Below are 57,213 nucleotides of genomic sequence, written 5' to 3' on the forward strand. Positions count from 1 at the left end.
ACCCAGCCGGGAAAAGGAGGTGAAAAAGACGTGCCCGGCCTGTTTTCACACATTATGCTCCAAGCCTGGGAATTGACCGGTGAAAAACGATATCTGGCTGAAGCCGAGAAGTCTGCCCTACGCTTGCAGGGATTGGGATTCGAACTCTTTTACCAGGCTAATAACACCGCGTTCTCTGCCGGTGCGATGCTGCGATTATACAAGGTCACCGGAAGGGAAGTGTACAAAGAAATAAGCTACCTGTGTATAGCCAATATACTACAGAATACCAGCCTCTGGGACTGCAACTATGGCTACGGGAAGAACTTCCCGTCTTTTTTCCGTTTATTCCCTTTGAACGATGCACCTTACACGGCAGCCTACGAGGAGGAAGAGGTGTTTTGTGCCTTGCACGACTATCTCCGCCATGCTGAAGGGGAAGATATGCTGCCTTCGCTCAGACTTTTACTGGCGGAATATATCCGTTACCTGGTCGACCGCGCGGTGTATTATTACCCGCCCATGCTCCCTAAAGAAATGCTATCCGAAGAGGTCAAAACCGGTGAAGTGGACGCGAGTTTATGGATCGCACTGGAAGATATGCACGATGGCTGGGAAAGATCAGGTCAGGTCGGGCAGGAAGTTTACGGCGCAGGCAATGCTTTCGGTATCCTGCCGCGGCACTATATGCAGGTCGACGGGCAGCCGTTCATGATCTATACTGATTATCCGACCTATGGTTTTTCAGCGAAAAAGCAACGTCCGGCGAATTTCAGGCTGGCCGGTGATGGACGTCTGAACAGCAGGCTGATGATCGTGAAGACAGGCAAAGGAAAACTGCCTGAATTTGATATCAGGTTGAAGGGACACCGGGAAGCTTGGAAAGGAACCAAAACGAAGGATGGCCACTTCGAATTCATCTTACCAGGTGACAGCGAAGTGCATATTGACTGGAAAGATGGAAAAAAATAAAATAGTTACGGCGATGGTAGAGAGTCCGAAAGGCTCAGGCCAAAAATTCGACTTTGACGAAACAGAAGGACGCTTCAGGCTCAATAAAATTTTGCCAGCGGGATTGGTTTTCCCGTTTGATTTCGGCATGATACCCGGCACAAAGGGTGAAGATGGTGATCCGCTTGATATCATCATTATAGCGGAGGAAAAGACTTTTCCGGGCTGTTTAATTGACTGCCGTATTATCGGCGTTCTTGAGGCAGAACAAACCGAGCGCGATGGCCGGACAGTTCGTAATGATCGGTTCGTCGGCATACCGGAGGTATCGCAGTTATTCCCTGATATCCAGGAACTGGCGCAGCTGCCGGAAAGCATCCTGAATCAGGTTGAGCATTTTTTTAAGAATTATAATGAACAGGCCGGCAAGATCTTTCGGATCATTGCCCGGCAAGATGCGGCTACAGCCGAAAGATCACTGACGGCGCCATGAAACGAAAAATCTATATCCTATTCTTTGGCCTGGCAGTAGTCAGTTTATTGGTCTGGAAATACTGGCCGAGTCCAAAAGTTAAGTCAAGGGCACCGGTCGCAGTGTGCGGCAGACCGGATAAAGAATATTATTAATCCGAACAAAGGTGAAATACCACTTTTTGGAATACAAATTGCATTTATACAACACAAAATCTAATCTACCATTATGCCTACAAAATCAAACAAAAAAGCGACTGCAGCAGCTGCAAGTCGTACACCAGAAGCCGAAAGCGCTTTAAAAGAGTTATTCATCGACGAACTCAAAGATATTTATTGGGCTGAAAAGCATTTGGCAACAGCACTGCCGAAACTGATCAAGGGCGCGACCTCTGAAGATCTGAAACAAACCATTACAACCCACCTGGAAGAAACCAAGAACCAGATCACGCGTTTGGAAAGTGTGTTTGCCTCTGTAGGTGAAAAAGCCACGGCTAAAAAATGCCTGGCCATGGAAGGCTTGTTAGCTGAAGCTACAGAACTGCTCGAAGATACCGAGAAAGGCACTGAAGTGCGTGATGTCGCCATTATCTCTGCAGCGCAAAAGGTTGAACATTATGAGATCGCCTCTTACGGTACCTTGCGTACATTGGCCGGCACCTTAGGTTTCAGTGAAGCACAAGGCTTACTGGATGAGACCCTGGCAGAAGAAAAAAACGCGGACTCTTTATTAACCCAGGTCGCAGAGAATTATGTAAATGAGGCTGCTGCTGCTGAGGTTGAAGAATAAGTTTTAGTTGCTATACAAGAGGCCGGTATATCCGGCCTCTTTTTAAATCTATAACCATCATTATGGACCAGCTATCAAAATCATTGCTCACAGGTTTTATGGGTACGAATGCAATGACCGTGTCCAGTGATCTGATGTCAAAAATATTGGGTGAAAACTTTAGAGAGCCGGCGCATCTTGAAACCCTGATCAAACGCTTATTTCCACACTGGTCCGGTCATGCCAAAAGGATCTCTGCCTGGGGAGCGCACTACGCTATGGGCTTTATCTTCGCCGCAATATACGTGGAGTTATGGCAAACGAAAAAGATCGAACACTCGCTTAAAAACGGGATGCTCTTAGGCCTTGTTAGTGGCGTGTTAGGATATCTGATATGGAAGGGAACCTTTAAAGCGCACCCTTTACCACCATGGATCAACTACTCGCATTATTATCTTCAGCGAATTCCGGCCCATATCGTCTTTGCGATAGTTGCTACCTTGACCTATCGGTTAACCGAGTTAAATAATGCCCCCCCCTGTCACACATCCGATACTGTACCAGATGTTATAAGCTCAAAGTAAAAACAAACAAATGCCAGACTTGTTATCAGATTTCAGCATTTTTTCTTCTACGCCGGCAAGGAGAAAACTATGAAGTCAAGGTGGCCGAATCTAAATCCGGCCATAACTGTGAGGTCATGAAACTCCAGCTGACCACCGATCTGCTTTACTTTTTAGTAAACCAGGATTACCGTTATCTTTATTCTAAAACATTGTTCGATGAAGAACAGGATCAGATACGGATCTCGCTTACACCGACCCAAACCAAGCCACGGGTTCGGCAGCTTCCGGCAATGTATGATACATTTTTTTCAATCAACCGAGAGCCGGTTCAAATGGCCGAAGGCATAGATGACCAGACATTGGTTGTCGTCGAGTTGGAGGCATCTTTAGCGGTTGCATTTTTAGATCAGGTGCTCCAACCTTTGTTAGCGGTCAGTGCAGACAGTATTATAATTAATATACAGGCGGGACAAGAAGTTGTGCAAAAGCGTTTTGAGCGAAAACCTTCAAGCCCGGATCCGACGATATAGAATACGGTAAACGGAGGATAAATAGATCAACGGTACTTGTAATTCCATTCGCATAGATCCATCGACATCTTATCCGGAACTGAAGGATCATTTCTTAGCAGATCGTTGTTCATGCGATTAATATTATTAGGATATTTTGGATCATTTGCTTCGATGACGATCAAACATCTGAATAATACATGAAGCCATCATATTTGGCATGGTAAAGAAGCGCATGCTACATTATATATCCAAGTCTATAACTAATCAATGACCATTAAAACTTAGGCCTCAGTTACCCGTTTAAATTGCATGTCTAAAAAAGAAACCGACCTTTCCGGCTTTGTCCGGGTGCGCGGCGCACGCGAACATAATCTGAAAAATGTGAACCTGGACATTCCACGCGATGCGCTGGTCGTGTTCACCGGCATCTCCGGCTCGGGTAAATCATCCCTTGCTTTTGGTACGCTCTACGCAGAGGCGCAACGCCGTTATCTGGAATCGGTATCTCCCTATGCCCGCCGTTTGTTCAATCAAATGGCTATACCGGAAGTGGACGAGATCGAAGGCTTGCCTCCAGCCGTTGCCTTACAGCAGCAGCGGGGTGCCGCCAGCACACGATCATCAGTAGGCAGCGTTACTACTTTATCTAATTTACTCCGGATGCTGTATTCCCGAGCCGGGGATTACCCTGAAGGGCAAGGGATCATCTACGCCGAATCTTTTTCGCCCAATACACCAGAAGGTGCCTGCACCGAATGCCATGGCCTGGGACGTATATATGATATTACAGAAAAAACAATGGTACCCGATGATAAGCTGACCATTCGTGAAAAAGCTATCGCCGCCTGGCCCTCGGCCTGGCAAGGTCAGAATCAGCGTGATATCCTGACCACCATGGGTTATAATATTGATATCCCCTGGAAGGACCTCCCCAAAAAAGACCGTGATTGGATACTGTTTACTGAGGAACAGCCGGTGGTGCCGGTCTACTCCGGTCATACGCACGAGGAGATCCAGCGCTTTATCAAGAATAAGCGGCAGCCCGATTATATGGGAACGTTTACCGGTGCCCGCCGTTACGTGCGGCATACGTTTGCCAACTCCCAAAGCGCACTGATGAAGAAACGGGTCAGCCAGTACATGCTGAGCAGCGAATGCCCGCTTTGTTATGGCAAGCGGCTTCGGCAGGAATCTTTATCGGTCAAATTTGCAGGTTATGATATTGCAGAACTATCAAGGCTATCGCTGGATAAGCTGGCAGCTATCTTCGGGCCTTACGCCAAGGGCGAGGCTGCTACTCTAAAGAAAATGGCAGCTGCACATCCGGAAAAAGTAGTGGTTGCCAAACGCATCGCGGAAGATTTTGTCGCACGTTTGCAGGTAATGCTTGACCTTGGATTGGGTTACCTGACCGTAGAGAGAAGCACGCCGACTTTATCCCCGGGCGAATTGCAGCGGTTAAGGTTGGCCACACAAGTACGATCTAACCTTTTCGGGGTCGTCTATGTTTTGGATGAACCATCGGCAGGTTTGCACCCTGCTGATACGGAAGCTTTGTTACGCGCTTTGAATAAATTGAAAGCTTCAGGCAATTCTTTATTCGTGGTCGAGCATGAGATCGATGTGATACGTCACGCGGACTGGATCGTGGATGTTGGCCCCGCAGCCGGCGAAAAAGGAGGGTACATTTTATATAGCGGCGTACCGGAGGGCTTAAGGAATGTCAAAGAATCATTGACCCGTCATTACATTTATGAGGATGCGGTTAAAGGTGTAAGTGATCCGCGTATTGCAACAGATTGGTTAAAACTAGAAGGTATTAGCCGCAATAATCTATTAAACTTGAACGTAGCCTTTCCTTTGAGCGTCTTGACGAGTGTGACCGGGGTATCAGGCTCTGGTAAGAGCAGCCTCGTCAGCCAGGTATTGGTGGAACTGGTAGCTGAACAGCTCGGTTTACAGGTTGATATAACCGGAGATACAGAGGCTGACCCATTGGAACAAACCGAAATACAAACCACAGGCGGCCATATCGTTAGCGGCATACAAGCCATCAAAAGATTAGTTGTGGTCGATCAAAAACCCATTGGTCGCACGCCGCGTTCCAACCTGGCCACCTATACCGGTCTGTTCGATCATGTACGCAAATTATTTGCCGCAACCCCGGCGGCTAAAGCGCGTAAATTCGATGCCGGGCGTTTTTCATTCAATGTAGCCAAAGGCCGATGCCCGCATTGTGAGGGGGAAGGAATGGTCATGGTGGAGCTGCTTTTCCTGCCAAGTGTATATACACCTTGTCCGACCTGTGGGGGTACGCGCTATAATCCCAAAACACTGGAAGTGCAGTACAAAGACAAAAATATTGCTGAAGTACTTGGACTGACCGTTGATGAAGCAGCAAATTTCTTCGATGAAGAGCCTGCGATCAGCCGGGCATTAGAAGTAGTCCGAGAAGTGGGCTTAGGCTATCTGCGGCTGGGACAACCAGCTACTGAGCTGAGCGGCGGCGAGGCGCAGCGCATCAAACTTGCCACTGAATTACAGCGCGCCCAGCATGGCCAAACCCTTTACATCCTGGATGAACCGACTACCGGCCTTCACCCATCCGATGTAGAGCGTTTGCTGCTGCAACTCAACCGCCTCGTTGATGCCGGAAATACGGTAATATTGGTGGAGCACGACATGGAGGTAATTGCGGCAAGCGACTGGGTAATCGATATCGGGCCTGGTGCAGGTGAAGCAGGTGGTAAAGTTGTTGCCGAAGGGAAACCAGCAGATATCATCAAAAACAAGCAAAGCCGGACGGCCCCTTATCTGGCAAAACATTTATGAGAAAAGGTACGCCGACCTGCCCGAATTTCAACAATGAAAAATACGCTTGGAAACCCGACGTCGATTACCGTAAACATCCGGAACTATACCGCATAGGAAAAGGAGAACAGGGCGTATTGATCTGTGAACCATATAAGAGCGAGATCGGTCAGAACTGGCGTTCTAAAACCGAGGTGATCGCTGTCGAGAGCAGTGATAAGATCTACGTTCAGTTTTTGGATTATTTGGCAAGTAATGATTTTGTCGGTGCAGATATGGCGCGGAAATATTTGCAAATGGGTTACACCCGTGCCCGACGACACGCCAATTACAAGGGTGGTCGAAAATATGACGCGGAAAACAAGTACGCGTTATTAGAACGCGGAACGGGCGAGCAAGTAAAGGCGAAAGCCGACGCGATCTTCTATGCCAAGTGGAAGGCTGCGGAGCATCATCAAACCTATGCCGCCATGAAAACAGACTAGAAGAAAACGCGCGGTTAATCGCTGCTCTTCCAGTCAGTAAGCAAAACGGTCAGTCCCGCCATTGCTGTAAAAGCGATATTGAACAGCAGCGCTTTTTTTGTACGGTGAAAGGGTTTGAAAAATGTCTGTATAGCGAACTGACCGATATTGAACGGATCTATCTTGCCATGGGTCTTGAAAGGAATTAATCCTTTGATCGCAACAGGTTGTTTGGTAAGTGCAACATAAGGCAATAATACCAATGCTTCCGCTGCGTAGATACGTTTTGCAGTTTTGTTCAGCTTCAATAAACTTGGTACTGTAAGTAACGCTCCGACAAGGGCGTAATCGATAAGAGAATGCTGTTTTGCGGTGATCGGTTTTTTCATGCTGATCTATTTTTTTCGTAATACTTTGATGATGGAACCTGCTACAACGCCACCAAAAGTGTACCAGGCGACGGTCATTATTTTGGTCGCTGTCTTACGGTTGACCGGGGCATCGCTAAGGCCCAGGGGCTTGGTCAGTGTTAATGCGCCAACTCCGGCTGCCATCCCGCTTACGGCACCGATCCACGGTAGTTGTTTCTTTTTACCAAAACCTATCAGGCTATAATAAACCGCATTGCTTAGCAGATCGGCGGCCATCGTCGCTGCAAATAATTGATCACCGGTAGGCGGCTCGATCCCTGCCGTCTCCATGCCTTTAGACAATGCTTCTTCGCCGACGAGATCAACTCTGGGCGCCTCGTGTAAGAATTCCTTAACAGCCTGGTGAAGAATATTCAATGCTACCGCACCGGCGATACCGCCGATAATACTGCTTGTTAGTTTTTTCATGTTATTTTAATGTGGCCTGCGCCTTTTTTAATGTTTTCTCCAGATCAATGCCTTCGTCTAAGACACCGTTAAAAAGGTCGCCGGTCTCTTTGAGGCGATCCAGTGCATTGTGAATGTTAAAATGCTGTATCGTCAGCCCCGGCTTAACCTCGTCCCAACTGAGTGGCATAGAAACGGTGGCACCCGGCTTGGGCCGCAGCGAATATGGGCCTGCTATCGTCGCACCCGGCCGGTTCTGTAAATAATCCAGGTACATTTTGCCTTTGCGGGCCGCGATGCTGCGTTCCAGGCTGGTGTAATCCGGGATCTGTTCATGTACGTGTTTGACAACGATGTTGGCAAATATCTGTGACTGCTGGTAGCTGTATTTGCCGCCCAGGGGGATATAGATGTGCATGCCTGTCGACCCGGAGGTTTTTGGATAGCTGGGTACATCGATGGCATCGAGTATATCTTTAACCAGGCGCGCGGCTTCGACCACCTGGTCATAAGTATGTTTATCTGGGTCAAGGTCGATCACGCAATAATCCGGATTATCAGGTGTCTGCGCTCTGCTGAACCAGGGATTGATCTCGATACAACCTAAAGAATTCATCCATAGTAAGCTTGCTTCGTCGGTACCGACTAGATACTTGGTAACCTTTCCTTCATCTGTTACATGATCGAATGTTTTCGCCCAGTCCGGAGCTTTATCGGTCACGTTCTTCTGGTAAAAGCTTTGTCCGTGTATCCCACCGGGAAACCTGTTCAGTGACATGGGCCGGTCCTTGAGGTATGGCATCATGTATTCGCCGACCTTGTAATAGTAATTCAGCATGTCCCCCTTGGTGAGCTTATCCTCCGGCCAGTAAAGTTTGGTAACGTGATTGAATTTAAGGTCATGACCGCAAACCTTTTTCGTCTGTGTATCCTCGGTAGGATTAACCAGGGTTTTACGCTCCATGTTCTTAACCGGCTGCAGTTTGAGATCGGTCTTTTTAGATGAAGCGGTCGATCTTTTAGATGATGCTTTCGTCGTTTCTTTTTCTGCCGGCTTTGCGGCATCCTTGGCCTCCGCTACGGTTTCTTCTGTATGTGCTGCTTTTTCCAGCACCACATCTTTTGCGTGCTTATCCGTCCGCATACCTTTAAAAGAGGCTTGCCGGAAAACGCCGTCACTGGTGACCTCGGCAAAACCGACCTCGCAAACCAGTTCCGGTTTTAACCAGGTAGGCTTTGCGCTCATACGTTTCGGGCGGAATCGTGTCGGTTTATCGACATCCACTTCATAATCGAACGGGCTATTACCTGTAATAAGTGGCTTGAATTGCGCCATCATCTCTTTTTGCAATTTATCCGAAAAGCCCGTGCCGACCTTGCCAACAAATTGCAGGTCGCCTTTGTTATCGTAAACACCCAGGATCAAAGCACTAAAAGACTTGCCGGTCCCTTCGTTTTTGGTATAGCCTGCAATAACAACTTCCTGACGGCGCTGCACTTTTACCTTCAGCCATTCTTTGGAGCGCAGGTCGGATGTGTAAACACTATCTGCCTTTTTGGCGATGATGCCTTCCAGGCCCATGCGCTCAGCCGCAGCAAAAAACTCAATGCCGTTCGCATCGAATACTTTGCTTTGCCGGATGTGCTCGTTATCCGTTGGCAAAATGGATCGCAGAATAGCTTGTCGCTCGATCAGCGGCAGTCCCATCAGGTTTTTGCCTTCGTACCAGAGAATATCGAAAATGTAAAAGACGAGGTTGCCATCGGCTTCACTTCGCCAATTCTGCATCGCACCGAAATCAGATATCCCTTTTTCATTCAGCACCAACAACTCACCGTCGAGTACGGCATTCATATTCCATTGCTTTAGCGCATCGTTGATCGGGTAATATTTTTCAAAAGGGAGGTTATTGCGGGAAATGAGTGTTACATCGTCTTTCTGTATATTGGCAATAGCACGGTAGCCGTCCCATTTGACCTCATATAGCCAACCAGGCTCATTAAAGGGTTCGTCAACCAAGGTTGCTTTCATCGGTTTGAGCTTCGCCGGAACTTTAGCTTTCGGCGCAGATTTCAAGATGGTTTGCGTATCGATCTCCGGTGCTTCTTCGGCTTCTACTTCTTCCGCCAGATCTTCGTCGGGCACCACGTCCTCTTCATGTCCGTTCTGCCAAACCTTTTCGCTACTCTTAGCCATTTCATCGATGGTCTTGCCGGAAAGCACCGATCTGTCTTTTTTAGTGATGTCCTTATCTGTTGCGAACTCATCCTTATGTTTGATCATTAACCAGCCGTTCTCGCCCATCCCATGGGTTTTTACCAGCGCAAATTCCCCGTTCAGCTTCTCGCCATGCAATTTGATCTTCAGCTGGCCGGAAGCCAGTTGCTTTAATAAATGTTTTTCCTGGGCTTTCTTTCCCTTGATCGGTTCAATAGGCTCGTATGTTCCTTCGTCCCAGACGATCACTGTGCCGCCGCCATATTCGCCCTTTGGAATGATGCCTTCGAAATTCAGGTAATCAAACGGGTGGTCCTCGACCATCATGGCCAAATGCTTGATCTTTGGATCCAAGCTCGGGCCCTTGGGAACCGCCCAACTTTTCAATACGCCTTCCATTTCCAGCCGAAAGTCATAATGCAGCCTGCTTGCGTCATGTTTTTGTACGACGAAGATCAGATGATCTTTATCCTTGCTTTTGCCGGCTTTAGGTTCCGAGGTTTTTTTAAAATCCCTTTTTTCTGCGTATTCGGTCAGGCTCATTACGTTATTTTTTAAGTTGGCGTTTAACGTCCGGAGCAGCTGTACCGGCAGCGATTACGGCAGCTTTTACTTTATCCTGTGAAACATTGAATTCCCTGGCCCAAAATTCAAGAGCGTAGGCATCGTCGATGTCAACAGTACGGCTGTCTGGAGCGTTGGCTTTGATCTTTCGATTCATATTTTACAGAGTCGTTGACAACAAAGCTCCTTGCGGGGCTTATTGTATAAAATTCTATTCGGCTATTTCTTTTTCTTATCTGTAAGATATTTTTCGATAACCTTACGATCGTTGGAGCCGGTTGCTCTTTTTGCACCAACCAGCGCCTGGGTGCTGATACCTAATTTTTCGGCTTCGTACTTCACTTCATACTTTTCACCGGAATTCACTTTTTTTCGATCTGTTGTTGTTCCTTTGCTTGCCATGATATGTATTTATTAGGTAAATATTTTAATTATAACAATAGATAACTGCGATAGTTTCAAATTGATTTATTGTGGGTTATCGACGATAAAGCGTATATCTGCTTTGATCCTATGATAGTTTGTAATGACATCCGCTTTGACAGCAGTTCTGATCTGCGGGATGGGATGGTATGCTTCTTCTTCCGCGCGGATGGCATCATGGTCATTTTGTATTTCACAATGAAATGTCTTCAGATCGATCTTATTAGTCGGGTCGTCCGCTACCATCCCTACAAATTCGCCGGAGGAGAGTCCTGCTATCCGGGAGGCTGGAACAGCGTATTCCAATTGAGTGGACCGACTGACCGATGTATCACTGCTGTTAATCGATATGCTTTCTTTCTGCTGATTTATCTTGCCAAATCTTTCTGACAGTTGCTTCGCGGTATCTCCGGTAACCTGCCCACATATGATATTGCCGACGATATTCATGATCACTTCGGCCTGCTCTCGACCATAATCCTTTTTCAGCTGACTGTAATCCTGCACAGCTAAGGTAACGGCTACTTTGTTGGATCGCGCCGTTGCGATCAGGTTATCGATTCCATTAAAGTAGATGGTTGGAAATTCGTCGAAGATCAGACTGCATTTCTGCTGACCCTTCCGGTTCACCAATTTATTGATCCTGTTCACATATAATGAAAGTACGGCCCCATAGGTCTGTGATTTTTGCGGGTTGTTAGCGAGACAAACCACTTTAGGATCATCAGGGTTGTTGATATCGAGCGAAAAATCGCTTCCGCTCAGCACGTAATATAATTGCGGAGAACTCAACCTTGCCAAGCTGATCTTCGCACTGGCGATCTGACCTTCGAGTTGTTCAAACGCTTCATTTCTCCAGGCCGAAATAAAAGGGTTGATCAAAACTTCTATTTCAGGTTCACTGGTCAGCAAGTCGAAGAGATCTTTATAATCGACCAGGGACAATTCGATAGCGTGAGGTAAAGTACAATAACGGCCGCCTTCATATTTCTTCAGGAACCAGATCAGAGCCGTAACAAAGTTGATTGGGGATTCCACAAAAAAATCACCTTGCTTTTTGATCCATTCCCGGTTCAAGCCAAGCATGATAGTTCGTGCAGCTTCCATTGCATCAGTTAGATCGAGCATCGTTTCAGGTTCCAATGGATTACTGCGGTGCATGATATGCTCAAAGTTGATCACATAGAATGACCGCCCGCCATGTTCACGTAGTGCGTTATAAGCGATCCTGCTGAGGTCATCATATTTGAAATCATAGATAAGCATCGAGAATCCTTTTCTGATATGTTGGGTGATGATATGCCGTATCACAAAATAGGATTTACCTGCACCCGGACTTCCGCCGACAAGCGTGCCCCGGAAAGGATTGATCACATTGATCCAGCTATCACGTTCTTTACCTTTGAACCTGTATTTTGCAGGCAGGTTGAAAGAGTATTCATTTTCGAGGTGACGCTCTTCCTGCGGGAAAGTTTCATTCTCACGGTTAAAAATGTCGGATGCCAGTTTCAGTTTTAACATCCTGAACAAAAGGCTTCCACCATTCATGAACAGCAGGTAACCGAAGGCGGTAGCGCCCATATAAAGCATCGGCATAGGAATGAAATAATTACTCAAAAAGTAAAAAAGCAGCCCTGTTACACAATAGGTCAAAACAGTTCCGGGCCTGATCTTTTCGTCACGTTTGCCTTTGCTGCCGACAAGCGACACGATGAGTAAAAGCAGTGCGGCACATTTAGCAAGCCATAGCGCTTTAAAGATGCCTAATTTCGAGATCGGCAGAACCACATGATCAACTATCTTGTGCGTAAGCCCGTGCTCAGCAAAAAAGACATAGCAAGACAAATAAAAATGAATGATCAGGATCGTGATGCTGAGTAGCCTTGTAAAATCGATGATCCTGCGTAAAGCTTGTTCGTTCTCTCCGGTTGCCATAGTTTATTGTTTTAATCCTTTGCGTTTCTTTTTTTTGAATCTTTTCAGCGCCGCGAGATCCTGATATTCAGCCTCGAACAAGGCACCCAGCATTGTCTCGCCATTGGCCGGGGGGGCATGTCGTAGTATCGGTTCATCCATCGCCTGCGTGGAAAACTTCTCTTTGACCCCGGCACTATCAGGCAGAAAGTGTGCACTTAATAAATTGGCACTATAGGCTTTGCCAAGGTCGCTGCCATTAAACACAACTTTGTTCTGTTGATCCAGGAAGGTCACGCCATAGATCCTCCCGTCATTATTTCTTCGCAGGATGACGTTGATGTTCAACTTGCTCATTTCCTTAATAAAGCTATCGGCAGTTTGAGGCCTTTTCAATGTTTGATCGATCTTCCCGATCAACGCGGCCTTGAAAGGTTTTCTCAGGCCTTCGTTCAGGCGGAATTTCTCACCCAATGCCTTTAAGGTCGGTTTACCGTAGATCGAGCTTGCCTTGATGGGTACGCCGGTCTTTTTACCTTTACTGTTCAGCATCCAGTAGACCAGGCCATCGTGAGCGAACATTCGGGAATCTTTAGCGCCCCGGTCGGCCATGATGTTGAATTGTCCAAGGACAGCGTTCAATTCAGGGACACTGGTGAATTTGTATGTCCTGATCGTGTAATCCAGAATATTGGTTATTGCCCTTTTGGTTTCAGCCTTGCCATACTCCGCCACTCTTGGTTGCATTTTGATAACTTCACGCTGCTTTTGCTGATCGCCAGCTTTCGCTAACCCGTAACTGATCTCTATCGCCTTTCGTGTTCTTTCCGATTCATTCTGACCGAGATAATGCAGGTTGATACGTTGGCCATCGCGTTTGATGTTGGTCGTCACGATGTGAATGTGCGGATGACCAGCATCCTCATGGCGGTAAACGAGAAACGGTTGTTGACCAAAGCCGATCCCCAACATGTAATCTCCGGCAATCATACCAAGTTTTTCGTCGTTTAAATTTTCACCGTTAGGGAAGTTTAGCGAAATATGGACGGCGTTCGTTTTGGCCCGGGTATTCATTGCTGCCATATCCGTAAGCCTCAAAAGCTTATCGCTAAAAGACAGGTCTTTGGCTTCTTTAAAATATTTGACGGCAGCGATCAGCACGGCCTTTTGCTTCTTGACCTTGTTCTCATTATAGTTGAGTGCACCGATCAGGCTTTTCCCGCTTTTAATTTTTGCGACCATATATCGGCGTATTGGTTCATTTTATCTTTGATCAGCGAAATGGATGGTTCGAGTTTGCTGTTCACTACACCCAGGAGGTTCGCCCACAGACGACTGTCTGCATGCCCATGCGCCGCATTGATATTGCGGACGGCCTGATTGAGGTTATTGCCGATGGCGTTAAGCTCCTGACGCAGCAGCACCATTTCCTCCAGCATATCATCTATCGCTTTGTCCCTGTAATAGACGGTGACAGGTTTCTCCAGCAAAACACTGCGCATGTATTCACTGAGCTTTCTGAAAGGCGTTTTTTTGAACTTGCTGTTCAGTATCTGATACTCATCCGGCTTAAGCCTGATATTATACCAGCGCGTACGATTTTCTTCAGGTGTACTCATGATCGTTGTTTTAAAAGATCCGACTTCGGAGGAGATTTACCTGGACCCGCGCAACTCCGGCGCGGCGGGCAAGATTCAATTGTGACACAATTGTACATCTTGCTAACTGCTGCGAAGCGGGCAGTTTCATCCTGCTATAAGTAGTTTAAATGGCCTTTTTTGTTGTTTGCTCAGGCTTCGCCTTTTGATCCAGGTATGCCTCAAGCGCTAGTATGTTGATGTCTTTCAGCGACAGATCGTACTCCACGCCGTAAGCTTTTACGCGCTTCAGCAGTGCCTTTGGTATCCAATTATTGAACTGCACTTCGGGGGCTTTTTCCAGCGTCCCTGTCCTTACCGGCAGCACTTGTTGAACGGGTGTCGCGGGGCGTTCTTTCATCAGCTTATTGGCCAGATCCCCCAATTTGTTTTTATAGTTATCCATAACGCCTGTGTTCTATAGTTATAGAATTCTAAATGCCGTACCTACCCGTTATAGAAATATAGAGTTCTATATTATAAGCCCGCCGTATAGAATTGTAGAGTTATAGCTTTCTATATTTCTGCATTGCTATGATCATAGCATTCTACCTTTTTATAAATGCAGATCTTTACAATTATAGAATGGTAGAGAAATAAAAAAGCTATGCGCTGATCATGTCAACAACCTCTTCCGCGAGGGCGGTGATCTCATCCCTGGCTTTCTGGTCGGTGCTTTGCAGAATGCCTGAAGTCATGGCCGAGCGGGCGATACTCACCCGGTCATGGATGATGGTGTTTAGCAGCGCAACATCCATCGTTCTGATGAGTTCCGCAACTTCATTCGTGATCCCTGAGCGGGGCTTTACCATGTTTAACACGATGCCCGCTTTTATATCCGGTACTGCCTTCATTGCATCATCGATCATAGCAATGGTTGAACGGATCGCCATTACGTCGAAAAAACCTGCTTTGGTAGGAACGAGTATGAAATCCGATAAGCGAAAAAGATCCGGCAACCTGCTGGACAGGTACGGCGGCGTATCAATAATGATGAGGTCATACGCCAATTTTTCAATGTCGTCGAAACTATCTGAACTTATAATGGCCAGTTCCGGAAATTCCCCACGAATATGATAAAGGCTGCCCTGGAGATCAGTGTCCACAAGCGCAACAGATAATTGATCTTTGAAACACAGCGCGATATTGATCGCTAAGGTACTTTTTCCTACGCCACCTTTTTGATGGGCTATGGTGATGATCTTTGCCATAATATTGAATTTGAAGTAATAATTTGATCGGTAAGTGACAAAATTCGCCAACTTGAAATTTGGTTTATGACAACGTTGGAAAGAGTGGTATCATTTTTCTTCAAGTGTTAAGGCATTTTTGAGCAATTCACGATTGACGAGGCCTCGGATAGAGGAGTAATAATGTTTCTGGTGGTTTTTTCTAAAAAGTCGTTATTTTGCGGTCGGGATTCAAAAGTTAATTTATAATATAACTGTAGTGGCATCAACATACTCATTTCTGGAAGGCGGCGAAGGACTCGGCGAATTGATCCGCAATACAGAATGGTCAAGAACTAGTTTTGGATCACCGGATACCTGGCCTGACAGTCTTACCTCAGCGGTGAGCATCGTTCTTAACTCCGGGTTTCCAATAGCTATTTACTGGGGAGCTGATTTCAGCCTGATCTATAATGCTCCGTGGAGCGAGATCCCGGGTGAGAAGCACCCCTGGGCTTTAGGCAGACCCGGCCAAGAAGTATGGCCGGAAATATGGGACGGATTGAAAGAGGAGTTTGAATCCGTATTGTATAAGGGGCGCTCGTATCGACGTCCCGATGCGCCTTTATATATGCATCGTTTTGGGTATACGGAAGAATGCTATTTTGATTATACCCTTTCTCCGATAAAAGACAGGGACGGTTCCGTCGGCGGTGTTTTCAACGCGGTGATCGAAACAACCTTTAAGGTGATCAACGCCCGCCGGAATAAGCTGATAGCACAGTTGATGAACAACAAATATGCCTCTCAAGATGTAGAAGAGGCATTAAACCTGATCAAAGAAATACTTGAAAACGCTGATGCGGACATACCATTCTTTGCGTTATACGGCTCAAAAGATGAGGAACCGTTACATCTAATTATATCAAGTGGGCTGTCGCCGCTAAATATACATCAACTGGCAGCCCACCTTTTAGAAAATCCGTCTGATGCTAATTTCGATCTTCACGATGCACGATCAATTCTTGCAGAACCTGTGAACAATCACTGGCCGGAGGCGGTAACCGAAATACTGTTCGTTCCCATCGCTAAAGGCAAAGCCAGATTTAAGGGCCACTTGCTATGCGGGGTTTCAGCGAGAAAACGTATGGACGAAGACTACCGCAACTTCCTCCAAACAGTAGGTATGCATATCGGGACGATCTTAAACAATGCGCTGGCTTACGAACTGAGTGAAGCCTATCATAATGAACAGGCACTAAATGAAGAACTGGCGGCGGCTAACGAAGAACTGGCGGCGATCAATGAGGAGTTGCTAATTACCCAGGAGCACCTGAATAAACTCAACGAAGAACTCGAAGAGCGTGTGGAGCGCCGTACGGAAGACCTTGCCGCGGAAAGAGATAAGCTGAAAAGATTTTTCATGCAGGCTCCGGCAGGTATCTGCGTACTTACAGGTCCCGAACTGATATTTGAACTGGTCAACGGGCCTTTCCAGGAATTGCTGCCAGAACGTGTACTGCTTGGACGTCCGATATTCGAAGCATTACCGGAGATCAAAGAGCAACCCATAGGTGATATTCTAAGGAACGTTTATCGCACCGGCGAACCGTACGAGGGTAAGGAACTGTATATACCGACCACTACACCGGAAAGCCAGGAGCTTACCGATCGCTATTTTAACTTTTATTATGAGCCACGACGCGATGAGACCGGAGAGGTCGAGGGCATTATGGCGTTTGTTTATGAAGTAACTGAGTTAGTCGAAGCAAGAAAACGATCGCAAAGAACAGAACGCGACCTGCGTAATCTGGTCATGACCTCACATTACCCGCTGATGATCCTGCGGGGAAGCGACTACATGATCGAAGTGGCGAATGACCAACTGGCCGCGTTATGGGACAGATCATTGGAAGACATCCTGGGCCGGCGCCTTTTAGAATTGCTGCCTGAACTGGTCGACCAGCCGTTCCCTGCCTTGCTCAAAGGCGTTTATGTTACCGGAAAACCTTACGGACAGGAAGAAGAAGTATTTCACTTAGACACCGACGAAGGCCGTGTAACCAAATATGTTAGTTTTTATTATGATCCGTTAAAGGACGAAAATGGTGCGGTTGCAGGCATCATCGTTGCAGCCGCAGATATTACCGACACGGTACGATCACGGCAGCTGCTGGAAGAAAGTTATGAAGAGCAGCAATCCCTAAACGAAGAGATCATCGCCACGAACGAAGAACTCGCTGCCGCTAATGAAGAATTAGTGACCGCCAATGAGGAACTTAGTCAGATACAGAACGATCTTGCAAGATCGTTAAGCGAATTAAGACAAAGTGAAGCGCGTTTCCGTTCTTTGATACAGGATGCACCGGTAGCTATAGCCCTTCTACGAACAAGAGAGCTGATCATCGAAGCGGCTAACACCGCCATTCTAAGCTTGTGGGGAAAGCAGGCTGATATTATTGGTGGCTCGCTTGAGGAGGGCTTGCCGGAACTCAAAGGGCAAGCCTATCTGAAAATACTCGACGAGGTTTACACCAGTGGAATAGCTTACAAAGGTGCAGAGGCCCGCGTGCTACTGGAACATAAGGAAGGCTTTGAAGAATTTTTTGTTAATTTCGTTTATCAGCCTCTGTTTGACGAGCAGGGCTTAACGAATGCGATCATGGTGGTCGCTATCGATGTTACCCCGCAAGTAATTTCGCGAAAGGAACTGGAGAAGACGAAGGATTCACTCAAACTGGCCTTTGACGCTGCCGAACTTGGCAATTTTGATCTGGACCTGATAAAGGGCACTATGCATTGGGACAAGCGCTGCCGCACCTTGTTTGGCATCAGCCATGACCATGAAGTAACTTATGAAAAAGACTTTGTCGGCGGGCTGCACCCCGATGACAAGGATCGTATCGTTGATGTTATCAGTAATCATGTCCTGATCAGATCGGTCAGTAACGGTGACTACGACGTAGAATACCGTACAGTAGGGATGGATGATCAGAAACTTCGCTGGATAAGAGCTAAAGGGAAAGCTTACTTCAATGAGGCGGATCAACCGGTCAGGTTTGTTGGGGCGGTGCTGGACATTACTGAGCAAAAACTCGATGAGATCCGTAAAAATGATTTTATCGGGATGGCCAGTCATGAACTGAAAACCCCGCTCACCTCCCTCAGTGCTTACATGCAGGTATTGCTATCGAAAGCAAAAAAGCAGGAAGATCAATTTTCGGTAGATGCCTTAAGCAAGGTAAATCAGCAGGTGAGAAAGATGAGTGCGATGATCAATGGTTTTCTTAATATCTCCAGGCTTGAATCCGGCAAGATCCACCTGGATAAACAGCCGTTCATGATCCATGAACTCCTGGAAAGTATCGCAGATGAAACCCGGCTTATCGTCAACTCCCATGATATCAGGCTGCAGCCAGGTTCACACGTTACGGTTAATGCAGACCGGGACAAGGTCGGTTCGGTAATTACCAATCTGGTAAGCAATGCCGTCAAGTATTCGCCGAAAGGAACGGTTATCAATTTGACCTGCACGCTTGAGAACAGCTTGGTTAAGGTCACAGTAACCGACGAAGGGTTGGGCATAAGGCCTGAAGACCAGTCAAGGCTATTTGAGCGGTATTACCGCGTGGAGGATCAGCAGGCCAAATATGTTTCCGGCTTCGGTATCGGCTTGTACCTGTCAGCAGAGATCATAGAACGTCACAACGGGCAGATAGGCGTTGAAAGCGAGATCGGAAAAGGAAGTACTTTCTGGTTCACGCTCCCGGTATAAGATTTGTTCAGCGCATTTGCTTATATTCGCGGCGCAGGTATTGATACCTGCCCTGATAATTTAACTTGCCGCGTAATTGAAAAAGAAAGTTCTGCTATTAGAGGATGACAACCTGATCCGGGATGTGGTAAGTCTCATACTTGGTGAGGAAGGTTACGAAGTTTTGGCTGCGGAACCAACACCCATTGAGCGCTTTAAAAATTTACGGCCCCATGTAATACTGCTTGATGAATGGATCAATCAGCAGCAAGGCGATCAGCTATGTCACGAACTCAAAAAGATCCATGCTTTGTTGCATGTGCCGGTCATCATCTTTTCGACCGCAGTTAACATTGCGGAGATAGCGAAAGATTGCAAGGCGGACGGTTATGTGCGTAAGCCATTCATGGTAGAAGAGCTGTTGCAAGAGATAGAGAAATGTATGAGCGGTACAGCCCACGCTTCGGCTTCTGCTGCCGGATAGATCCGGTGCATTCATATCAAAAAGAACTTAAGTATTGCTTATTAGGCATTAAAGCGGTAGCAGTAACGTTGAGTATTTCTGCAATATGAAGAAGGCGCTCGACCGATAGACCTGTAAATCCGTTTTCTATTCGATTGTATCCTTTTTTAGAAAGCAACCACCTGGCGCTCGAACCTGACCGCATATATGTCTTGCCAGAAAATATATTTGTTACCGTTAGAAATAGGGTACTTCATGTGCGACAGCGAAGGGAAATGAGATCATCAACCGGGCCGTTGACATTTTTTTCGAATCGCTTGCAGTAGATTTCCGTGAAATGAGTATTGGTATCGTGCTTTCCGGTGCCGGAAGGACTGCCTATCAGAAGCCAGATTAATAGAGAGGCGCAAGGCGGTATCGTCTTGGCTCAAGATCCGCAACAATCAAGAGTCAGAGGTATGCCGGATGCTATTGTCGAGGGAAATACAGCATCGGTCGTAGCTGTACCAGTATCACTCGCATCACAGCGACTAGACCATGTAAGACGTAAGCGATAATTTATATGGTGGTAATTTGGTAAAATATTGGTATTCACATTAAAAAATCACTCATGATCAATCTTTGTCCTTTTCGACCGACTCGCGATTTTAATTAATTTCACTTTCACCTTTTTAAATTGTTGAGGTGTTAAATATTAGTTTGCCATCTTATAAAGCGCGTTGTCACGCTGTCGTTTTTGCAACTTTTTCTCTTGCTCGTAATTGAATATCCATTCTGCGGCCAATAGTTTCCAGTTGCGGAAAGGGGTGCCTTTACGGCTGCGCCAGTTCGCCTTTTCATAATGATCGAAAAAAGTTTCCGCCTGGGCACCAATTTCCTTTTGGTCAAAGTAGATCTCGACCAAACGCTTTTGCGGCGGCATCTCTGTACCAAATCCATTTTGACAGATCGGTTCAGGTTGTGCAGGTATTCTTTGCTCCGTAGGGATACGTTTTGCTTTACGCTTTATAGTTGGGAATTGCATAAGTGTAAATTGTGGCCGGACACTGCGACATGCCCGACCGGTAAAACATCAGGCGCCTTTATTTGCCGACATCATGAAGGTGATATCTTCGTAATCGTAATAGATGGAGCCACCAATTTTAGTGAAAGGGAGCACGCCACTGTCGCGGAGCGACTGCAAGAAGCCGTGTGAGATACCGAGCAGCTTTTTGACCTCGGCCGATTTCAACCACTTCTTACCGGGCTGACCGCTTACGCACTCCTTGATTATCCGTTTTACTTCCTGTAACATATCGGTCTTAAAGTCCTCCAGGTCACCAAGAGTTAATATCTGGTTACGTGTGGGAACCATCCCCGGCATCCTTGATCTTTGTTCAGTTCCTTTTTCCATATCCTTGAAATTTTAATGGACATCAAAGTTCGGATCTGAAAAGATCAGAATTTAACAACCTTGGGCGTGGTTGCATTATTTTAATGCCCGAAAGAACTGCAATGAACTACAATAGATCAAAAAGATCGAACTCAAATAAGCGCATAGATGCTGTTGTCGATATAGTTGACGGTAAAAAGATCGAACCCTGAGGTTTCAACACAAATGTTTTACGTAGTAGTTTTCTTAAATTTGAGCATGATCGATACGCAGCCCATTCATGTTTTCGCGCCTGGTTTATTAGCCGCAAAAGACCCTTCCGCAGGTTACTTTGCAGCCGTCCGACTAGAAGAGTTTTCGGAGGAGAGCCTGTCCGCGACGGCATCCTATAGCCGTAAGGATTTCTATAAAATATCTTTGGTTACGGGCAACACGTCATACTTTTACCAGGGTGCTGAATACCGGCTGAATGGGGATGAATGGGCGCTTGTATTTACCAATCGCGACGTTCCGTACCGCTGGGAAGTACATCAGGGTTTCTGTAGCGGGTACGCTTGCATGTTCACAGAAGATTTTCTGCCCCTGCATACCTATCTGCGACCGGCTGATTGGGCAGTATTCAACGGCAATGCGCGATCCGTATTCAAATTGAGCAAGTCGGACGAGCCGCTATTTACCGGACTGTTCCAAAAAATGCTTAACGAGCAAGCATCCACCTATGCGCATAAATATGACCTGCTGTTCCTTTACGTATTGGAGTGTATCCATGGCGCATTAAAGTTGCAGCCGGAGCCGGAAAATAAAAGTTCCACAGCGTCAGTACGTCTGACCGATACCTTCAGATCTTTACTGGCCGGTCAGTTCCCGCTGGCTTACCCTTACCAACAGGTCAGTTTGCGTACACCACAGCAATTTGCCGAGAAGCTATCAGTACATACAAATTCCCTTAACCGGGCGCTGAAAGAAACGACCGGTAAGACTACTACGCAACTCATTAATGAAAGACTGATGCTGGAGGCGCGCGCTTTACTGGTACATTCCAATTGGAGCATCAGCCAGATCAGTATAAGCCTGGGTTTTGAAGAACCCACGCATTTTGCCAGGGCATTCCGGGCGTATTCGGGCCAGTCCCCGTCTTCATTGCGATAGTTGTTTGATTGGGGTCGGTATTCGTTTGCGCTTGGTTAACAGACCGGTTCATTGGCGTTTAATTTTGTATCATAAAATAAAGAATGATACATTATGAAAACGTGGTTTATAACCGGGACATCTACCGGTCTGGGCAAAGTGCTCACTGAAAAACTGTTGGCAAAAGGGGATCGCGTTGTGGCAACCGTTCGCAAAGCCGACGCCCTTGATGAATTAAAAAAAGCTTATTCGGAAAATCTGCGGGTAGCCGTGCTGGACGTAACAGAAACCGCTGCGATTAAAAAGGTGATCGATCAGGCATTTGCGGATTTCGGGCAAATAGATGTTGTGGTCAATAATGCAGGCTATGGCTTATTCTGCTCGGTGGAAGAAGCCAGCGACGAACAGATCGTCCACCAGATCAACACTAATATTATCGGTTCTATTCAGATCATCAGGGCAGCACTGCCACATTTCAGAAAGCAAGGGCATGGCCGCATCCTGCAACTTTCATCAGCAGGCGGACAAACCACTTATCCTAACTTCAGCTATTACCATACGACCAAATGGGCTGTTGAAGGCTTTTGCGATACCATTGCGAAGGAACTCGCACCATTGAACATTGGCGTAACCATTGTTGAACCGGGAGCACATCAAACCTCATTCGGTGCTGGCTTGATGACCGCTCCGATTATGGAAGCCTATGAGAACACACCGGCCGGCGATGTCAGACGTGCTATTGCAGCAGGGACTTTCCCGATAAAGGGCGATGTAGATAAGTCAGTGCAAGCCATGATCGACAGCGTCGAAATAGCTTCCGCACCTTTGCGTTTAGCTCTGGGCGGAGATGCCTACCGTGATATGCGTGCGGCGTTGGTATCCCGCCTGGAAGCATTGGATGCACAAAAAGACCTGGCTTTGGCAAGCGAGAAAAATGATTAAGGGCTAATAGATGTGAATTCCTGTATCAGCGATACTGATACAGGAATATTTCTGATCTGTCCGTTTTTTTTTGGAAGTCTTAGTTACTTTCGTGAGGAAATACCATCTCAGCTGATCATCCGAGAACACGATCATTAGCTGCTCCCGGATAATCAGTATATCCTTTATCCTCTCCGGTGTAGAACGTGTCCGGATCCGCTTCAGACAGGGGGAGCTGACCTTTAAAGCGCTCGACCAGGTCAGGGTTTGCGATGAATAGTTGGCCGAAAGATACCAGATCGGCTTTGCCGCTATTCAATATCTCATTGCCGGTTTGCTGCGTAAAGCCAAGGTTGGCGATCAATCTGCCATGATAATGGTGGCGAAAATGGCTGAAATAATCGTTTTGCAAAACCTCTACCGGAGTACCTGTAAGGTCCTGGGCGGGACCTGTGACGTGAACGAAGGCGAGATCGTAATCATTCAGTTTTTTTAGTATGTACTGGAAAATGGGTATCGTTTCTACATCAGGGGTAACAATACCTACATGGGTGTACATGACCGGTGTGAACTTGATGGCTACCCGTGTGCTGTCCCAAACTTCTGTAATTGCATCCAATATTTCGAAAATGATGCGTGCCCGGTTCTCTATACAGCCACCATATTGGTCTGTACGTTCATTAGTTGCTAAACTTAAGAACTGCGGGATCAGCATACCAGTCTGGGCATGAATTTCAACACCGTCGAAGCCGGCATCCTTGGCATTTTGGGCGGCTTGTTTATAATCCTGTATCGTTTGTTCGATCTCAGCAATAGTTAACTCGCGTGGTGTCAGTGTATCTTTAAACCCTTCCGGCGTAAAAGATTGCGTTCGCGGATTAATGGCGGAAGGCCCGGCAGGCAACTCTCCGTTAAGATGATCAGGATGAGATGCAGAGCCGATATGGCCAAGTTGTGAAAAGATCGATCCGCCTTTGTCATGTACGGCTTTAGTGACCAGTCTCCATCCTCCGGTTTGCTCTTTTGTATAGATGCCGGGGACGTTAATGAAGCCGATAGCTTTTGAACTTACCCAGGTACCTTCGGTAATTATTAAACCTGCCGATGCCCGTTGGGCGTAATATTCAGCCATAAGTGGTGTAGGAATAAGGTCTGCATTGGTGGCACGACCCCGGGTCATTGGCGCCATGACCACCCTGTTCTTTAATCGCAGATCACCTAACTGATATTCTTCTAATAGCGGCTGTATTGAATTTTCCATTGTTTTTTTGAGCAAACCTCGGGCATCCGCTGCTGCATCGCAATAAGGGAGAAACTAATAGCATAGGGATAATTTTATCCCTTATATCGAAATGGGATACAATACCTATTTTTGGATCAGGAGAAACAGTGTATGTACGAAAGAAAGATCCCGTTGACCATTGACTGTGGTTTACATCTGACCAAAGAGGTTTTGAACGGTAAATGGAAGCCAGCCTTACTGAATGCTATCTCTATGGACGTAAAAAGGCCCAGTGAGATCTTGCGTTTATTGCAGGGGGTGACCCGCAGGGTGCTGACAGTGCAGTTGAAAGAGTTGGAGGAGCATGGCATGGTAGAAAAAAAGATCTATCCGCAATTGCCACCTAAAGTAGAGTATTCATTAACAGAGATAGGCTGGTCATTAATGCCGATCATTGATGCCCTGAACCAGTGGGGAGATAAGAACCGGCAGTTTTTGGAAACCGTGATCACACAGGACCCTAAAACAACGCAAGTATCAAAATCACCATGTCCCGCTTACCGGCACCTCCTTACAGAACGCGATACCGGGTAGAGATCATGGTGCAGTTTTGAAATATCTATATGCTTTAAAAAAATTCCTGTTAGAATTGAACTGACAACTGTAAACGTCCGCCAAGACCATTCTCAATAATATTTTGGAGTACTGAGATCTTGACATTTTCGGCCTCCATTTCGGCCTTATTAACGACGGCTTTAGCAATACCGCACTTCTTTGCCAATTGTTCTTGTGTTAGTCCCTGCGCTTCTCTTGCCTGGGCGATGCTGACGCCGACCATGAATAGTTCAAATCCTCTGTCATGATCCTTACGCTCGGGCGATCCCATTGGACCGATATATTGATCACGTATTTCTTCGAACGTGTTGATATTTTGCTCTCGTGTTCCCATTATTGTGGTTATTAATGCTTGGCTGATTGTTGTGCTAATGGTTTATTGATAACTCCTGAATTTAACTCAGGTTGGGCGCTTACAGTTTTTAGTTTATAAGGCCGGTTAAAAGCTTCCTGCCTGACTTTGAAATGAGTTGCCAGTTTCCGGATCACATCTTTTGATAAGCCCTTTTTATAGTTCAGAATGTCAGAAACATAACCTTTACTTACTCCCAATAGTTCAACTAACTGTTGGGGCCTTAAATGATGTTCTGCCATAAATGACCTTAACAAGGCGACGGGGTCGAGTTCTGTAAAAGTATTATGGGCTTCATCATAGGTCTCGATCAGCAAAGTAAGCAGGTCGATCTCATCCTGAACGGCCTCATCGATATTTGAGTCTAATAATTCCTCTAAACTTCTGCAATAGGTGTCGTATTGATCCCTTGATCTGATGATCGTGTATTTCAATTTGGTCGCTTCCATATCAATATAAATTAATGGTGTACTGTAATCCTTTTTTGCAGATCTTATCATAATCTGCATGGGTGCCGATCCAACAAACAAATAAATGAACGTGCACCGCTCCAAAAACATATTTGCAGATCATCCTGTAATTATTGCCGCCTATATCGAATATCACCCGATCGCTGCTTTTTCCTAAAAGATCAGCAGCGCTGAATGTTTGTTTGATATGATGCGGTTGATCCCAATCAGCAAATTTTAGCTTCTCCGTCCAATCTCAAGCGGCATCCTGCTTCCTGGATATTGGAGTGCGAAATCAAGTAACGTTTGTTTTTCAATGAGATGAATTTTCATCTTTAAGCAAATTTAAATAAAAGTTCACAAAAAGAGAACTTTCTGATAATCGATTTAATTAAAGCGGTGCGATCATCCGATCGCACCGTTGAAAGGCCTTAGATGATATTTTTATAAGAAAAAAGTTGTTCGATTATGAGCACGCTGACCTGAGCTGCCCGAGGGCCTTTCAGGACACTGGAAAGCATAAATAACCCGCCGTTTGTAAATGCCAATGGAGGTAGCTTTTTTACTGCGGAAAGTCCAGGCGATATTTCATCAGCAACTTGCTTCCATTCTTCCTGAGTAAGCCAAAACATGAAGTCGGCTGGAAATCGTTGTGAATGCCTGGTAACTGTTTTATGCAGCACGGCTATGTTTACTTCATATAAAGCGGCTGCATCAAAGTCAAGCACTACCGCCTGACCACGCACCTTGAATACTTTTCCGGTCAATAATTCTATTAATTTATCTGGTGTTGCCATGATTTTAATTTTGATGATTGATTTAAAAATGTGTCTGGGTAGCAGGATTTGCTTTCCAGGAACTGTTGGTTCTGCTTCCGTTAATTATTAGCGTTGATCAGGTTTACTACGACCTTCACCATGATATCCTTTTCCTCCGGTTTACTTTCCGCGATCATCAATGTGAGGGCCACCAATGCATTATTTTCTATACGCTTCGATCCATCAGGACGATAGAGGTGATAGTTCTTTTCAAGGAACCATACAAACAGATAAGCGGCTATGCGCTTGTTCCCATCTGAAAAGGAATGATTTTTTACAACGAAATATAAGAGGTTAGCCGCTTTTTCCTCTATTGTCGGATAGAACTCTACTCCACTGAATGATTGATATATGGTACCTATCGAACCTTTGAACGAATCGTCTTTTTCATTAGCAAATAAACTACTGGCACCAAAAACGATTTTGAGATCGTTGATAGCCTGCATAGCTTCTTCATAGGTTGCAACAAAAAGCTGATGGTCATCAGTACCTTTGAGCACAAGCTCCTGATGGTCATATTTGTCAAGTATTTCGAGCGCGTAGCTATAATCTGTCACTACTTTTAATAGGCCCTTAGCTTCGTCAGATGTCAATTCTTTATTTTTAAGAACATTGCCCAACAGATTTACGGCTTGCTTTAACGAATTGAATTGCTCTGACTGCTCTTTTAATTTTCGCTCGTTTAGGGTATATCCTTTGATCAGATAATCTTTTAGAACCTGGTTAGCCCAAATGCGAAATTGGGTTCCTCTTTTGGAATTCACGCGGTAACCAACTGAGATTACAGCATCGAGATTGAAGTAATCGACCAGATAAGTTTTCCCATCACTGGCAGTTGTTGCATTTTTTGCAACAACTGAATCCCTTATTAATTCGCCTTCCTTAAAAATATTACTGAGGTGCCTTGATATAACGGATTTATCTCTTTCAAAAAGATCGGCTAATTGGTGAAGAGATAACCATAAGGTGTCGTTTTGAAGTTTGACGTTTACAGTTAAACTACCGTCAACTGCTTGATATATGATAATTTGATCCTGATCCATGATGGTATTTTTATTGTTATAGATTTTTAATAGTTGGCGAGATCGCCTGCTACTATTTTAAAATTGGTCAAAAGACGATTTGCCCGATCGCATGACCGGTCAAAAGCTTTACTTGACTTTTTTTACAATATCTGAAGATCTCTTACGGACCGGGCGCTGATTGAATTCAGGTTCCAGCTTTTCCCGAAGCATGCTCATATCATCACCGATCTTTTTAAGGAGTACCCTGGCGTAGATCTGTGTGGTGGCGATCTTCGTGTGGCCCATCATCTTGCTTACCGTCTCGATCGGAACATTGTTGGAAAGGGTCACCGTGGTGGCAAAGGTGTGACGTGCGACGCCAAATGTGAGCACCTTCTTTATCCCATTCATAAAGCCGATCTCTTTCAGGTAACTATTCACCTTTTGATTAGACAGATTGGGAAATAGTGTACCGGTTATCTCCGCACGGTCACCGTGACGGTAACGCTCCAAAATTTGCTGGGCGACGGGAAGGATAGGGATATTGGTCGGTTCGTTGCTTTTTTGACGGAATAACTTGATCCAATTCGCTCCGTCTTCACCCGCCGTGATATTGTTCTCTTTCAAATTCATCAGATCCACATAGGATAGCCCGGTGTAGCAACTGAAAACGAAGAGATCACGGACGATGTTCAGCCGGTCGATCGCAAAATCTTTTACCTTGATGGAATCAAGTTCTTTCTGATTGAGGAAGGCTGTCTCTACTTTTTTGTATCTGAACTTATAGTTCTTGAAAGGGTCACGGGATATCCAGGTCAGCTTCAGTGCCAGGGTCGTCATCTTGCGTAGGCGGATCAGGTGTTTCATCACGCCGTTGTTATTCATTGGCCGTTGATGATCTTTGGGCTTATGGTTCCGCAAATAGGTCTCAAAATCAATGATGAACTTGTAGTCGATATCATTGATCCGGATATCCGACGTATTTCGCTTTTCTTTGAGGAATTTCTCCAGGTAGCGGCGCGTTACAGCATAGTGCTTAAGTGTACTCCAGGTGAGGGCGGCAGAGGCTGTCTCGTAATGGTAGTCCATCAATTTGCTGAGCGAATAGGTTTGCTCAGTTTCTTCACCCAGGAACATAGCCTTAAGTAGTTGTGGCGTAACTTCCTTACCGGCGATCTGCAGTTGCTGGTAGTAGGTAGTGATCGTGAATTTGACCTGTTCTAAATAAGCGTTTGTCTCTTTAGCTTCGGGAACTTTGATTTTCAGACCACCACGACCTTTGTCCCAGTTGTCGACCTTGACGTAATGCTTCAGCGCAAAATGAATACGCTCTTTGTTAATTGTTACGGATACGTAAACGTTGGTCACGCCATCCTTTGCCTTTTCTTTTTTGATGGTGAAATGCACACCAAATGACTGCGATGTTTTCATCTTTTAACAGTTTTTAAATGAATAAATGATTAATTACCGCCTGAAACCGTCATTTTTCAGGGCGCAAAAAGGGCGCAGGAAAGAATTTAATTGTAGTACATTTAAGTCTTTTTTGATCTTAATTTAAAGACTTAAACTTCTGTATTACAGTCCATTAACCCATAAATGCGCCTAAAATTAAAATTTAATTTCAGGGTGCCGGATTGGTGTTTTTCCCTGTGCATTCGTAAGGACTGAAAAGGATCAGAATAAAACAAAAAACCCTCTAAATCAGCGATTTAGAGGGTTGAGTGATCTTAAAAAATCACATTTTGTGCGCCCACCTGGGCTCGAACCAGGGACCAAAAGATTATGAGTCTTCTACTCTAACCGACTGAGCTATAGGCGCAGCTATCGGCGTTTAATTTCCGGGTGCAATGTTACGCAATTGTAACGAATTACAAAAGCTTTAGTATTAAAATATCAACCTTGCTGTCTTAATAGCTGTTAAACACCAACTTAAAATTGAATATTCAGTCCATCGCTGTCTTTTTATCATAAATAAGCTATTACCGACGCCTATATCATAAATTTGGCGGTATGAAGATCCGCTTGCTGTTCCTTTTAAATTTACTCTCCATTGGTGCATACGCGCAAATGACGGATGGCCCGTACGTGTTCGTGCGTAATGGGCGGACTGTACAAAAGTCGCTCTCGATGAAAGATGGACGAGCGGTGGTTAATGCTGATAGCTTGGGTAAAGTATCAGAGATAGCGGTAGAAGTGTCCAGCCACCCGGAGTGGACTTTTAAAGTAAAATTAAGGTCTGCTTTGTCTATCGCTAAGCCTGTTTCGAAGGGGGCATCCAAAATGTTATTCTTGTCGGATATCGAGGGCGAATTCGCGGCCTTCCGTAGCATTTTGTTGGCCAACGGTGTGATAGACGAAAAATACCGTTGGACCTACGGCCAGGGCCAGCTGATCATTGCCGGCGACCTATTCGACCGCGGTAAAGAGGTTTTGCCTTACTTATGGCTGCTTTACAAACTGGAAGCAGAAGGAAATGTGCATGTAATATTAGGCAACCATGATATTATGAACCTGCAAGGCGACTTTCGTTATGTAGCTCCCGAATACAAAGCTAACGCTAAACTGATGGGCGAGAGCTATGCCGACCTATTCGCGGCCAATACAGAATTGGGCCGTTGGTTAAGAACTAAGAACGTTATCGAAAAAGTAGGGGATGTGCTGGTGTTGCATGGCGGTGTCTCGCCTGCGGTCAATAAAATGGGTTGGTCTTTAAATCGGATCAATAATACCGCGCGGTCATTTTACACCACACCAATGAAGTCCTTACCCGATAGCTTGAAAGATCTGATGGGCGGTCAGGGTCTGTTCTGGTACCGTGGCTATTTTTCAGCACCAAAAACTACCATGGCCGCTGTGGATAGTACATTGCAGCTATTCAGTGCTAAAACTATTTTGGTCGGGCATACTATTCTGGCTAAAAATATCGCGGTTTATTACCATGGCAAAGTGATCGGTGTTGATGTTAACCAACACGCCGGTAAGCACAATGCTGCGTTATTAGAGAATGGGCAATGGTTCTTACTCGACGATAAAGGAAGCAAACAGCCGTTGGTGTATCGCAAAGAGAACGACGAGGTAAAAGCGGGGGACATTAACTAATGACCGAACTCGCACAGGCATTCATCGATACCACCAACACCCTCATTTTCCTGACCGGCAAAGCCGGAACGGGTAAGACCACCTTCTTACGCCATGTACGCCAAACCACTAAAAAGCGTATGGCCATTGTTGCACCAACGGGTGTGGCCGCTATTAACGCGGGTGGTATGACCATACATTCCTTGTTCCAGTTACCGTTCGGGCCATTGGTGCCGGGCAATAGTCCTGAGATACATTATAATCCCGAGAAACGCGACTTGCTGATTGGTTTAGAGTTATTGGTGATTGACGAGATCAGCATGGTGCGCCCTGATGTACTTGACCAATTAGATACCATCCTGAGGAATTTGCGCGGATCCAAATTCGCTTTTGGTGGAGTGCAATTATTGCTAATCGGCGATCTGGCGCAGTTGAGTCCTATTGTTCGGGACGAAGAATGGGCATTGCTTCGCCCCTATTACACCACGCCTTATTTCTTTAGCAGCCAAGTATTGCAACGAACGCAATACGTACGCATAGAATTGGAGAAAGTTTACCGCCAAACCGACCCAGTTTTTGTGGATATATTGAACGCCATGCGCGAACAACGCATGACCGAGGAGTTGCTAAGTATCCTGAATGCCCGCTACCAGCCCGACTTTTCACCAAGCGATGATGAACCGTACATAACCCTGACCACACACAACAAACTGGTGCAAGAATTGAACGCCAACCGCCTAAGCGAACTGGATGCAGAAGCGGTGGTTTATAACGCGCTTATCCGTGGTGAGTTCCCTACGGATGCCTACCCTACCGATAGTAAACTGCAATTAAAGGTGGGCGCGCAAGTGATGTTCGTAAAAAATGACTCATCGGCCGAGAAGCGTTACTACAATGGCAAGATCGGCACAGTGACCCACCTGACATCAGATACGGTAACCGTGAGCACCGGCGATGGCCGCGAACTGGATGTGCAAGCTTTGGAGTGGACCAACCTGAAATACGAGTTGGCGGGCGACGATATCAGCGAGCAAAATGCCGGTAGTTTTGCACAGATCCCATTGAAACTGGCCTGGGCCATCACCATACATAAAAGCCAGGGCTTGACCTTCGACCGCGCCATTATTGATGTAAGCGGCTCCTTCGCACATGGGCAAGCTTACGTGGCGCTGAGCAGGTGCCGCTCGTTAGAAGGCTTGGTGTTGCGCAAACCGGTAGCCGTACAGAATGTGATCGGCGACCCGGCCGTGCGTCGTTTTAACGAGCAAGCCAACAGCCACAACATCACCCTGCAAGCGGCGCAAAACCAATACCGCTTATTTACACTGAGCGAACTATTCAATTTTAGTGGGCTGAAAATCCGTTTGCAAAAAATTGAGCATCTGTTAAAGATAGATGATACCATTTTTGCCGTAGCTGAAAAAATGCAGTTAGCCGGTTACTCTCCCGAGCGCATCCAAAAAGCAGCGGTCTATTTCCATCAACAACTGGAAGCGACCATAATCATTTTGCACGGGCGACTTGGTGATCACGTAGGCAAGTCCAAGGAAATGGCCGGGCGGGCTGATGAATTGCTGCGCTGGCTTATGCAACGGATACAAGTACTGGAAACCTTTACCCGTGAGCCGTTCAGCATTGATCTTTACCAGGATCTGATGCGTAAAAAGATCGCGCTGCCAAACTCATTTGTTAAAGCGCTGAACGCTAAACCTAACGAAGAATTGTTTGATCTGATGATGAACTGGCGCGAACGCACTGCGCAAACCGAGGGCATATTGGCCAACATGCTGTTCACCGAGCAAACACTTGCCGCCATAGCTGCCAAATTACCGGCCACCTTGAAAGCATTGAGCGGTATTAAAGGTGTCGGTACCGAAAAGGTAAACCGTTACGGTGCAAGCATTTTGGGGATGATCCGGACCTATCAGGGTGATGATCAGGCCAGCTTGTTCTGATCTATACTGCAGCAGCTACCACAGCCGCTATTAACGGGGTTACCATATTCATTTTATTACCGAGCGAGTTCACCCAAACGCCATCTTTTTCTAAAAAAGTATAGGGGGTTTGATACATGGATATGCTTAGTTCGCCCGGTTTTTTATCGGTCACGGTAAAATAATAGATACGGTTCTCGTGGTGCGCTTCTAATCTGTCTGCCATGGTGCAAAGCTAAAAAATGGATCGGGATGTGTGGTCGCTTTCTAATTTTTTGTCTAACCGAAAGCGTTATTCAAGTCACTTTCTCCACGCTATCGATAAGTATTTTAAAGATCTTTTATAGCTTAGGGTCCTACTTACAAACCTTATGAGCAGACCTTATTTATCTATCACAGTATCAATAACCCTACTTCTATTAGCCACATTTCCATCGACCGGTTTCTCGCAACTGAGGCCCTATGGCAAGGCCATTATTGCCGATGCCCAAAAGCTGATCAAAAAATATCATGCCAGTGCACCTAAAGCTAACAACGTGGTCAAAGTGGTGTACTTTCATGGGCGGGATCAGGATCCATTGCCCAACTGGGAGGAACGCCTTGACCGCACGCTGACCGCCGTGAACGACTTTTTTGTAGAAGAGTTTAAACAAGCGGGTATGAAAACCGACGGTGTAAATTTTGAAAAGGTCGGCAAAAAATACGTGATCACGGTGATCAGGGGCGACCTTGACGCTAAGAATTACGACGGTAATTCAGGTGCGGCAATGCAAGCCGAGATAGGCAAGAAAGCCAATGGCAAGATAAACTTCGACACCGACCATGTGGTAGTGTTAGCCGGACTAAGCTACCAACGGGACGATGGTGTGCATATCCTCCACTCGCCCTACTGGGGCATAGGATCATCAGAGCGCGGGATATGTTTTGTTGCAGATAATGAAATGCTTGATGCCAAATACCTGACCGATAAAACCACCCGCATGCGTTTTATGGAAGCCAATGTAAAAGACTGCCTGGTGGCCGAGTTCAACAGCTGGTTTATTGGTGGCATAGCGCACGAAATGGGTCACATGTTAGGTCTCCCACACGATTTTGGTAACCCGGCCGAGCTAACACCATCAACCATTTCACTCATGGGCCAGTTCGGCAGTCGCCATTTTAACGACTATCTTTGGGATGGCAGCCAAACGGCCCACATATCGGCAGCAGGTTTGCTGCAGTTGGCAAGTCACCCGGTATTTACAAAGTCGCGTAAGGACATCAATACCCACACACCACTTAATGTGAGTGATATGCAGCTGCATAACCGGGATAGCAGCATACAGTTAAAGACCACCGTAAGCGGTGGTGTGTTGCCCTACGGGCTTTCTGTATTGATGCATCCCACCACGCTGCACGAATATTTTAATGAAAGTTCTATCTACCGTATCTCCGCAGCCGGCGCTATCGACATCACGCTTAACAAAAAGCCGGTAGGTACTTACCGGATGGCTTTCATTTTCATGTTCCCTAACGGAACGCTGGAAGTTGCGCATAAACTACTGAGAATTGCTGCTGATGGCGCCGAACTGATAGACATCCCAGGAGCAAGCCCTTTAGATATCAAAGACTTTTATTCCCGCCTGTCGAAAAAAGAACCAACGGCTCCGATCAAACAAAAGCTTAACATTATTGAGGGGATATTAAAAGCCGATCCGCCTGCCGACCCCGAAACTATTGCAGGAAATAGCCTGTACCTGTCCGACGCCAAATGGGAAGAGGGCAAAGTGGGCTGGGCCGATCCTGCCCGTAACTACTATTCTACCGAGGCGGAATACACTTTCTTTTTAGAGAATCAGGACAAATTGTTCAGCAAGGGCTTAATGGCACATTCGCCATCGTCATATGTATTCCGTTTAAATTATAAGTGGAAACAATTCTCGGGCATTGTGGGTCTGCGGGATCAGGCGCATCAACAAGGCTCGGCCAGGTTTACGGTGATCGGCGATGGGCGGGTGCTTTACACCTCGCCAAATTTAAGGGTGGGTCAGCGTGCCTATTTTAATATCGACATTCATAATATCAACTTTCTGCAGTTGAAAACAGAAGGTACCGAAGGCCATAGCTACAACTCGTGGGCAAGCTGGTTCGATCCGCTGATCTCGCGGTGATAGAAAATGGTTGAACGAGCCGGGACCTAAGCTACTCCCAATATCCCTTCGGCCAATTCCCGTTCCTTCTCTATCATACTGGCAATGCTGGTACGGGATAGGATCTGCAGGTCGGCAGCGCGTATCTCCGTATAAAGGTCACGGATGGCGCAGGTCTCTTCTATCGGGCATTCGTCACAGCGGCGGTAGTGATAGGCGCTGGCGCAGGTTACCTGGGCTATTGGGCCGTCCATCAGCCGAACGATGTCTACCAGAAAGATCTTATCAAGAGGCCGTATCAAATGGTAACCGCCTTGTAAACCTTTACGGTTATAAATGAACTCTGCATTCTTTAAGTCGGATAGGATAGATTCCAACGACTTTTTGGGGATGCGTTCGGAGTCGGCAATATAGGAGGCCGATATCATTATGCCCTGCTCCTGCTTGCCCAGCAAGATGAGTGTTTTGATGGCGTATTTAGCTTTTCGTGATAGCATAGAAATTTGTTAGAGAGTTGACCGCACTGTAATAATTAAGCGGCGGTCCCGAGCGTAGCGGTGGTTGTAGTGATATTTTTCTTCTGCTCCTTTAAAAAATAGTATTTCATGATCGGTCCGGATATGATCATGGTGACCACCGTCATCACTACCAAACCTTCAAAAACAGGTTCATTAATGATCTTGGCTTGCAGGGCGATCAGTCCCAGCACGATCTCTTGCGATCCGCGGGCGTTCATCCCAAAGGCAACGGCGATAGATTCATTCTTGCTCATGCCGCTCATCGCACCACCGATCATTGCCCCCGCCAACTTAGCCAGGCAAGCCACCACCAGGATGAGCAGCACGATCTCTAAATTAAAATTGGCAATAAAATTTAAGCGCAAACCTACCGAGGCGAAGAACAACGGAGCCAGCACATTGATGGTAAACTGGTGCAGGATATCTTTATGCTTAGCCGTAAAATACTCAGAATCGCTCACGGCCACGCCGACCAGAAACGCCCCAAAAATACCACGCACACCCAGATACTCCGTCAGCACTGCGCCGACGAAGCACAAGCAAACCGCTACCGTAAATACTTTGCCGATATTACCATTCTTACCCGCGAAAGCAAGCAAGCGGTGAATGATCCACCGGCCGCCTGTAAGCATAAATGCAGCGAACAAGATCACCTGCAACACGGACCAGAACGAAGCCTCCTCGGCATCCGAGCTGATCATTTTAATGATGATGGAGAACAATATCCATCCCAAAAAATCATCGACCATGGCCGCCGTTAATACGATGTTACCAATGCGGGTCTTCAGGATATCCACGTCGATCAATATTTTGGTGATCACAGATAGCGCGGTGATGGATAGCGCCGTCCCGAAGAACAGCGAAGTAACGAAACGGTTAGCCCCCGCATCGGCAAAATGACTTTGATACAATAACCATACGCAAGCAAAACCGATGGCGAAGGGAAACAAGATCCCTGTAAGACTGATAGCCAGGGCCTGCTTACCATTATCACGGATCTGTTTCAGATCAACCTCGAACCCGGCAATGAACATCAGCAGGATGATACCGATATTGGCAATACCATCAAACGCCCCATAAGCCTTAGGTGATGCCAGGAACAACCCGTGGAACAGATCCGGAAAGTAATAGCCCAGCAACGTCGGGCCGATCAGGATACCGGCAAATATCTCGCCGGTAATGGCGGGTAATTTATAACGTCGGCAAAGCTCGCCTAACAACCGCGCCGGTATCAGGATGGCGATCAGGATCAGCAAAAAGTGGATTATCTCCGACGAGTTAAGTTTAGATACCATGGTATTTTTAACGTAGTAAAGGTGTCGAAGCCGCGAGTAATTACCTATCCCGACGACTGGCCGATGCACAAATATATATTTTATCTACTAATTTAGTAGACATTATAGTTTAATGGTGGAAATTTAATTATTACCGGCATCTGTCATTATGATGAGTTAACTTAGCCTGCAACCCATGGAAAATTACACGCTGATATTAGTGATCATGGCCCTAATGATCGGGGTATCCGGCCTGGCAGGCAAGATCAAGATCCCCGTGCCCGTGCTGCTATTGGTAGCCGGTATTGGCATTGGTTTTATGCCGGCCATGCCCGATATGGAGCTGGATCCCGACATCATTATGCTGATCTTTTTGCCTCCCCTGCTTTATGATGCCGCTTTTAATATCTCGTTTAAGGAGTTCCGCACGCATATCAATACTATCGGCACCCTGGCTTTTGGTCTGGTGTTTATGACAACGGCCGGCATAGCCGTTATTGCGCATTATCTTATACCGGGGATGACCTGGCCACTATCGTTTGTGTTAGGCGCGATACTGTCCGCTACCGACGCGGTGGCCGCTATGGGCATTACCAAAGGCTTGGGCCTGCCGCATAATACGATCACAATTTTAGAAGGCGAAAGCCTGGTGAACGACGCGTCGGCACTGGTGGCTTACCGCTTTGCCGTAGCGGCAGTGACGGGTGTGGCATTCGTATTTTGGAAAGCCACCGGCGATTTCCTCATTGTGCTGGGCGGCGGTTTCCTCGTCGGTTTTGTGATGGCTAAGTTGCTGTCCTATGCGCTCAGGTTTTTTAAGACAGACCATATGGTCATCATTAGCTTAATGCTGCTGATGCCGTTTGTAACCTACTTAGTGGCTGAGCATTTCCATGTGTCGGGCGTGATAGCCGCGGTGGTTCTCGGACTGGGCATGTCGCGCCTGAGCCGCGAAAAATTCCCCGACGCGATCAAGACCCGCTCCCGCAACTTTTGGGATGTGATCATCTTCCTACTCAACGGGTTGATCTTCCTGCTCATTGGTCTGCAATATCCGCTGGTACTCAAAAAGATCCCGGCCGATAAAGAATTGCTCTACCTTGGTTACGCGGCCATTATCACCGTGGCGGCCCTTGGCATCCGCATGGTGAGGGTGTATCTGCAGCAGATCAACCTGCAAAAGGCATTTCAGGGTGACAACAAACGCAAGATCAGTGAGGAAGCACTGTTCGATTCGCGCACCAGTTTCATCATCAGTTGGTCGGGCATGCGGGGTATCGTATCGCTGGCTATAGCCTTCGGTCTGCCCGTTAACTTAGAGAACGGCCAACCCTTCCCTCTCCGTAACGAGATCATCTTTATCACCATCGCCGTTGTGCTGCTGTCCCTCTTAGGTCAGGGATTGACCTTGCCATGGATCGTGCGCAAATTAAGCAAAGAGCAAAAAGCTTAACCGTATAGGTGTATACGGGGCGTGTGTGTATGGGTGTATACACTTTGTATATCAAGGAGTTGTGTTTTGACGAATTTGTAAGTAATTGTATATAAACACATTAAACAAAACGAATTTCAATCTCGCATGATCAAGGTATCCAAAAGCGAACTTCGATATTTCACCACGCTATCTATATTTCTCAACGTGCCTGAACTATCATTAAAATGACCACCGTATTTTTGGTAGATATCCATTATCTGTCGGGCTACTTGTTCGTCCTTTTTAACCAAATATTTCTTGCATAGGCATAGCGCTAACTTATTGTGCGCCGTACGGACCAGATCGTCGTCTAAACCATCGTTCTCTAAAATATATTCCACCTTACATCCTTTGAAAGAAAGTGCTTCAGTTGTTTTCGGCCAGATCCAGTAAATGAGTGAGGCGATCAGTATTACACTGATGAGGACTGCAGTTGTCTTTAGTTCTTCCATGCTGTTTAATGTTGATACCTCATTGAAAAAGAAAGTAACCAATTGCTAATAAACAAAAAAGCCGTCATTCAGCTTTAGAATGACGGCTTCTATATATTGCAAATTACTTGTGTTACACTCCTCTCCTCGTCTTCTCCTTCATGATAAGCCCCAGCTCCCTACTCATCTGCCCGGCAATAGCCGTATTCTCCTGAGCACGGCGGAACAGGTACGGCAATACCGCTTTCACCGGACCGTATGGAACGTATTTAGCCACGTTATAACCGGCGTTGGCCAGGTTAAAGCTCAGGTTATCGCTCATGCCTAATAGTTGCGAGCAGTACACATGCGGGTGGTTATGCGGGATCTTTTGCTCGTCAAGCAGGTCGGCAAGTAGTTTGCAGCTGTTCTCGTTATGGGTACCTACCACAATGGCCAGTTTATCGATATGCTGAACAGAGAAACGTACCGCGTCGTCATAATCACGGTCGGATGATGCTTTGTTGGGTTGGATCGGCGAGGTGTAACCACGCTCGGCCGCGCGTTTGCGTTCTTTTTCCATGTAGGCGCCGCGCACCAGTTTAGCACCAAGGATAAAACCTTCTTGCTCGGCTATGGCGTAGTCGGCCTTTAGCGAGGCTAACTTATCGTGACGGTACAGTTGGTAGGTATTGTAAACGATGATCTTATCTTTGTTGTAAGCGCGCATCATATTCAGCGCTAACAGATCGATGGTTTCCTGGATCCAGCTTTCTTCGGCATCTATCATTACCGGTACGCCGGCATTGTAGGCTTTATCGCAAATAGCTTTTACGCGGGCTTGCACTTTTTGCCATTCCTGTTCTTCGTCGGCGGTCAGGGTTTCTTTGGCATCCAGTTTTTCTAACAGGCCAAAGCGGCCAACACCGGTCACTTTAAATACGGTGATCGGTACGGCGGGGTCACCGGTTGCGCGGATGATGGTACGGATGATCTCGTCGCGGGTTTCATCAAACACTTGTTCGTCGTCCTCGCCCTCTACCGAGTAATCTAATATCGTCCCTACTTTACCGCTTGATAGGTTCTTGATCGTGCCATCGCACTCGCTGATGGTCTCGCCGCCGCAAAATTGCTTAAAGATGGTGGCTTTGATCAACCCTTTTATGGGCAGGCCGATGTTCATGGCAAAATTGGTCATCGGTGGACCTACCTTTACCAAGAAGTTCACATTAATGGCCCTGAACAACCAGTAAGCCCGTTTTAGATCGGTATTTGACGAGTGCCTGAAGGCGACCTCGGTATTGTCGAAAGATAATTTACCCTTTGTGGGAGCGGGATCGATGTTTGATGATAACATGCCGCAAAATTAGAAAATGCTTTGAACATAAGCCATTATTGATCCAATAGTTTATTTTTGCGGCAGATATGATCGAGTTTAAATTAGAGGGCGAATTTATTCCCCTGATACAGTTACTTAAAGCGACCAACCTGGTAGCCACCGGCGGCGAAGCACAAATTGTGGTTACCGAAGGCCTGGTGAAGTACAACGGCACGGTAGACTACCGCAAACGCCTAAAAGTGAAACAGCGCGACGTGGTTGAATTTGACGGCCAAAAGATCATCGTTACTTAATATGGATACTTTAGAATTACCAATGGAGACTATCAATAGCATCAGCTATCCGATATATTTTAACAATAGCCTTGCTGAGCTGGCTAACTTTATCAAAGCCGGCAACTACACCAAATTCTTTATCCTGATAGATGAGTTCACAGGCGAACATTGCCTGCCTATCGTTCAAAAACATCTGGGCGAGGATGCCGTTTACGACCTGATCGAGGTTGCCGCCGGCGAGGAGAACAAGAATATCGATTTCTGCATCGGTATCTGGAAAATGCTCATCGATTTCGGTGCCGACCGTAACAGTCTGCTGATCAACCTGGGTGGCGGTGTGATCACCGATATGGGCGGTTTCGCTGCATCTACCTACAAACGCGGGATAGATTTTGTGCACGTACCCACTACCCTGCTATCGCAAGTTGACGCATCGGTAGGCGGCAAGACCGGCATCGATCTGGATAGTATCAAGAATATCATCGGTACCTTCACACAGCCTAAGGCAGTGTTTATGGAGCATAGCTTTATCAGCACCTTACCTGCACGTCAGGTACTATCCGGCGTAGCCGAAATGCTTAAACATGGTCTGATCGCTGATGCGGATTATTGGAATAAATTAAAAGAGGCCGACTTTACTCAACCGTCAGCCGACCTGGTGCACCGCTCGGTAGAGATCAAGAACGATATCGTGATCGAAGATCCTAAAGAAAAAGGTGTCCGCAAAGCGCTCAATTTCGGCCATACCATTGGTCATGCGGTAGAGACATGGTCTTTAGACAACGATAAGAACCACCTTACCCACGGCGAAGCCATCGCCATAGGCATGATATGCGAAGCTTGGTTATCATGGAAGAAGAATGGTTTAAGTGAAGCGAACTTGAATGAGATCGTATCAACTTTCCGTTCGCTATACCCGGCCTATAAAATATCAGCCGACTGCCACAAAGATCTGTTCATTTTAATGCAGAAAGACAAAAAGAACAATGGCAACAACATTAACTGCACGCTGTTAACTGCGATCGGAAAGTGCAGTATAGACCATATCTGCACCGAAGAGGAACTTTGTAACAGCCTGAACTACTACAGCTCGCTGTAAGCCCCATCTAACATAACCAACAACAAAAAAGGCGCCGAGCGGCGCCTTAATAGTTTACAATTGGTTTGAATTTCTTTTTGCAACAGGATCAAAACACGATGTAGTCCACAATGGCTACCACACCGATGATCGCAAGAATGATCCCTTGCATTTTCTGCTCGATAGTTAACTTAGCAATAGTCTTCATTTAGTTTAATAATAGTGGGTTATTGTGTTGTCAATATAGCAATACTAACTTTGTTTAAACAATAGCTTGATAAATTTTTAATAAATTTTTAACAGATAGTTATAGCACCTGTTAATTTACAGTACCTATGGGTGAAAAAAAATGCGATCTTATTAATAAAAGAGCAATTCCGCCTACCAATATGTATTTGTAAAAAGTACACTTAGTGTACTAAAACAACAAAACATACAGCACTAAAACGCCGAAAAGGAGTAAAACCGAAATAAAAATATCGCGCGTGCGCTGCGCAAACGCACTTTTTGATGATATGTTAGATATAATTAGATCTTTGGCACAACCGATCGGAAAACCAGCTGTTCAGAACAAAAACTCATTATGAACATCTTATCAATTAACCCCGCTGATAATAAGCCATTAGCTAAACACAAAAGCCATACCCCAAAGCAGGTTCGACAAAAGATAAAGCAAACGCACCGGGCCTGGCTTAAATGGCGAAACACGGCGTTCAACGAGCGCTCGGGCCTGCTTAAAAAGATGGCCGACGTGTTGCTGTCCCACAAGGAAGACCTTGCCGTATTGATGGCTAACGAAATGGGCAAGCCATTAAAGCAAGGCATTGCCGAGGTAGAAAAATGCGCCGCTGTATGCACTTATTATGCTGGCATTGCCGAAAGCTTCCTGAAAGAGCAGATCATTGCTACAGATGCTTTTAAAAGCTATGTAACCTTTCAACCGATCGGTGTGGTGCTTGCCGTTATGCCATGGAATTTTCCGCTTTGGCAGGTGTTTAGGTTCTTAGCGCCGGCATTGGCAGCCGGTAACTGCGGAGTGCTAAAACATGCCTCTAACGTACCGGGTTGCGCGCTGGCGATAGAAGATATCGTTAAAGAGGCAGGCTTCCCCGACCATGTTTTCCAGACATTACTTATAGGCAGCGGAGAGGTGGAAGCCATCATTGCCGACCCGCTGATCCAAGCCGTCACCCTCACGGGTAGCAACGCCGCAGGCAGCAAAGTGGCTGCCAAAGCAGGCGAGCTGATCAAGAAAACAGTACTGGAATTGGGCGGTAGCGATGCCTATATCATCCTGAAAGATGCCGACCTTGAGCAGGCGACAGAGGCCTGTGTAAACAGCCGTTTGATCAATGGCGGACAAAGTTGCATAGCCGCAAAAAGGTTCATTGTGGAGGAAGAAATAGAGACTGAATTCACGCGACTTTTTGTAGAAAAAATGCGGGCAAAAGTGATGGGAGACCCACTCCAAAATGGTACCGATATTGGCCCGCAAGCGCGGGCAGACCTGCGCGACGAACTGCACGACCAGGTGATAAGATCGGTGCAAAAAGGAGCCAAAATTTTGCTGGGTGGAGAGGTGCCAAAACAGCCCGGCGCATGGTACCCGCCGACGGTTTTGACGGGTGTAAAAAAGGGCATGCCGGCATCCGACGAGGAGCTCTTCGGACCGGTCGCGGCGATCATTTCTGCACGTGATGAGGAGCATGCAATAACCCTCGCTAACGACAATATTTTTGGTCTCGGCGCGGCCATTTTTACTGCTGATAAAACTCGGGGAGAGCACATCGCCGCGACGCGTTTAGAGGCCGGAAGTTGCTTTGTAAATACCATGGTAAAGTCGGACCCGAGGCTACCTTTTGGTGGCATCAAACAGTCGGGCTATGGCCGCGAGTTAGGGATGTTTGGGATACACGAATTTGTAAATATCAAGACGGTTTTTGTGGCGTAAAATCGACTGGCAATTTTATCGGTTCGTGACGGCCGACATCATTTTAACCGGTCAGCGATATCTCAAAACAGCGGTTAAATTTCGACCAGATCTCATAGCGGTGCATTACACGGTACCGCTTTTTTTGTAAGAAATTTTGGCTAAATTAGACCGAGGAAAGGTTTACAAAGGTTAACAAAATTTAAAACCAAATATGAACTATTACATTAATTATATTTTATAACTAACTATAATTAAGTCAATAATAGAAATTATCAAAAATACCACTATGAGTCGCATTTTGGATGACAATAACATAAGATTCCACTTCGACAATACTAAACTTTAAGTTTAAAAAAAATACATAAACATTTGAATATCAATACAAATTAACTATAAGTAAAATTCATCGACGCCCCATTTTTAGACTCTCAAAGATATTCCCTACCTTAACACTAAAATTAATCGCAATTGAGATACTTCAAAAAAACACTAAAGGTCATCGGCTGGGCATTGGCCGGCATCATCGGTACCGTTGCTCTGTATCTGCTGATGGCCTACCTCCTACCCCACTTCGGCACGGTAAAAGAACCGGGAACATCCAACGATGTGGCCATTTATATTTTGACAAATGGTGTGCATACCGACATTGTTGTACCCGTCAAAAACGAGCAAATGGATTGGTCTAAAGAGGTGAAATTTGAGAACACCAAAAGCCGTGATACCACCGGGGATCTACTCGCTTTTGGATGGGGAGATAAAGGCTTTTATTTGAACACACCGACATGGGCTCAACTGAAATTCAGCGTCGCTTTTAAGGCTGCGACAGGACTCAGTACATCGGCCATGCACACCACTTTTTACCGCGACCTGGTGGAGTCTCCGGACTGCAAAAAGATCATGATCAGCAAGGCTCAATATGCCCGCCTCATCGCCTACATCCAAAACAGTTTTCAGGTCGATAATGAGGGGCATGTGATGCTCATCCCAACCACCGCTAACTACAATAATTTCGATGCTTTTTACGAGACCAAAAGACGCTACAATATTTTCTACACCTGCAACACCTGGGCCAATAATGCACTGAAAGCGGCGGGCCAAAAAGCGGCCATTTGGACGCCGAGTGATAAGGGTATATTTTGGCAATACAGGGCGGAGAAATAGAGTCAAGAATATAGAGTCAAGAGATGAGATATTTTGGAAACTTCGCCATCACTCGGTTACTGCCGAGTGATGGTTTACGATGACGAGAGTTTTCGTCCCTCCCCACCCTAAGTCTTGATCCTTGACTCCTTTCTACATCCGCACTCCAAGTCTTGATACTCACTACTCGATACCCTCTTCCAACCGTCATTCTAAAGCAACTAATCTCTGATCACTAATCAACTAAACGCTAAATCCTTATCTTTGCAGCCTGATGAGTAAGCACGGACGTATATTAGTGGCGATGAGCGGCGGAGTGGATAGCTCCGTTGCGGCGGTGATGTTGCATGAGCAAGGGTACGAGGTTATTGGTTTGACCATGAAGACCTGGGACTATGCATCAAGCGGTGGCTCGTCTAAAGAGACAGGCTGCTGCAGTCTGGATAGCATTAACGATGCCCGTTCGCTGGCCGTGGCTTACGGTTTCCCGCATTATATCCTGGATATCCGCGATGAGTTCGGCGGTTTCGTGATCGACAATTTTGTTGACGAATACATGGCCGGCCGCACGCCTAACCCTTGTGTGTTGTGTAATACGCATATTAAATGGGAGGCCCTACTCAAACGTGCCGATAAACTGGATTGCGAATTTATCGCGACCGGTCACTACGCTAATATTCGTAAGCAGGAAGACAATGGCCGTTACGTGATATCAAAAGGTAAGGACGAGAATAAGGATCAGTCTTACGTACTATGGGGCGTATCTCAGGAGAACCTGGCGCGTACCCGTTTCCCATTGGGTAGCTTTAGCAAGCCCGCCATCAGGCAAATGGCTTTGGATATGGGTCAGCATGAGTTGGCTAATAAGAGCGAAAGCTACGAGATATGCTTTGTACCGGATAACGACTACAGGAGCTTTCTGCGCCACAAAGTAGAGGACTTGGACACCAAGGTAGGCGGGGGCAACTTTACGCTTACAGATGGCACCGTAGTGGGCAAACACCAGGGATATCCGTTCTATACCATTGGTCAGCGTAAGGGCTTGGGCATAGCCTTGGGTAAACCGATGTTCGTGACCAAAATTGAGCCTGCTACCAACACGGTGGTTTTAGGTACCGAAGAAGAACTACAGAAAAAAGAGGCTTGGGTGCGTAACCTTAACCTTATTAAATACGAAAATATCAACCTACCGTTGAAGGCCGTTACAAAGATCCGTTACAAAGATGCCGGTGCCGAAAGCAGCATTGTACAAATGGGCGAATACATGAAAGTGGAATTCGACCATAATGTGTCGGGGATCGCGCCTGGTCAATCGGCGGTGTTCTATGAAGGGAATGATCTGCTGGGTGGTGGATTTTTGATGTAGGCCTTGGTTAGAGGTTAGTGAATTAGAGGTTAGGTTTTTCATTGCGATTCCTCGAAAAAACATTGCATCTACTGCAACACGTGGCTCCACTGGAGCCTGTCAACTTTATTCGGTTTTGCTATTAACACGTGATTCCTCTGGGATCGGCTTGTTGATATCGCCTGTTCAACCGATTCCAGAGGAATCACGTGTTAATAGCCGATGGCATACCGCCATGTTAAGGCTCCAGAGGAGCCACGTGTTAAAAACCGGGATCGGTTCACCACCATCAGCGTAATCATTAAAATCATTCGGATCAGCGGTTCAGACAATAACTACCGCTCACCCTAAACCTGATCGTAGCGAAAACCCCGGAGTGTGGGTCGGATGGTGTAGATGACAGACGAGGAGTTGTAGCGAAGAGCAGGAACAGCATTGATAGCAGCACTGGCTCTGCTTTTCAAAACAAAATACTTAGTGTAACCAAAACACTTAAAAGCATCAACTTTAGAGGCGTTGCACGGGCGATATAGGTATTTTATAGCGAAAGAAATACCTGAACATTATCCCAAACAAATTTGGTATTCCACATCTTTCTATTTTATTTGCAGAAAAAACTCAGTTAATGGCTAAAAATCTACTCATTGTCGAATCACCGGCCAAGGCCAAAACCATAGAGGGTTACCTCGGGAAGGACTTTACCGTGAAGTCGAGTTACGGACACATCCGCGACCTGGTGAAGAGCGATGACGCCATTAATATAGCGTCGAATTTTGAGCAGAAGTACGAAGTACCTGCCGATAAAAAGGCGATCGTTAGCGAATTAAAGAAGTTAGCCAAGGAAGCCGAAACGGTATGGCTCGCATCCGATGAGGACCGGGAGGGTGAAGCGATCTCCTGGCACTTATTCGAGACCTTAGGACTAAAAGATGCCACTACCAAACGCATCGTGTTCCACGAAATAACCAAGCCCGCTATTTTAAAGGCGATAGATAATCCCCGTAAAATAGACTACAATTTAGTTAACGCCCAACAGGCCCGCCGTGTGCTGGATCGCTTAGTAGGTTTTGAATTGTCGCCCGTATTATGGAAAAAGGTTAAACCGTCGCTCTCGGCAGGCCGTGTACAATCGGTAGCTGTAAGGCTGATCGTTGACCGTGAGCGCGAGATCAATAAATTTAACGCCGAGGCTGCTTTCCGTATAGCGGCTACTTTCGGTAAAGGCCGTGAGGCTTTTAAAGCAGAACTAAGCGAGCGTTATAGCAAGCAAGATGATGCTGAAAAGTTCCTGACCGATTGTGTCCCGGCAACCTATAAAGTGAATAGCCTAGACACCAAGCCGGCTAAACGCTCTCCTGCCGCGCCGTTCACTACCTCTACTTTACAACAAGAGGCAAGCCGCAAGTTGGGTTTCTCGGTATCGAGGACCATGCAGGTCGCCCAAAAGCTATACGAAGCAGGTAAGATCACCTATATGCGTACCGACTCGGTTAATTTGTCGGATACGGCGATCAACGCTGCAAAAGCACAGATCATTAGCGCTTATGGTGATCAATATTACACCATGCGCAAGTACAAAACAAAGTCGGCAAGCGCGCAGGAGGCTCACGAGGCCATCCGCCCTACTTATTTTGATGTGCATACCGTTGATGGTGACAACTCCGAGAAACGCTTGTACGAACTGATCTGGAAACGTGCCATTGCGTCGCAAATGAGCGAGGCGCAGTTTGAGAAGACCACGGCTAAGATCGGTATATATACCCGTAAGGAAGAATTGACCGCCAATGGCGAGGTAATGAAATTCGACGGCTTTTTGAAAGTTTATTTAGAGTCACGTGATGACGAGGATAACGAACAAGACGACGATAACTCAATGTTGCCACCTTTAGCGGTCGGTCAGGTATTGACTTTGTCAGAGATGACCGCTACCGAGCGCTACTCACGCCCGCCGGCACGTTATGCAGAAGCAAGTTTGGTAAAGAAGTTAGAAGAGTTAGGCATAGGCCGACCATCTACCTACGCCCCTACCATTAGTACCATCCAGAATCGTGGCTATGTAGTTAAAGAGGACCGCGATGGCCGCACCCGCGATTTCCGTGTGCTGACATTAAAAGGCGGCAATATCAATAAAGAGACCCGCACTGAGAATACCGGTGCCGAACGTAATAAATTATTCCCGACCGATATTGGCGCTGTGGTGACCGACTTTTTGGTGCAGTATTTTAACGGCATAGTTGATTTCCACTTTACAGCAGATGTAGAGGAACAATTTGATAAGATAGCCCAGGGACTGGAAGAATGGACGGATATGATCCGCAAATTCTATCAGCCTTTCCATATAGAGGTAGAGAATACCCTTAAGGTGGCCGATAGAGCTACCGGCGAACGCGATCTGGGCGTCCACCCTGAAAGTGGCAAAAAGATATCTGTAAGGATAGGTCGTTACGGCCCATTTGTTCAAGTTGGCGATAACGCGACCGAGGAGGGCGATGAGAAGCCGCTGTACGCAAGCTTACGTGCGGGACAGATGATAGAGACCATCACGCTCGAAGATGCCTTAGAACTCTTTAAACTGCCTAAAAAAATAGGCTTCTTTGAGGAGAAGGATATGACCGTAGCTATTGGTAAGTTCGGACCGTACATCCGTCACAATAGTGCATTTTATTCTTTGCCTAAAGGTATCGACCCGTTGGACGTAACCGAACCGCAAGCTATCGAGATCATTGAGGCCAAACGCGTGAAAGACGCGGAGCGTTTGATCAAGACCTTCGACGAGAATCCTGAAGTTAAAATATTGAACGGCCGTTGGGGACCATACATCGAGTTTGAAAAGCTGAACGTTAAGATCCCGAAAGGCAAAGAGCCTTTGGAGTTGACCTTTGATGAGGTGAAAGCTTTAGCCGACGCTACACCTAAGGACGTTAAAAAAGGACGTTTCGGCAAAGCTGCTCCTAAGGCCGCTGCGGCTAAAGCGCCAGCTGCTAAAAAAGCCCCTGCAAAGAAAGCTCCGGCTAAGAAAGCTGCGCCTAAAAAGAAATAGTTTAGTGACAGGTGATCAGTTAACCAGTGACCAGTTGGGTTTGGTGCTAACTGATCACCGGTTAACCGATCAACTGATCACAGAGTATGAAAAAAGATCTACCAGCAAATATTGTAGAGGACGTAGCCGTTGTGGTGGCTTTGGAGAAAGAAAGCCCTGAGTTTAGGACCTGGTACGTTTACCTGATCAATCTGAAAGATCAGCCGATAGAGAACGTGCTGATCACATCTAAAGGATACGGCGAAAAGGATGGTGAGCAGGTAAAGACCTCTACCCTGCGCCATATGTTCCCGGCTGTGGACGGTCAAGGTTTTAAACTGATAGAACCCATTGCCGAAGAAACCTTTGGACTGACCAATGAATATTGGGTAAGCTATTACATCGGTCGCGAGATATTTGATAAAAAGTTCATCTTCCTGCCCGAGAGCATCATCGAGGCCAATTTTATTAAGTTGCCTATACTGAATAAGGTTGGCGTGATGGTGGGGAAGTGATTTTCAGTGACCAGACATCAGTTAATTAGTGAACAGTTTCATGAACGAATACGTCATTGAGTTTGATAGCTGGGAATGCGCAGAAAAATTCGAGGTTCACTTAGAACCCGAGGGGACCCCTTTTTATGCAAACTTTGGAACGAAACTAAGATTTGTTGCCACTTGCGACCGGCCGTTTACTTGGACAGCCAGATTGAGTAAAGGCGAGATTATCCAATTGTACCCAGTTCACGACGGAGACGCAGATATCTCTGTTTATGAAGATGGGATACTTATTTACTGATAATTAATATTTTAGCGATAATTCGCCAACATCCCATACTTCAAAATACACCATATCGCCCTAAAGCCATCTTTCCAGCCGATCTTTTTACCTTCCTCGTAAGTTCGCCCGTAATAAGATATGCCTACTTCATAGATGCGTATTTTAGGGATACGGGCTATTTTTAAGGTCACCTCTGGTTCAAAACCAAAACGCTTTTCCTGTAATTTCAGTCCTTGCACCATTTCGGTATTAAAGAGCTTGTAGCAGGTCTCCATATCCGTCAGGTTAAGGTTGGCGAACATATTTGTTGCGAACGTTAGCCATCGATTACCTATGGTATGCCAAAAGAACAGGATGCGGTGCGGATTTGCCCCCATAAAGCGGGATCCGTAAACTACATCTGCAAAACCATTTACTACCGGTTTAAGCAGGTCGTTGTACTCGGCGGGGTCGTATTCAAGGTCGGCGTCTTGAATGATCAGGTATTCGCCGGTAGCTTGTTGGATCCCGGTATGTAGGGCCGCTCCTTTGCCTTTGTTTATTTCGTGCTTGAAGTATTGGATATCCAGTTCGGGGTTGGCCGCGCGGTAGTCGGCTATCGCTTGTTCGGTATGATCAGTAGAATGATCGTTAACAATGATCATCTCTTTTTGGATGCCGTTGATGAGGGCTACCTCTTTCACCTTGTTCAATATCAAATGGATAGTATTACCCTCGTTATACGCAGGGATAATGATGGAGAGGCGGGTGATGCTCATCGGTATTAGGGGGAACTCGCTTTTTTGTGAGTTCAAAAATAGCATTTTTCTGATCAGTTCATCGTTGGTAGTTCATAGATCATGGTTGCGCTAAATTATGTACTTTGGCAAAGCTAATAATATCTGATACATGCTCGAACAACTGGATCTGCTCAACCTAATGGTACTTGATATTGAGACCGTGCCGCAATACGCCACGCACGATGAACTACCCCAACACATGCAAAAACTTTGGGATGCCAAAACACAACATCAGCGCAAGGAGGTAAGTTCGGCAGAGTTTTATGAGCGGGCGGGTATTTGGGCCGAGTTCGGTAAGATCGTTTGTATATCGGTCGGTGTGTTCACTAAAGATATCCCTACCGGCTTCAGGGTAAAATCATTTGCCGGGCATGATGAGCGGGAACTGTTGGTCAAATTCGCACTGATGCTGAAAGACCGCTCCCGTAATCTGGTGCTATGCGCGCACAATGGTAAAGAGTTCGACTTTCCGTATATCTGCCGCCGTATGCTCATCCACGGCATCAAGCTACCCGAGCAATTAGAGATAGCAGGTAAAAAGCCTTGGGAGATCAACCATATCGATACCATGGAACTTTGGAAATTCGGCGATTATAAAAGTTACACATCGCTTAGTTTGCTTACCGCAATATTTGATATCCCTACCCCTAAGGACGATATCGACGGCAGCCAGGTTGGAGATGTATATTGGAAAGATGATCAACTGGAGCGGATCTGTACCTACTGCCAAAAGGATGTGGTGGCTACAGCGCAATTACTCCGACGTTTTCGAGGGCAGGACCTGATCGGGGATGATAATATTACGATAGTGGAGTAGTCCCCCTCACTCCTTTTCCGCCTATCAACCTAAAGTCATATTGGATCTTAGCCGATAGTTTTTAGTCTACCAGCATTATCTTTGCCCACTTTAATATAAGGCAATGCAGAGTAACAGAATAGACACCCTAAAAGCCGCAATTGAACCATTAAGGCAGCAACTGATCAGCCACCCGCTGTATCAAAACATCTCATCGCTTGATGAATTGCACCTGTTTATGGAGCAACACATTTTTGCCGTTTGGGATTTTATGTCATTGTTGAAAGCCTTGCAGCAGAACCTTACCTGCACTACTACCCCGTGGATGCCGGTGGGCAATGCCAACACCCGCTACCTGATCAACGAGATAGTGACCGGCGAGGAAAGTGATATCGATATCGAAGGCAACCGCACCAGCCACTTTGAGCTTTATTTAAAGGCGATGACCCAAGCCGGAAGTCCGGCGGCTGGCATCGATAACCTTTTTAATGTATTAGCGGATGGCAAAAACATTGATGAGGCCTTGATGATCGCTGACATCCCTGAGTCGTCACGCGCTTTTATGCGCCATACTTTTGATGTTATTGCGGGTGGTAAACCACACGTTCAGGCGGCGGTGTTTACCTTCGGTCGCGAGGACCTGATACCTGGGATCTTTATCAGCATGGTAAAGGGTATCGCCAATAAATTCCCGGGCAAGGTAGACCTGTTCATTTATTACCTGGAGCGCCATATTGAAGTGGACGGCGATCACCACTCGCACCTGGCTTATGAAATGACCGCCGAACTTTGTGGCGACGACGATGCCAAATGGCAGGAAGCTGCCGACGCCGTAACAGAAGCCCTGCAAATGCGCATTAAACTTTGGAACGGTATTTTACAGACCATTACCGAAGGCTCTACACAACTGGCTTAAACAAGCCGCTATCTTGCTCTAACCGAGCTTACCTCCAGTAACACTGGGCCGCCTTCTACAGGGTAACCATTTACTCGTTTTCCGGTAATGGTAACGGTCTTGTCGTTATAAGCTTCAAGCTTAACAGTACTGCTCCTCAAACTGAAGGTGCGGTTACCTATGCCGATGGTGTGCGTACCGTATTGGTAAGTGGTCGGCCCTTGCACTTCGAGCACGCCAGTGATCATCACTGTACCCGCAGGTTGTTGTTCGGTAGTATCCTTTTTGCATCCGGCTTCTACTAAGGCCGCAAACAGGATGGTGTATAATGTTGCTTTCATAATTGGGATTACGAAAGCGTTGTTGGGATCGCTACAGTTTATTCAACTCGTCCATCAACTCCTTGCTTATCTTGTTAAAATAGCGTTTAACGCCGTACCCCATCACCCATTGTATGCCTTTAACAGCGTTGGTCAGGAAAACCTCATCAGCCTCGTAAAGGATCTCGGGGTTGATCTGGGCCTCTGTCACCGGGATTTGTAAACTCAGGGCCAAGTTGATCACTACCTGCCGCATTACGCCTTCTACGCAACCTTCGCTTAGCGCCGGGGTGTAAAGGTGGTTCTTATATAGCACGAACACATTCGAGCTGCTTGCCTCGCACAGCAATTTATTTTGATTGATGATAAACACATCATCCAACTTGTTCTGACTTTTGTGGATGCCGGCCATTACATACACCAGCGAGTTGCATGATTTTACGTTCGACAAGAAATTGAGCGGCTTACCCAGATCCAGGAACACATCCATGATCAGGCCTTTATCATTCAGAAAGTAACGCGGCTCTTCCATGGGCTGCATTTCAAAACAGAAGCCCATTTTGTTTTGAACGGGAGTGTATAGTCCGGTCGAGTCACGGTAGACGGTCAGGCGTACCCGGCCGTGCTTAAATTTATTGCGGATGGCCAGGCTTTCGGTACGATCACGTAAAAACCAGGCATCCATTTGCGAATAGCCGTCTATTTTAAGCGCTTTCATTCCGCGTTGCAGGCGGTCGGCATGCAGATCGGCAAATTTAAGCTGGCCTTTCATTAAACGCATGCTCTCGAACAGGCCATCGCCGTATTTAAAACCACGGTTATCGGTGCTTAGCAGCTTGGTATCGGCAAAAACTATCTCGTCGTTGAAATTAATGAATGGAGTACTCATCTATCTATCAATAACAACTTTTTAACCATTTTGATGTGCGGCGACCGAAGTATAATTGCGCCATTTCAGCAATACCGACTCAAAGTCCTGTGGTAAAGGTGCTTCAAAAAGCAGTTGCTCTTTTTTAGATGGATGCTTAAAACCGAGGCTTTGGGCATGCAGAGCCTGGCGCGGCATCAGCTCAAAACAGTTCTCTACAAATTGCTTGTATTTGCTAAATACCGTACCTTTCAGGATCTTATCGCCTCCATAGGTCGCATCGCTGAACAGCGGGTGACCGATATGTTTCATGTGGGCACGGATCTGGTGGGTGCGGCCTGTCTCTAACTGGCATTCGATCAGCGTCACATAGCCCATGCGTTCTAAAACCCTGTAATGCGTTACCGACCATTTACCTTTCTCCTCGTCGTCGTAAATGGACATTACCCGGCGATCGGCAATACTACGGCCAATGTATCCGGTCACGGTGCCGTCCTCGGGCAGGTCGCCCCAAACCAAGGCGATATATTTGCGCTGGATGGTATGCTCAAAAAACTGGCGGGCAAGGTAGGTCATGGAGCGCTCGTTCTTGCTGATCAGCAACAGCCCCGAGGTATCCTTATCAATGCGGTGCACCAATCCCGGCCGGCCATCGTTACCCGGCAAGGTAGGTAACTGCTGAAAGTGGTAAACCAAGGCATTTACCAGCGTACCCGAGTAGTTGTTAAAACCCGGATGCACCACCATGCCTGCATCCTTATTTACAATAAGCACGTCGTCATCCTCGTAAACAATATTGATGGGGATATTTTCGGGATAAACTTCGGTATCGCGAGGCGGGTGTGGCAACACAATGGATATCACATCCAACGGTTTAACTTTGTAGCTGGCCTTAATGGGCTTATCATTGACCAGTACGTTGCCGGCATCAATAGCGTTCTGTATCCGGTTGCGCGATGCGTTCTCGATGCGGTGCATCAGGAACTTATCTATACGCAATAGCGACTGTCCTTTGTCAACAACAACCCTTAAATGTTCGTAAAAGTCCTGTTCTTCAATATCTTGCGGGCTGTTATTATTCATATTTCGAGTGCAAAAATACTTGTTTTTTTATTGCAAATAGTTCACCTTTACAACACAATTAAAAAAACCTTTCATGAAAAAACTCTACTCTGCATTATTTGTTGCGGCCTCTTTAATTTGCGCACAGAAGGCCAGCGCACAGGACGAATTCGGCGACCTTTTTAAAGGCGGCCCGGGTGACGTTAACAAGTTGCTGAACGCTTACACCAAACCGCTTTTTAAAGGCTTTGGCAACGGCTTGAATGGCGGCTGGACCAACACGGCCAAAACCCTAGATCTGCTGCATTTTGACATCAGGATAAGCGCCACTGCCAGTATCGTAGCTGATGCCGATAAAGCTTTCGACATTAACTCCTTGGGCTTAGCGAACATTAAACCAACCAATTCTGGTCAAAGCACCGCAGCGACATTTGGTGGCAATGAGAACCTGCAAACCGGCATTACTTATACCGACCCAAGTAATCCATTGGCAAAATTTAGCACTACATTGCCTGGTGGTGTATCGCAATACATCCCTGCGCCACAAGTACAGGTGACCGTCGGTTTGATCAAACATACCGACGTGACCGTGCGTTTTTTCCCTGAGACAAAGATTAGCGACGACGCCGGCAAAGTGGGCATGATAGGCTTTGGCTTAAAGCATAACATTGCGGGTACGTTTAAAACCCTTCCGTTCGATCTTGCTGTTGCCCTTGGTTACACCCGTTTAAAATATGACAAAGCGTTAGAAGTACGCCCTGAGGCTAACAACGCCGGCGTTAGCGGTAACCAAAACTACGCCGACCAACGCATTGAAGGCCACTTCAGCGGCTGGAATGCGCAACTGATCATCTCTAAAAAATTATTGTTCTTTACGCCGTTCGCATCTGTAGGTTACCTGACCAGCAAAACCGATGTTGGCTTGAAAGGCAATTTCCCTTTTGTGACCGGTGCTAACGTTGCCGGCCGCCCAAGCTACACTGTATTTACAGACCCGATCAGCATCGCCGGAACAGGTGTGAGTGTAGATGGCTTGCGTGCCGACCTTGGTTTCCAAATAAAAATACCTGTACTGCGCTTATACGGATCGTACAGCTTTGCCGAATATCAATCTGCTAACGTGGGTATCGGCTTTGGTTTCTAAATTTGTAGGATGACCGACATCCAACTACAGATCTTCAGCCCCGTTCATCAAATTCAGCACCCGCTGTTTGATGAAACGGGGCTGAAGGTTTTTATCAAGCGCGATGACCTGATACACCCCATTATATCGGGCAATAAATGGCGCAAGCTGAAATACGTATTGATAAAAGCGCGGACCGAAGGCAAGAACCATTTGGTTACGTTCGGTGGTGCTTACTCTAACCATCTGCTGGCTACAGCCGCAGCGGCAGCTAAATTCGGGTTTAAAAGCACAGGGATCGTCCGTGGTGAGGAGGTTAGTAATGACACCCTGTTTCTGTGCAAACTGCATGGCATGCAATTGATCTTTGCCGATCGGGAAAGCTATCGCGACAAGCAGCCCCTCTTTCAAAAACACTTTGGTAACGACGATGATGCTTTCTTTATAGACGAAGGCGGCGCATCTACCGAAGCTGCCCAAGGTTGCTCCGAATTAGTTACAGAACTACCTCAAACTTACCATCATATCTTTTGCGCATGCGGTACCGGCACTACAGCAGCCGGGATCATCAACGGTATCAACACCGCAAAACTATCCACTACTTTTAATGCTATCCCGGTTTTTAAGAACGGAGATTTTATCCGCGATGAAATAGACAAATACCTGCTCTCCCCTACCGAATATCAACTCCACACCAACTACCACTTTGGCGGCTACGGCAAGACCACGCCCGAACTGATCAGCTTTATTAAAACCTTTGTGGCAGAGACCGGCATACTTATAGAACCCGTTTATACCGGCAAGATGTTATATGCCATATTAGACTTGGCGCGTAAAGGTCATTTTGCTACCGGTAGTAATATCCTGGCTATCCATAGCGGGGGTATTTGGGGTTTACTGGGGATGAAAGATAAGTTTACCCTTTAACCTCATTAAGGGGGAATTCCTTATATCACTTTTACTTTTGGGTAGACTTTTATCTACCGACCAATTCCCATATCGGTACAAAAACAAACTTCAAACGGTTTAAACCTATATCGCGCTGCCAAAGCACACAAAAACGGCTTTATTTGGTTAATTAAGGGGTATTTGAGTAAATTTACTTCAACCAATCAAGCCAATGTATAAGTTACAGATAAGTCCCGAAAACGTTCAGGAGACCCTGGCCAAGCACGTGCTTGCCGATGGGTACGACCTTACTTTTGACATGGAAAAAAGCGAAGGCGTTTACATTTACGACTCTAAGCATAAACGTAAACTGTTAGATTTTTTTACCTGCTTTGCATCTGTACCATTAGGCTATAATCACCCTAAAATGCTGGCCGACGAAGGTTTTAAAAAGAACCTGATGCTGGCTGCGTTGACCAATCCTTCAAACTCGGATATCTACACCGAACAGTATGCCCAGTTTGTGGAGACCTTTAGTCGGGTAGGCATCCCCGACTATCTGCCCCATGCCTTTTTTATATCGGGCGGCGGCCTGGCTATTGAGAATGCCCTAAAAGCGGCCATGGATTGGAAGGTGCAAAAAAACTTCGCCAAAGGCCACACATCCGAAAAAGGTTTTAAGGTGATCCATTTTACCCACGCCTTTCACGGGCGTACGGGTTATACGCTTAGTCTTACTAATACCTTACCCGTAAAAACTAAATGGTTCGCCAAGTTTGATTGGCCACGGATAGACACCCCGGTAATGAAATTCCCGCAGACGGAAGAGAACCGTGAAGAACTACTTGACCAGGAAGCTGTAGCGATAGAACAGATCAAACGTGCATTCTTTACTAACCCCGATGATATTTGCGCTATTATTATAGAGCCCGTACAATCCGAAGGTGGTGACAACCACATCCGCCATGGCTTTATGAAACAATTGCGACAACTGGCCGATGAAAACGATGCGATGCTCATCTTTGACGAGATACAAACAGGCGTTGGCCTAAGCGGTAAGTTTTGGTGCCATCAGCATTTTGGTGATGATGCCCGCCCGGATATCATCGCTTTTGGTAAAAAGATGCAGGTTTGTGGCATACTGGCCGGTAAAAAGATAGACGAGGTAGATAGTAACGTATTCAAGATCCCCTCGCGCATTAACTCTACCTGGGGCGGAAGTTTAGTGGATATGGTACGTTCGACCAAGATATTAGAGATTATTGAAGAGGACAACCTTTGCGGCAATGCCGCTACGACAGGCGAATACCTGCAAGAACAACTGACCGCGCTCTCCTACACTAATGACATTATTAGCAATGTGCGCGGTAAAGGTTTGCTATCTGCTTTTGA

General features: G+C 46.4%; 57 protein-coding genes, 1 tRNA gene and 1 pseudogene (2 of these 59 running past the window's edge). 30 read left to right on the forward strand and 29 right to left on the reverse strand.

The window, feature by feature from the left end; genetic code table 11:
* From IRJ16_RS14915 to IRJ16_RS14945, 7 genes are all read left to right on the forward strand, one after another.
* A protein-coding gene (locus IRJ16_RS14915; RefSeq protein ID WP_194112400.1) for a hypothetical protein crosses the window boundary here: on the forward strand, positions 1–951 show its end. 1,275 nt of this gene lie to the left of the window's left edge; 951 of the gene's 2,226 nt are visible here — the last part of the coding sequence; the start codon falls outside the window, past its left edge; it ends in the stop codon at positions 949–951.
* Positions 938–1,423 (forward strand): inorganic diphosphatase, encoded by a 486-nt coding sequence (locus IRJ16_RS14920; RefSeq protein WP_194112401.1) that lies wholly within the window; start codon positions 938–940, stop codon positions 1,421–1,423. The genes IRJ16_RS14915 and IRJ16_RS14920 overlap by 14 nt, the downstream gene beginning before the upstream one ends.
* 207 nt (positions 1,424–1,630) lie before the next feature.
* The gene (locus IRJ16_RS14925) at positions 1,631–2,191 is read left to right on the forward strand and encodes a YciE/YciF ferroxidase family protein (RefSeq protein ID WP_194112402.1); all 561 of its coding nucleotides are present in this window, start codon (positions 1,631–1,633) and stop codon (positions 2,189–2,191) included.
* Between the two features lie 62 nt (positions 2,192–2,253).
* On the forward strand, positions 2,254–2,754 hold the full coding sequence (locus IRJ16_RS14930) for a hypothetical protein (protein WP_194112403.1): 501 nt from the start codon (positions 2,254–2,256) through the stop codon (positions 2,752–2,754).
* Between the two features lie 116 nt (positions 2,755–2,870).
* The gene (locus IRJ16_RS14935) at positions 2,871–3,266 is read left to right on the forward strand and encodes a hypothetical protein (protein WP_194112404.1); all 396 of its coding nucleotides are present in this window, start codon (positions 2,871–2,873) and stop codon (positions 3,264–3,266) included.
* A gap of 291 nt (positions 3,267–3,557) precedes the next feature.
* Positions 3,558–6,080 (forward strand): excinuclease ABC subunit UvrA, encoded by a 2,523-nt coding sequence (gene uvrA, locus IRJ16_RS14940; RefSeq protein ID WP_194112405.1) that lies wholly within the window; start codon positions 3,558–3,560, stop codon positions 6,078–6,080.
* Positions 6,077–6,544, forward strand: coding sequence for a DUF4385 domain-containing protein (locus IRJ16_RS14945; RefSeq protein WP_194112406.1), 468 nt, complete (start codon positions 6,077–6,079; stop codon positions 6,542–6,544). The genes uvrA and IRJ16_RS14945 overlap by 4 nt, the downstream gene beginning before the upstream one ends.
* Before the next feature lie 14 nt (positions 6,545–6,558).
* Here the strand turns inward: IRJ16_RS14945 and IRJ16_RS14950 are convergent, their stop codons facing one another.
* From IRJ16_RS14950 to IRJ16_RS14995, 10 genes are all read right to left on the reverse strand, one after another.
* On the reverse strand, positions 6,559–6,912 hold the full coding sequence (locus tag IRJ16_RS14950; protein WP_194112407.1) for a hypothetical protein: 354 nt from the start codon (positions 6,910–6,912) through the stop codon (positions 6,559–6,561).
* A 6-nt stretch (positions 6,913–6,918) separates the two neighbouring features.
* Complete coding sequence (locus IRJ16_RS14955; RefSeq protein WP_194112408.1) at positions 6,919–7,362, reverse strand: hypothetical protein; 444 nt, start codon at positions 7,360–7,362, stop codon at positions 6,919–6,921.
* Position 7,363: 1 nt separating this feature from the next.
* Positions 7,364–10,102: a DNA ligase D gene (gene ligD / locus IRJ16_RS14960; RefSeq protein ID WP_194112409.1), complete on the reverse strand. Its 2,739-nt coding sequence runs from the start codon at positions 10,100–10,102 to the stop codon at positions 7,364–7,366.
* A 4-nt stretch (positions 10,103–10,106) separates the two neighbouring features.
* Positions 10,107–10,280, reverse strand: coding sequence for a DUF3606 domain-containing protein (locus tag IRJ16_RS14965; RefSeq protein ID WP_194112410.1), 174 nt, complete (start codon positions 10,278–10,280; stop codon positions 10,107–10,109).
* Positions 10,281–10,342: 62 nt separating this feature from the next.
* Entirely contained in the window at positions 10,343–10,525 is a 183-nt protein-coding gene (locus IRJ16_RS14970; RefSeq protein WP_194112411.1) for a DUF3606 domain-containing protein, read from the reverse strand.
* Between the two features lie 66 nt (positions 10,526–10,591).
* Positions 10,592–12,481, reverse strand: coding sequence for a conjugal transfer protein MobC (gene mobC, locus IRJ16_RS14975; RefSeq protein ID WP_194112412.1), 1,890 nt, complete (start codon positions 12,479–12,481; stop codon positions 10,592–10,594).
* Positions 12,482–12,484: 3 nt separating this feature from the next.
* Entirely contained in the window at positions 12,485–13,702 is a 1,218-nt protein-coding gene (locus IRJ16_RS14980; RefSeq protein WP_194112413.1) for a relaxase/mobilization nuclease domain-containing protein, read from the reverse strand.
* Positions 13,669–14,079 carry a plasmid mobilization protein gene (locus IRJ16_RS14985; RefSeq protein ID WP_194112414.1) on the reverse strand — a complete coding sequence of 137 codons (411 nt, stop codon included), beginning with the start codon at positions 14,077–14,079 and terminating at the stop codon, positions 13,669–13,671. Before IRJ16_RS14985 ends, IRJ16_RS14980 begins: the two co-directional genes overlap by 34 nt.
* A gap of 145 nt (positions 14,080–14,224) precedes the next feature.
* Positions 14,225–14,503: a hypothetical protein gene (locus tag IRJ16_RS14990; protein WP_194112415.1), complete on the reverse strand. Its 279-nt coding sequence runs from the start codon at positions 14,501–14,503 to the stop codon at positions 14,225–14,227.
* A gap of 199 nt (positions 14,504–14,702) precedes the next feature.
* A complete protein-coding gene (locus tag IRJ16_RS14995; RefSeq protein ID WP_194112416.1) occupies positions 14,703–15,308 on the reverse strand; it encodes a ParA family protein in 606 nt (201 codons plus the stop codon).
* Between the two features lie 238 nt (positions 15,309–15,546).
* On the opposite strand from IRJ16_RS14995, the gene IRJ16_RS15000 reads away from it, so the two are divergent.
* The 4 genes from IRJ16_RS15000 to IRJ16_RS23210 all read left to right on the forward strand — a co-directional run bounded on the left by IRJ16_RS15000 (position 15,547) and on the right by IRJ16_RS23210 (position 20,040).
* Positions 15,547–19,041: a PAS domain-containing protein gene (locus tag IRJ16_RS15000; RefSeq protein ID WP_194112417.1), complete on the forward strand. Its 3,495-nt coding sequence runs from the start codon at positions 15,547–15,549 to the stop codon at positions 19,039–19,041.
* Between the two features lie 76 nt (positions 19,042–19,117).
* On the forward strand, positions 19,118–19,504 hold the full coding sequence (locus IRJ16_RS15005; RefSeq protein ID WP_194112418.1) for a response regulator: 387 nt from the start codon (positions 19,118–19,120) through the stop codon (positions 19,502–19,504).
* Between the two features lie 262 nt (positions 19,505–19,766).
* The gene (locus IRJ16_RS23205) at positions 19,767–19,880 is read left to right on the forward strand and encodes a chemotaxis protein CheB (RefSeq protein ID WP_353959042.1); all 114 of its coding nucleotides are present in this window, start codon (positions 19,767–19,769) and stop codon (positions 19,878–19,880) included.
* Positions 19,846–20,040 carry a chemotaxis protein CheB gene (locus tag IRJ16_RS23210; protein WP_194112419.1) on the forward strand — a complete coding sequence of 65 codons (195 nt, stop codon included), beginning with the start codon at positions 19,846–19,848 and terminating at the stop codon, positions 20,038–20,040. Before IRJ16_RS23205 ends, IRJ16_RS23210 begins: the two co-directional genes overlap by 35 nt.
* Positions 20,041–20,177: 137 nt before the next feature.
* On the opposite strand, the gene IRJ16_RS15020 is transcribed toward IRJ16_RS23210, so the two are convergent.
* Both IRJ16_RS15020 and IRJ16_RS15025 read right to left on the reverse strand, forming a co-directional pair.
* Positions 20,178–20,507 (reverse strand): hypothetical protein, encoded by a 330-nt coding sequence (locus IRJ16_RS15020; RefSeq protein WP_194112420.1) that lies wholly within the window; start codon positions 20,505–20,507, stop codon positions 20,178–20,180.
* A 48-nt stretch (positions 20,508–20,555) separates the two neighbouring features.
* On the reverse strand, positions 20,556–20,876 hold the full coding sequence (locus tag IRJ16_RS15025; protein WP_228080183.1) for a helix-turn-helix domain-containing protein: 321 nt from the start codon (positions 20,874–20,876) through the stop codon (positions 20,556–20,558).
* 237 nt (positions 20,877–21,113) lie between these two features.
* On the opposite strand from IRJ16_RS15025, the gene IRJ16_RS15030 reads away from it, so the two are divergent.
* Together IRJ16_RS15030 and IRJ16_RS15035 are read left to right on the forward strand one after the other, a co-directional pair.
* Positions 21,114–22,004, forward strand: a complete 891-nt coding sequence (locus IRJ16_RS15030) for a helix-turn-helix domain-containing protein (RefSeq protein WP_194112421.1) — start codon at positions 21,114–21,116, stop codon at positions 22,002–22,004.
* A 93-nt stretch (positions 22,005–22,097) separates the two neighbouring features.
* The gene (locus tag IRJ16_RS15035; RefSeq protein ID WP_228080186.1) at positions 22,098–22,925 is read left to right on the forward strand and encodes an SDR family oxidoreductase; all 828 of its coding nucleotides are present in this window, start codon (positions 22,098–22,100) and stop codon (positions 22,923–22,925) included.
* A 115-nt stretch (positions 22,926–23,040) separates the two neighbouring features.
* Here the strand turns inward: IRJ16_RS15035 and IRJ16_RS15040 are convergent, their stop codons facing one another.
* Positions 23,041–24,165 carry an alkene reductase gene (locus IRJ16_RS15040; RefSeq protein ID WP_194112422.1) on the reverse strand — a complete coding sequence of 375 codons (1,125 nt, stop codon included), beginning with the start codon at positions 24,163–24,165 and terminating at the stop codon, positions 23,041–23,043.
* A gap of 132 nt (positions 24,166–24,297) precedes the next feature.
* Here IRJ16_RS15040 and IRJ16_RS15045 point away from each other — a divergent pair, with 132 nt between their 5' ends.
* A complete protein-coding gene (locus IRJ16_RS15045) occupies positions 24,298–24,720 on the forward strand; it encodes a winged helix-turn-helix transcriptional regulator (RefSeq protein ID WP_194112423.1) in 423 nt (140 codons plus the stop codon).
* A 49-nt stretch (positions 24,721–24,769) separates the two neighbouring features.
* Here the strand turns inward: IRJ16_RS15045 and IRJ16_RS15050 are convergent, their stop codons facing one another.
* From IRJ16_RS15050 to IRJ16_RS15080, 7 genes and pseudogenes are all read right to left on the reverse strand, one after another.
* Positions 24,770–25,075: a helix-turn-helix domain-containing protein gene (locus IRJ16_RS15050; RefSeq protein ID WP_194112424.1), complete on the reverse strand. Its 306-nt coding sequence runs from the start codon at positions 25,073–25,075 to the stop codon at positions 24,770–24,772.
* An 11-nt stretch (positions 25,076–25,086) separates the two neighbouring features.
* Positions 25,087–25,542 carry a helix-turn-helix domain-containing protein gene (locus IRJ16_RS15055; RefSeq protein WP_194112425.1) on the reverse strand — a complete coding sequence of 152 codons (456 nt, stop codon included), beginning with the start codon at positions 25,540–25,542 and terminating at the stop codon, positions 25,087–25,089.
* A 1-nt stretch (position 25,543) separates the two neighbouring features.
* Positions 25,544–25,786 (reverse strand): annotated as a pseudogene (locus IRJ16_RS23215) (type II toxin-antitoxin system HigB family toxin); the annotation flags it as partial.
* Positions 25,787–25,973: 187 nt separating this feature from the next.
* A complete protein-coding gene (locus IRJ16_RS15065; RefSeq protein WP_194112426.1) occupies positions 25,974–26,339 on the reverse strand; it encodes an ORF6N domain-containing protein in 366 nt (121 codons plus the stop codon).
* Positions 26,340–26,419: 80 nt separating this feature from the next.
* The gene (gene rhuM / locus IRJ16_RS15070) at positions 26,420–27,403 is read right to left on the reverse strand and encodes a virulence protein RhuM/Fic/DOC family protein (protein WP_194112427.1); all 984 of its coding nucleotides are present in this window, start codon (positions 27,401–27,403) and stop codon (positions 26,420–26,422) included.
* 108 nt (positions 27,404–27,511) lie between these two features.
* Positions 27,512–28,795 (reverse strand): site-specific integrase, encoded by a 1,284-nt coding sequence (locus tag IRJ16_RS15075; protein ID WP_194112428.1) that lies wholly within the window; start codon positions 28,793–28,795, stop codon positions 27,512–27,514.
* Positions 28,796–29,109: 314 nt separating this feature from the next.
* Positions 29,110–29,183: transfer RNA gene (locus IRJ16_RS15080), tRNA-Ile, on the reverse strand.
* Positions 29,184–29,374: 191 nt separating this feature from the next.
* On the opposite strand from IRJ16_RS15080, the gene IRJ16_RS15085 reads away from it, so the two are divergent.
* Together IRJ16_RS15085 and IRJ16_RS15090 are read left to right on the forward strand one after the other, a co-directional pair.
* The gene (locus tag IRJ16_RS15085) at positions 29,375–30,463 is read left to right on the forward strand and encodes a metallophosphoesterase (protein ID WP_194112429.1); all 1,089 of its coding nucleotides are present in this window, start codon (positions 29,375–29,377) and stop codon (positions 30,461–30,463) included.
* Positions 30,463–32,397, forward strand: coding sequence for an HRDC domain-containing protein (locus tag IRJ16_RS15090; RefSeq protein WP_194112430.1), 1,935 nt, complete (start codon positions 30,463–30,465; stop codon positions 32,395–32,397). The genes IRJ16_RS15085 and IRJ16_RS15090 overlap by 1 nt, the downstream gene beginning before the upstream one ends.
* Before the next feature lies 1 nt (position 32,398).
* On the opposite strand, the gene IRJ16_RS15095 is transcribed toward IRJ16_RS15090, so the two are convergent.
* Positions 32,399–32,602, reverse strand: a complete 204-nt coding sequence (locus tag IRJ16_RS15095) for a hypothetical protein (protein ID WP_194112431.1) — start codon at positions 32,600–32,602, stop codon at positions 32,399–32,401.
* A 145-nt stretch (positions 32,603–32,747) separates the two neighbouring features.
* Between IRJ16_RS15095 and IRJ16_RS15100 the strand changes: the two genes are divergently transcribed.
* Positions 32,748–34,526, forward strand: a complete 1,779-nt coding sequence (locus tag IRJ16_RS15100; RefSeq protein ID WP_194112432.1) for an NPCBM/NEW2 domain-containing protein — start codon at positions 32,748–32,750, stop codon at positions 34,524–34,526.
* A gap of 26 nt (positions 34,527–34,552) precedes the next feature.
* Here the strand turns inward: IRJ16_RS15100 and IRJ16_RS15105 are convergent, their stop codons facing one another.
* Positions 34,553–35,002 carry an RrF2 family transcriptional regulator gene (locus tag IRJ16_RS15105; RefSeq protein WP_194112433.1) on the reverse strand — a complete coding sequence of 150 codons (450 nt, stop codon included), beginning with the start codon at positions 35,000–35,002 and terminating at the stop codon, positions 34,553–34,555.
* 35 nt (positions 35,003–35,037) lie between these two features.
* On the reverse strand, positions 35,038–36,318 hold the full coding sequence (locus IRJ16_RS15110; protein ID WP_194112434.1) for a cation:proton antiporter: 1,281 nt from the start codon (positions 36,316–36,318) through the stop codon (positions 35,038–35,040).
* Between the two features lie 175 nt (positions 36,319–36,493).
* Here IRJ16_RS15110 and IRJ16_RS15115 point away from each other — a divergent pair, with 175 nt between their 5' ends.
* Positions 36,494–37,750 (forward strand): Na+/H+ antiporter, encoded by a 1,257-nt coding sequence (locus IRJ16_RS15115; RefSeq protein WP_194112435.1) that lies wholly within the window; start codon positions 36,494–36,496, stop codon positions 37,748–37,750.
* Positions 37,751–37,866: 116 nt separating this feature from the next.
* Here IRJ16_RS15115 and IRJ16_RS15120 read toward each other — a convergent pair whose 3' ends face one another.
* Positions 37,867–38,223, reverse strand: coding sequence for a hypothetical protein (locus tag IRJ16_RS15120; RefSeq protein WP_194112436.1), 357 nt, complete (start codon positions 38,221–38,223; stop codon positions 37,867–37,869).
* A 112-nt stretch (positions 38,224–38,335) separates the two neighbouring features.
* Positions 38,336–39,538 carry a proline dehydrogenase family protein gene (locus IRJ16_RS15125; RefSeq protein ID WP_194112437.1) on the reverse strand — a complete coding sequence of 401 codons (1,203 nt, stop codon included), beginning with the start codon at positions 39,536–39,538 and terminating at the stop codon, positions 38,336–38,338.
* A gap of 68 nt (positions 39,539–39,606) precedes the next feature.
* Here IRJ16_RS15125 and IRJ16_RS15130 point away from each other — a divergent pair, with 68 nt between their 5' ends.
* From IRJ16_RS15130 to IRJ16_RS15160, 7 genes are all read left to right on the forward strand, one after another.
* A complete protein-coding gene (locus IRJ16_RS15130) occupies positions 39,607–39,813 on the forward strand; it encodes an RNA-binding S4 domain-containing protein (RefSeq protein ID WP_194112438.1) in 207 nt (68 codons plus the stop codon).
* Position 39,814: 1 nt separating this feature from the next.
* Positions 39,815–40,894 carry a 3-dehydroquinate synthase gene (gene aroB / locus IRJ16_RS15135; RefSeq protein WP_317174010.1) on the forward strand — a complete coding sequence of 360 codons (1,080 nt, stop codon included), beginning with the start codon at positions 39,815–39,817 and terminating at the stop codon, positions 40,892–40,894.
* A 562-nt stretch (positions 40,895–41,456) separates the two neighbouring features.
* A complete protein-coding gene (locus tag IRJ16_RS15140) occupies positions 41,457–42,824 on the forward strand; it encodes an NAD-dependent succinate-semialdehyde dehydrogenase (protein WP_194112439.1) in 1,368 nt (455 codons plus the stop codon).
* Positions 42,825–43,274: 450 nt separating this feature from the next.
* On the forward strand, positions 43,275–43,967 hold the full coding sequence (locus IRJ16_RS15145; protein ID WP_228080188.1) for a TIGR02117 family protein: 693 nt from the start codon (positions 43,275–43,277) through the stop codon (positions 43,965–43,967).
* A gap of 253 nt (positions 43,968–44,220) precedes the next feature.
* Complete coding sequence (gene mnmA, locus IRJ16_RS15150; protein ID WP_194112440.1) at positions 44,221–45,312, forward strand: tRNA 2-thiouridine(34) synthase MnmA; 1,092 nt, start codon at positions 44,221–44,223, stop codon at positions 45,310–45,312.
* A gap of 604 nt (positions 45,313–45,916) precedes the next feature.
* Complete coding sequence (gene topA / locus IRJ16_RS15155; protein WP_194112441.1) at positions 45,917–48,331, forward strand: type I DNA topoisomerase; 2,415 nt, start codon at positions 45,917–45,919, stop codon at positions 48,329–48,331.
* An 86-nt stretch (positions 48,332–48,417) separates the two neighbouring features.
* A complete protein-coding gene (locus tag IRJ16_RS15160) occupies positions 48,418–48,825 on the forward strand; it encodes a hypothetical protein (protein ID WP_194112442.1) in 408 nt (135 codons plus the stop codon).
* A gap of 294 nt (positions 48,826–49,119) precedes the next feature.
* Here the strand turns inward: IRJ16_RS15160 and IRJ16_RS15165 are convergent, their stop codons facing one another.
* Complete coding sequence (locus IRJ16_RS15165; RefSeq protein ID WP_194112443.1) at positions 49,120–49,848, reverse strand: glycosyltransferase family 2 protein; 729 nt, start codon at positions 49,846–49,848, stop codon at positions 49,120–49,122.
* 130 nt (positions 49,849–49,978) lie between these two features.
* Between IRJ16_RS15165 and IRJ16_RS15170 the strand changes: the two genes are divergently transcribed.
* Together IRJ16_RS15170 and IRJ16_RS15175 are read left to right on the forward strand one after the other, a co-directional pair.
* Positions 49,979–50,686: a 3'-5' exonuclease gene (locus tag IRJ16_RS15170; protein ID WP_194112444.1), complete on the forward strand. Its 708-nt coding sequence runs from the start codon at positions 49,979–49,981 to the stop codon at positions 50,684–50,686.
* A 103-nt stretch (positions 50,687–50,789) separates the two neighbouring features.
* Positions 50,790–51,581 (forward strand): DUF3050 domain-containing protein, encoded by a 792-nt coding sequence (locus tag IRJ16_RS15175; protein WP_194112445.1) that lies wholly within the window; start codon positions 50,790–50,792, stop codon positions 51,579–51,581.
* 8 nt (positions 51,582–51,589) lie between these two features.
* On the opposite strand, the gene IRJ16_RS15180 is transcribed toward IRJ16_RS15175, so the two are convergent.
* Genes IRJ16_RS15180 through IRJ16_RS15190 form a run of 3 tightly spaced genes read right to left on the reverse strand, consistent with a single transcriptional unit; the run spans position 51,590 to position 53,831 of the window.
* The gene (locus IRJ16_RS15180; protein WP_194112446.1) at positions 51,590–51,901 is read right to left on the reverse strand and encodes a hypothetical protein; all 312 of its coding nucleotides are present in this window, start codon (positions 51,899–51,901) and stop codon (positions 51,590–51,592) included.
* Positions 51,902–51,932: 31 nt separating this feature from the next.
* Positions 51,933–52,769 (reverse strand): aminotransferase class IV, encoded by an 837-nt coding sequence (locus IRJ16_RS15185; protein WP_194112447.1) that lies wholly within the window; start codon positions 52,767–52,769, stop codon positions 51,933–51,935.
* A 21-nt stretch (positions 52,770–52,790) separates the two neighbouring features.
* Positions 52,791–53,831 carry an RluA family pseudouridine synthase gene (locus IRJ16_RS15190; RefSeq protein WP_194112448.1) on the reverse strand — a complete coding sequence of 347 codons (1,041 nt, stop codon included), beginning with the start codon at positions 53,829–53,831 and terminating at the stop codon, positions 52,791–52,793.
* Positions 53,832–53,904: 73 nt separating this feature from the next.
* Here IRJ16_RS15190 and IRJ16_RS15195 point away from each other — a divergent pair, with 73 nt between their 5' ends.
* The 3 genes from IRJ16_RS15195 to lat form a co-directional block, all read left to right on the forward strand.
* The gene (locus IRJ16_RS15195) at positions 53,905–54,954 is read left to right on the forward strand and encodes a DUF6588 family protein (protein ID WP_194112449.1); all 1,050 of its coding nucleotides are present in this window, start codon (positions 53,905–53,907) and stop codon (positions 54,952–54,954) included.
* Between the two features lie 9 nt (positions 54,955–54,963).
* Positions 54,964–55,860 (forward strand): 1-aminocyclopropane-1-carboxylate deaminase/D-cysteine desulfhydrase, encoded by an 897-nt coding sequence (locus IRJ16_RS15200; RefSeq protein WP_194112450.1) that lies wholly within the window; start codon positions 54,964–54,966, stop codon positions 55,858–55,860.
* Between the two features lie 193 nt (positions 55,861–56,053).
* Positions 56,054–57,213 carry the 5' portion of an L-lysine 6-transaminase gene (lat, locus tag IRJ16_RS15205; protein WP_194112451.1) on the forward strand. It continues 172 nt past the right edge of the window, so only the first 1,160 of its 1,332 coding nucleotides appear in the window; the start codon lies at positions 56,054–56,056; its stop codon lies off the right edge, out of view.

The organism is Mucilaginibacter myungsuensis (assembly GCF_015222005.1).
Taxonomy (GTDB): domain Bacteria; phylum Bacteroidota; class Bacteroidia; order Sphingobacteriales; family Sphingobacteriaceae; genus Mucilaginibacter; species Mucilaginibacter myungsuensis.

What these genes read in the sequence shown, in the direction of transcription:
- IRJ16_RS15200 (WP_194112450.1), top strand. Translation starts at nt 54,964, where the DNA reads ATGACCGACATCCAACTACAGATCTTCAGCCCCGTTCATCAAATTCAG.
- ligD (WP_194112409.1), bottom strand. Translation starts at nt 10,102, where the DNA reads ATGAGCCTGACCGAATACGCAGAAAAAAGGGATTTTAAAAAAACCTCG.
- mnmA (WP_194112440.1), top strand. Translation starts at nt 44,221, where the DNA reads ATGAGTAAGCACGGACGTATATTAGTGGCGATGAGCGGCGGAGTGGAT.
- IRJ16_RS14935 (WP_194112404.1), top strand. Translation starts at nt 2,871, where the DNA reads ATGAAACTCCAGCTGACCACCGATCTGCTTTACTTTTTAGTAAACCAG.
- IRJ16_RS15110 (WP_194112434.1), bottom strand. Translation starts at nt 36,318, where the DNA reads ATGGTATCTAAACTTAACTCGTCGGAGATAATCCACTTTTTGCTGATC.
- IRJ16_RS15140 (WP_194112439.1), top strand. Translation starts at nt 41,457, where the DNA reads ATGAACATCTTATCAATTAACCCCGCTGATAATAAGCCATTAGCTAAA.
- IRJ16_RS14970 (WP_194112411.1), bottom strand. Translation starts at nt 10,525, where the DNA reads ATGGCAAGCAAAGGAACAACAACAGATCGAAAAAAAGTGAATTCCGGT.
- IRJ16_RS14990 (WP_194112415.1), bottom strand. Translation starts at nt 14,503, where the DNA reads ATGGATAACTATAAAAACAAATTGGGGGATCTGGCCAATAAGCTGATG.
- IRJ16_RS14920 (WP_194112401.1), top strand. Translation starts at nt 938, where the DNA reads ATGGAAAAAAATAAAATAGTTACGGCGATGGTAGAGAGTCCGAAAGGC.
- rhuM (WP_194112427.1), bottom strand. Translation starts at nt 27,403, where the DNA reads ATGGATCAGGATCAAATTATCATATATCAAGCAGTTGACGGTAGTTTA.
- IRJ16_RS15165 (WP_194112443.1), bottom strand. Translation starts at nt 49,848, where the DNA reads ATGAGCATCACCCGCCTCTCCATCATTATCCCTGCGTATAACGAGGGT.
- IRJ16_RS15020 (WP_194112420.1), bottom strand. Translation starts at nt 20,507, where the DNA reads ATGCAATTCCCAACTATAAAGCGTAAAGCAAAACGTATCCCTACGGAG.
- IRJ16_RS15045 (WP_194112423.1), top strand. Translation starts at nt 24,298, where the DNA reads ATGTACGAAAGAAAGATCCCGTTGACCATTGACTGTGGTTTACATCTG.
- IRJ16_RS15170 (WP_194112444.1), top strand. Translation starts at nt 49,979, where the DNA reads ATGCTCGAACAACTGGATCTGCTCAACCTAATGGTACTTGATATTGAG.
- IRJ16_RS14930 (WP_194112403.1), top strand. Translation starts at nt 2,254, where the DNA reads ATGGACCAGCTATCAAAATCATTGCTCACAGGTTTTATGGGTACGAAT.
- IRJ16_RS15085 (WP_194112429.1), top strand. Translation starts at nt 29,375, where the DNA reads ATGAAGATCCGCTTGCTGTTCCTTTTAAATTTACTCTCCATTGGTGCA.
- IRJ16_RS14965 (WP_194112410.1), bottom strand. Translation starts at nt 10,280, where the DNA reads ATGAATCGAAAGATCAAAGCCAACGCTCCAGACAGCCGTACTGTTGAC.
- IRJ16_RS15050 (WP_194112424.1), bottom strand. Translation starts at nt 25,075, where the DNA reads ATGGGAACACGAGAGCAAAATATCAACACGTTCGAAGAAATACGTGAT.
- IRJ16_RS14980 (WP_194112413.1), bottom strand. Translation starts at nt 13,702, where the DNA reads ATGGTCGCAAAAATTAAAAGCGGGAAAAGCCTGATCGGTGCACTCAAC.
- IRJ16_RS15040 (WP_194112422.1), bottom strand. Translation starts at nt 24,165, where the DNA reads ATGGAAAATTCAATACAGCCGCTATTAGAAGAATATCAGTTAGGTGAT.
- IRJ16_RS15115 (WP_194112435.1), top strand. Translation starts at nt 36,494, where the DNA reads ATGGAAAATTACACGCTGATATTAGTGATCATGGCCCTAATGATCGGG.
- IRJ16_RS14925 (WP_194112402.1), top strand. Translation starts at nt 1,631, where the DNA reads ATGCCTACAAAATCAAACAAAAAAGCGACTGCAGCAGCTGCAAGTCGT.
- IRJ16_RS15175 (WP_194112445.1), top strand. Translation starts at nt 50,790, where the DNA reads ATGCAGAGTAACAGAATAGACACCCTAAAAGCCGCAATTGAACCATTA.
- IRJ16_RS14985 (WP_194112414.1), bottom strand. Translation starts at nt 14,079, where the DNA reads ATGAGTACACCTGAAGAAAATCGTACGCGCTGGTATAATATCAGGCTT.
- IRJ16_RS14950 (WP_194112407.1), bottom strand. Translation starts at nt 6,912, where the DNA reads ATGAAAAAACCGATCACCGCAAAACAGCATTCTCTTATCGATTACGCC.
- IRJ16_RS15030 (WP_194112421.1), top strand. Translation starts at nt 21,114, where the DNA reads ATGATCGATACGCAGCCCATTCATGTTTTCGCGCCTGGTTTATTAGCC.
- IRJ16_RS15185 (WP_194112447.1), bottom strand. Translation starts at nt 52,769, where the DNA reads ATGAGTACTCCATTCATTAATTTCAACGACGAGATAGTTTTTGCCGAT.
- IRJ16_RS15090 (WP_194112430.1), top strand. Translation starts at nt 30,463, where the DNA reads ATGACCGAACTCGCACAGGCATTCATCGATACCACCAACACCCTCATT.
- IRJ16_RS15075 (WP_194112428.1), bottom strand. Translation starts at nt 28,795, where the DNA reads ATGAAAACATCGCAGTCATTTGGTGTGCATTTCACCATCAAAAAAGAA.
- IRJ16_RS15025 (WP_228080183.1), bottom strand. Translation starts at nt 20,876, where the DNA reads ATGGAAAAAGGAACTGAACAAAGATCAAGGATGCCGGGGATGGTTCCC.
- IRJ16_RS15160 (WP_194112442.1), top strand. Translation starts at nt 48,418, where the DNA reads ATGAAAAAAGATCTACCAGCAAATATTGTAGAGGACGTAGCCGTTGTG.
- IRJ16_RS14945 (WP_194112406.1), top strand. Translation starts at nt 6,077, where the DNA reads ATGAGAAAAGGTACGCCGACCTGCCCGAATTTCAACAATGAAAAATAC.
- IRJ16_RS15125 (WP_194112437.1), bottom strand. Translation starts at nt 39,538, where the DNA reads ATGTTATCATCAAACATCGATCCCGCTCCCACAAAGGGTAAATTATCT.
- IRJ16_RS15100 (WP_194112432.1), top strand. Translation starts at nt 32,748, where the DNA reads ATGAGCAGACCTTATTTATCTATCACAGTATCAATAACCCTACTTCTA.
- IRJ16_RS15195 (WP_194112449.1), top strand. Translation starts at nt 53,905, where the DNA reads ATGAAAAAACTCTACTCTGCATTATTTGTTGCGGCCTCTTTAATTTGC.
- IRJ16_RS14955 (WP_194112408.1), bottom strand. Translation starts at nt 7,362, where the DNA reads ATGAAAAAACTAACAAGCAGTATTATCGGCGGTATCGCCGGTGCGGTA.
- mobC (WP_194112412.1), bottom strand. Translation starts at nt 12,481, where the DNA reads ATGGCAACCGGAGAGAACGAACAAGCTTTACGCAGGATCATCGATTTT.
- IRJ16_RS15035 (WP_228080186.1), top strand. Translation starts at nt 22,098, where the DNA reads ATGAAAACGTGGTTTATAACCGGGACATCTACCGGTCTGGGCAAAGTG.
- IRJ16_RS15180 (WP_194112446.1), bottom strand. Translation starts at nt 51,901, where the DNA reads ATGAAAGCAACATTATACACCATCCTGTTTGCGGCCTTAGTAGAAGCC.
- uvrA (WP_194112405.1), top strand. Translation starts at nt 3,558, where the DNA reads ATGTCTAAAAAAGAAACCGACCTTTCCGGCTTTGTCCGGGTGCGCGGC.
- IRJ16_RS15105 (WP_194112433.1), bottom strand. Translation starts at nt 35,002, where the DNA reads ATGCTATCACGAAAAGCTAAATACGCCATCAAAACACTCATCTTGCTG.
- IRJ16_RS15120 (WP_194112436.1), bottom strand. Translation starts at nt 38,223, where the DNA reads ATGGAAGAACTAAAGACAACTGCAGTCCTCATCAGTGTAATACTGATC.
- IRJ16_RS15190 (WP_194112448.1), bottom strand. Translation starts at nt 53,831, where the DNA reads ATGAATAATAACAGCCCGCAAGATATTGAAGAACAGGACTTTTACGAA.
- topA (WP_194112441.1), top strand. Translation starts at nt 45,917, where the DNA reads ATGGCTAAAAATCTACTCATTGTCGAATCACCGGCCAAGGCCAAAACC.
- IRJ16_RS14995 (WP_194112416.1), bottom strand. Translation starts at nt 15,308, where the DNA reads ATGGCAAAGATCATCACCATAGCCCATCAAAAAGGTGGCGTAGGAAAA.
- IRJ16_RS15095 (WP_194112431.1), bottom strand. Translation starts at nt 32,602, where the DNA reads ATGGCAGACAGATTAGAAGCGCACCACGAGAACCGTATCTATTATTTT.
- IRJ16_RS15055 (WP_194112425.1), bottom strand. Translation starts at nt 25,542, where the DNA reads ATGGAAGCGACCAAATTGAAATACACGATCATCAGATCAAGGGATCAA.
- aroB (WP_317174010.1), top strand. Translation starts at nt 39,815, where the DNA reads ATGGATACTTTAGAATTACCAATGGAGACTATCAATAGCATCAGCTAT.
- IRJ16_RS15065 (WP_194112426.1), bottom strand. Translation starts at nt 26,339, where the DNA reads ATGGCAACACCAGATAAATTAATAGAATTATTGACCGGAAAAGTATTC.
- IRJ16_RS15130 (WP_194112438.1), top strand. Translation starts at nt 39,607, where the DNA reads ATGATCGAGTTTAAATTAGAGGGCGAATTTATTCCCCTGATACAGTTA.